General features: G+C 61.2%; 47 protein-coding genes and 2 pseudogenes (1 of these 49 running past the window's edge). 29 read left to right on the forward strand and 20 right to left on the reverse strand.

The genetic code is table 11. The annotated features are described in order from the left end of the window. The first annotated feature begins 574 nt into the window (after positions 1–574). Genes LRS53_RS22845 through LRS53_RS22860 form a run of 4 tightly spaced genes read left to right on the forward strand, consistent with a single transcriptional unit; the run spans position 575 to position 2,537 of the window. Complete coding sequence (locus tag LRS53_RS22845) at positions 575–967, forward strand: hypothetical protein (protein ID WP_231357421.1); 393 nt, start codon at positions 575–577, stop codon at positions 965–967. Continuing rightward, a complete protein-coding gene (locus LRS53_RS22850; protein ID WP_231357422.1) occupies positions 964–1,524 on the forward strand; it encodes a hypothetical protein in 561 nt (186 codons plus the stop codon). Before LRS53_RS22845 ends, LRS53_RS22850 begins: the two co-directional genes overlap by 4 nt. A 35-nt stretch (positions 1,525–1,559) precedes the next feature. Next, entirely contained in the window at positions 1,560–2,282 is a 723-nt protein-coding gene (locus LRS53_RS22855) for a hypothetical protein (RefSeq protein ID WP_231357423.1), read from the forward strand. A gap of 39 nt (positions 2,283–2,321) precedes the next feature. After that, on the forward strand, positions 2,322–2,537 hold the full coding sequence (locus LRS53_RS22860; RefSeq protein WP_177344860.1) for a DEAD/DEAH box helicase family protein: 216 nt from the start codon (positions 2,322–2,324) through the stop codon (positions 2,535–2,537). Here the strand turns inward: LRS53_RS22860 and LRS53_RS22865 are convergent. The 3 genes from LRS53_RS22865 to LRS53_RS22875 all read right to left on the reverse strand — a co-directional run bounded on the left by LRS53_RS22865 (position 2,534) and on the right by LRS53_RS22875 (position 4,008). Further along, positions 2,534–2,908 (reverse strand): GMC family oxidoreductase N-terminal domain-containing protein, encoded by a 375-nt coding sequence (locus tag LRS53_RS22865; RefSeq protein ID WP_093257316.1) that lies wholly within the window; start codon positions 2,906–2,908, stop codon positions 2,534–2,536. The genes LRS53_RS22860 and LRS53_RS22865 overlap by 4 nt on opposite strands. A gap of 119 nt (positions 2,909–3,027) precedes the next feature. Next, on the reverse strand, positions 3,028–3,651 hold the full coding sequence (locus LRS53_RS22870; RefSeq protein ID WP_093257318.1) for an NIPSNAP family protein: 624 nt from the start codon (positions 3,649–3,651) through the stop codon (positions 3,028–3,030). 69 nt (positions 3,652–3,720) lie between these two features. Next, positions 3,721–4,008 (reverse strand): alpha-hydroxy-acid oxidizing protein, encoded by a 288-nt coding sequence (locus tag LRS53_RS22875; protein WP_231357424.1) that lies wholly within the window; start codon positions 4,006–4,008, stop codon positions 3,721–3,723. A 334-nt stretch (positions 4,009–4,342) separates the two neighbouring features. Here LRS53_RS22875 and LRS53_RS22880 point away from each other — a divergent pair, with 334 nt between their 5' ends. Beyond that, a complete protein-coding gene (locus LRS53_RS22880; protein WP_143075327.1) occupies positions 4,343–4,600 on the forward strand; it encodes a hypothetical protein in 258 nt (85 codons plus the stop codon). On the opposite strand, the gene LRS53_RS24090 is transcribed toward LRS53_RS22880, so the two are convergent. The 12 genes from LRS53_RS24090 to LRS53_RS22935 form a co-directional block, all read right to left on the reverse strand. Continuing rightward, the gene (locus tag LRS53_RS24090) at positions 4,487–4,723 is read right to left on the reverse strand and encodes an alpha-hydroxy-acid oxidizing protein (protein ID WP_371913903.1); all 237 of its coding nucleotides are present in this window, start codon (positions 4,721–4,723) and stop codon (positions 4,487–4,489) included. The two genes, LRS53_RS22880 and LRS53_RS24090, sit on opposite strands and share 114 nt — an antisense overlap. Before the next feature lie 179 nt (positions 4,724–4,902). Beyond that, the gene (locus tag LRS53_RS22885; protein WP_093257320.1) at positions 4,903–6,183 is read right to left on the reverse strand and encodes an MFS transporter; all 1,281 of its coding nucleotides are present in this window, start codon (positions 6,181–6,183) and stop codon (positions 4,903–4,905) included. Positions 6,184–6,194: 11 nt separating this feature from the next. After that, on the reverse strand, positions 6,195–7,436 hold the full coding sequence (locus tag LRS53_RS22890; RefSeq protein ID WP_093257322.1) for an OprD family outer membrane porin: 1,242 nt from the start codon (positions 7,434–7,436) through the stop codon (positions 6,195–6,197). Between the two features lie 203 nt (positions 7,437–7,639). Further along, positions 7,640–8,137: a flavin reductase gene (locus LRS53_RS22895; RefSeq protein WP_093257324.1), complete on the reverse strand. Its 498-nt coding sequence runs from the start codon at positions 8,135–8,137 to the stop codon at positions 7,640–7,642. A gap of 10 nt (positions 8,138–8,147) precedes the next feature. After that, on the reverse strand, positions 8,148–9,101 hold the full coding sequence (locus tag LRS53_RS22900; protein ID WP_093257326.1) for a PDR/VanB family oxidoreductase: 954 nt from the start codon (positions 9,099–9,101) through the stop codon (positions 8,148–8,150). A gap of 22 nt (positions 9,102–9,123) precedes the next feature. Beyond that, positions 9,124–9,864, reverse strand: a complete 741-nt coding sequence (locus LRS53_RS22905) for an SDR family NAD(P)-dependent oxidoreductase (protein ID WP_093257328.1) — start codon at positions 9,862–9,864, stop codon at positions 9,124–9,126. A 10-nt stretch (positions 9,865–9,874) separates the two neighbouring features. After that, entirely contained in the window at positions 9,875–10,351 is a 477-nt protein-coding gene (locus LRS53_RS22910; RefSeq protein WP_093257330.1) for an aromatic-ring-hydroxylating dioxygenase subunit beta, read from the reverse strand. Beyond that, positions 10,352–11,635 (reverse strand): aromatic ring-hydroxylating oxygenase subunit alpha, encoded by a 1,284-nt coding sequence (locus tag LRS53_RS22915; RefSeq protein ID WP_093257332.1) that lies wholly within the window; start codon positions 11,633–11,635, stop codon positions 10,352–10,354. A gap of 42 nt (positions 11,636–11,677) precedes the next feature. Further along, entirely contained in the window at positions 11,678–12,187 is a 510-nt protein-coding gene (locus LRS53_RS22920) for a nuclear transport factor 2 family protein (protein WP_093257334.1), read from the reverse strand. A 10-nt stretch (positions 12,188–12,197) separates the two neighbouring features. Beyond that, on the reverse strand, positions 12,198–12,560 hold the full coding sequence (locus LRS53_RS22925; RefSeq protein WP_093257337.1) for an IacB protein: 363 nt from the start codon (positions 12,558–12,560) through the stop codon (positions 12,198–12,200). A 19-nt stretch (positions 12,561–12,579) separates the two neighbouring features. Beyond that, the gene (gene iacA, locus LRS53_RS22930; RefSeq protein WP_093257342.1) at positions 12,580–13,749 is read right to left on the reverse strand and encodes an indole-3-acetate monooxygenase; all 1,170 of its coding nucleotides are present in this window, start codon (positions 13,747–13,749) and stop codon (positions 12,580–12,582) included. A gap of 27 nt (positions 13,750–13,776) precedes the next feature. Then, positions 13,777–14,886 carry an amidase gene (locus LRS53_RS22935; protein ID WP_093257345.1) on the reverse strand — a complete coding sequence of 370 codons (1,110 nt, stop codon included), beginning with the start codon at positions 14,884–14,886 and terminating at the stop codon, positions 13,777–13,779. Between the two features lie 540 nt (positions 14,887–15,426). On the opposite strand from LRS53_RS22935, the gene LRS53_RS22940 reads away from it, so the two are divergent. The 24 genes and pseudogenes from LRS53_RS22940 (at position 15,427) to LRS53_RS23055 (ending at position 46,542) form a co-directional block, all read left to right on the forward strand. Further along, complete coding sequence (locus LRS53_RS22940; protein WP_231357425.1) at positions 15,427–16,584, forward strand: ABC transporter substrate-binding protein; 1,158 nt, start codon at positions 15,427–15,429, stop codon at positions 16,582–16,584. A 30-nt stretch (positions 16,585–16,614) separates the two neighbouring features. After that, on the forward strand, positions 16,615–17,652 hold the full coding sequence (locus LRS53_RS22945) for a branched-chain amino acid ABC transporter permease (RefSeq protein ID WP_093257349.1): 1,038 nt from the start codon (positions 16,615–16,617) through the stop codon (positions 17,650–17,652). Beyond that, positions 17,649–19,433: a branched-chain amino acid ABC transporter ATP-binding protein/permease gene (locus tag LRS53_RS22950; RefSeq protein ID WP_093257352.1), complete on the forward strand. Its 1,785-nt coding sequence runs from the start codon at positions 17,649–17,651 to the stop codon at positions 19,431–19,433. Before LRS53_RS22945 ends, LRS53_RS22950 begins: the two co-directional genes overlap by 4 nt. 4 nt (positions 19,434–19,437) lie before the next feature. Then, complete coding sequence (locus LRS53_RS22955) at positions 19,438–20,196, forward strand: ABC transporter ATP-binding protein (protein ID WP_093257353.1); 759 nt, start codon at positions 19,438–19,440, stop codon at positions 20,194–20,196. Positions 20,197–20,205: 9 nt separating this feature from the next. Then, positions 20,206–21,192 carry a ketopantoate reductase family protein gene (locus tag LRS53_RS22960; RefSeq protein WP_093257356.1) on the forward strand — a complete coding sequence of 329 codons (987 nt, stop codon included), beginning with the start codon at positions 20,206–20,208 and terminating at the stop codon, positions 21,190–21,192. 15 nt (positions 21,193–21,207) lie between these two features. After that, positions 21,208–22,038, forward strand: coding sequence for a class II aldolase/adducin family protein (locus LRS53_RS22965; RefSeq protein ID WP_093257360.1), 831 nt, complete (start codon positions 21,208–21,210; stop codon positions 22,036–22,038). A gap of 202 nt (positions 22,039–22,240) precedes the next feature. Further along, complete coding sequence (locus LRS53_RS22970; protein ID WP_093257363.1) at positions 22,241–22,717, forward strand: MarR family winged helix-turn-helix transcriptional regulator; 477 nt, start codon at positions 22,241–22,243, stop codon at positions 22,715–22,717. Between the two features lie 390 nt (positions 22,718–23,107). Next, positions 23,108–23,365: a hypothetical protein gene (locus tag LRS53_RS22975; RefSeq protein ID WP_177344861.1), complete on the forward strand. Its 258-nt coding sequence runs from the start codon at positions 23,108–23,110 to the stop codon at positions 23,363–23,365. A gap of 66 nt (positions 23,366–23,431) precedes the next feature. Further along, positions 23,432–24,172, forward strand: a pseudogene (locus tag LRS53_RS22980) (leucine zipper domain-containing protein); the annotation flags it as partial. Between the two features lie 64 nt (positions 24,173–24,236). Further along, a pseudogene (locus LRS53_RS22985) lies at positions 24,237–24,938 on the forward strand (IS256-like element ISPa46 family transposase); the annotation flags it as partial. Between the two features lie 410 nt (positions 24,939–25,348). After that, complete coding sequence (locus LRS53_RS22990) at positions 25,349–26,074, forward strand: vWA domain-containing protein (protein WP_231357426.1); 726 nt, start codon at positions 25,349–25,351, stop codon at positions 26,072–26,074. Next, complete coding sequence (locus tag LRS53_RS22995; protein WP_093257366.1) at positions 26,074–26,343, forward strand: WXG100 family type VII secretion target; 270 nt, start codon at positions 26,074–26,076, stop codon at positions 26,341–26,343. The genes LRS53_RS22990 and LRS53_RS22995 overlap by 1 nt, the downstream gene beginning before the upstream one ends. 16 nt (positions 26,344–26,359) lie before the next feature. Beyond that, positions 26,360–27,670: a hypothetical protein gene (locus LRS53_RS23000; RefSeq protein ID WP_093257369.1), complete on the forward strand. Its 1,311-nt coding sequence runs from the start codon at positions 26,360–26,362 to the stop codon at positions 27,668–27,670. Then, positions 27,667–28,002 carry a hypothetical protein gene (locus tag LRS53_RS23005; RefSeq protein ID WP_093257371.1) on the forward strand — a complete coding sequence of 112 codons (336 nt, stop codon included), beginning with the start codon at positions 27,667–27,669 and terminating at the stop codon, positions 28,000–28,002. The genes LRS53_RS23000 and LRS53_RS23005 overlap by 4 nt, the downstream gene beginning before the upstream one ends. Beyond that, complete coding sequence (locus LRS53_RS23010; RefSeq protein ID WP_093257373.1) at positions 27,995–28,225, forward strand: hypothetical protein; 231 nt, start codon at positions 27,995–27,997, stop codon at positions 28,223–28,225. The genes LRS53_RS23005 and LRS53_RS23010 overlap by 8 nt, the downstream gene beginning before the upstream one ends. After that, positions 28,222–30,987 carry an FtsK/SpoIIIE domain-containing protein gene (locus LRS53_RS23015; RefSeq protein ID WP_093257375.1) on the forward strand — a complete coding sequence of 922 codons (2,766 nt, stop codon included), beginning with the start codon at positions 28,222–28,224 and terminating at the stop codon, positions 30,985–30,987. The genes LRS53_RS23010 and LRS53_RS23015 overlap by 4 nt, the downstream gene beginning before the upstream one ends. Further along, positions 30,984–32,774 carry a Card1-like endonuclease domain-containing protein gene (locus LRS53_RS23020; RefSeq protein ID WP_093257379.1) on the forward strand — a complete coding sequence of 597 codons (1,791 nt, stop codon included), beginning with the start codon at positions 30,984–30,986 and terminating at the stop codon, positions 32,772–32,774. The genes LRS53_RS23015 and LRS53_RS23020 overlap by 4 nt, the downstream gene beginning before the upstream one ends. Then, positions 32,771–33,238, forward strand: coding sequence for a VWA domain-containing protein (locus tag LRS53_RS23025; RefSeq protein ID WP_093257381.1), 468 nt, complete (start codon positions 32,771–32,773; stop codon positions 33,236–33,238). The genes LRS53_RS23020 and LRS53_RS23025 overlap by 4 nt, the downstream gene beginning before the upstream one ends. Next, entirely contained in the window at positions 33,235–33,951 is a 717-nt protein-coding gene (locus LRS53_RS23030; protein WP_093257384.1) for a PP2C family serine/threonine-protein phosphatase, read from the forward strand. Before LRS53_RS23025 ends, LRS53_RS23030 begins: the two co-directional genes overlap by 4 nt. A gap of 79 nt (positions 33,952–34,030) precedes the next feature. After that, entirely contained in the window at positions 34,031–35,272 is a 1,242-nt protein-coding gene (locus LRS53_RS23035) for a protein kinase domain-containing protein (protein ID WP_231357427.1), read from the forward strand. Then, positions 35,269–38,718 (forward strand): DEAD/DEAH box helicase, encoded by a 3,450-nt coding sequence (locus LRS53_RS23040; RefSeq protein WP_093257390.1) that lies wholly within the window; start codon positions 35,269–35,271, stop codon positions 38,716–38,718. Before LRS53_RS23035 ends, LRS53_RS23040 begins: the two co-directional genes overlap by 4 nt. After that, positions 38,712–40,652, forward strand: coding sequence for a hypothetical protein (locus tag LRS53_RS23045; protein ID WP_093257393.1), 1,941 nt, complete (start codon positions 38,712–38,714; stop codon positions 40,650–40,652). The genes LRS53_RS23040 and LRS53_RS23045 overlap by 7 nt, the downstream gene beginning before the upstream one ends. 3 nt (positions 40,653–40,655) lie before the next feature. Beyond that, positions 40,656–43,208, forward strand: a complete 2,553-nt coding sequence (locus tag LRS53_RS23050; protein ID WP_093257396.1) for a chromosome partitioning protein ParA — start codon at positions 40,656–40,658, stop codon at positions 43,206–43,208. After that, positions 43,198–46,542, forward strand: coding sequence for a cold shock domain-containing protein (locus tag LRS53_RS23055; RefSeq protein ID WP_143075328.1), 3,345 nt, complete (start codon positions 43,198–43,200; stop codon positions 46,540–46,542). Before LRS53_RS23050 ends, LRS53_RS23055 begins: the two co-directional genes overlap by 11 nt. A 451-nt stretch (positions 46,543–46,993) precedes the next feature. On the opposite strand, the gene LRS53_RS23060 is transcribed toward LRS53_RS23055, so the two are convergent. From LRS53_RS23060 to zorA, 5 genes are all read right to left on the reverse strand, one after another. Then, the gene (locus tag LRS53_RS23060; RefSeq protein WP_231357428.1) at positions 46,994–50,233 is read right to left on the reverse strand and encodes an SNF2-related protein; all 3,240 of its coding nucleotides are present in this window, start codon (positions 50,231–50,233) and stop codon (positions 46,994–46,996) included. Positions 50,234–50,370: 137 nt separating this feature from the next. Then, positions 50,371–53,409 carry a DEAD/DEAH box helicase gene (locus LRS53_RS23065; RefSeq protein ID WP_093257588.1) on the reverse strand — a complete coding sequence of 1,013 codons (3,039 nt, stop codon included), beginning with the start codon at positions 53,407–53,409 and terminating at the stop codon, positions 50,371–50,373. A 9-nt stretch (positions 53,410–53,418) separates the two neighbouring features. After that, positions 53,419–55,302, reverse strand: a complete 1,884-nt coding sequence (locus tag LRS53_RS23070) for an EH signature domain-containing protein (RefSeq protein ID WP_231357429.1) — start codon at positions 55,300–55,302, stop codon at positions 53,419–53,421. Between the two features lie 68 nt (positions 55,303–55,370). Beyond that, the gene (locus LRS53_RS23075) at positions 55,371–56,135 is read right to left on the reverse strand and encodes an OmpA/MotB family protein (RefSeq protein ID WP_093257593.1); all 765 of its coding nucleotides are present in this window, start codon (positions 56,133–56,135) and stop codon (positions 55,371–55,373) included. Next, positions 56,135–57,671 carry the 3' portion of an anti-phage ZorAB system protein ZorA gene (gene zorA / locus LRS53_RS23080; protein WP_093257595.1) on the reverse strand. 812 nt of this gene lie beyond the right edge of the window, so the window shows 1,537 of its 2,349 coding nt (coding positions 813–2,349); its start codon lies off the right edge, out of view — the gene reads right to left on this strand; it ends in the stop codon at positions 56,135–56,137. Before zorA ends, LRS53_RS23075 begins: the two co-directional genes overlap by 1 nt.

The following is a 57,671-nucleotide window of genomic DNA, read 5'->3' on the forward strand; positions in this document are numbered from 1 at the left end:
CTGAACGACGAACCAACTCGATGGCTTCCCGCTTGAATTCAGGACTGTATTTCTTGCGCTTCATGAACACTCCTTCAGCTCGGTATGAGCTTACTCGAAAGTGTCCGTGCTAACGGGGTAGAACCCCGCGCTTCGGTGTGGTCTCTTTCAAAAAGGGTGGCCACTCTTCCTGGGATCGCATGTTGCGGATTGGCAACCAGCTGCACCGCGCCGGTGTGCGCGACGTGCTCAACGATCCAGAAGCGCTGGCTGCGCGGCTGCGTGCGTATGCGGCGTCCGCCGAACGCCCGGCTGCAGCTACCCGACCGCAGGCGGCGGAACGGCCGGCGCCCGCGGTGACTAACTCCGGCCAGTACCTGATGGCTTTCTGAGCCAGGGGGTCTACCGGCATGCAAGATACCGCCGGCGCTGGCATCCCGGGTGCCCCCGGCGCATCGACGTATAATGGAGTGCCTGGATTGCACCAAGACGCACCAGGTAGCAGGGCGTTTCACCGGGTCGTGGCCACTGAATCGAGCGCCCCAACCGAGCAGTTGACCGAGGTTGCGCTGCTTTATCGGACCGAGGATTTGATATGCGTTTTCTCCTGAGCATTGTCTGGACGGCCATGTGCCTCGCCTTCTTCATGAGGCTCGGCTTCGCCCTGCAGATCATGGATCCGGTGGATGTGTTTCTGGACAAGGATCGCTGCGCGGTCGTGAAGTCGTACGGTGCGTCGAGCTGCAAGGTCAGAGGCAGAGCCGAGGGCAACCTCGACGGTACCTGGACCATCACGCTGCCCGAGCCGCCACTGACGATCCAGATGCCGGACGGCCCTATGGCCTATCAGCAGCCGCATTGGCGTCTGCAGGGGGGCAACCAGACCGGTGTCGGACTGTTCGCTGGTCTGGTGATCTCTTCCCTGGCTGGGAGCTACCTGATCACCCGGCGCCGCCCTGAGCGCCAGGCCGATGGATCGCCCGCATGACCTCCCTTTCGGTTGGGTGCCCCTACGTTCTGAAGGCCGCTGAATTCCTGGCAGGTATCGGCCTCACCGTTCTGTGGCGCCCGGGCGCATCGGGCTTCATCAACCATATCGAGGTCGTTGCCGGGGCGCTGCACCTGGATCCGCGGTGCTCGATCTCGGCACTGCTGCACGAGGCTGGTCACCTGGCGCTGGTGCCGACACCCTACCGCGCGATGCTGTCCGGGGACGTCCACCGCGCGATCGGCAAGGTGTTCGACGACCCGTCGGTATCGGAGCTGCCTCCGGATCACCCGACTCTTCAAGCGCTTCTGCAGGCGAGCGACCCAGAAGCCACCGCCTGGGCCTGGGCTGCCGGCCGCCATCTGGGCGTACCGGATGAGCTGATCATCCTGGACAGGGAATACAGCGGCGGCGGCCGCGACATTCGTCTTGCTTTGGCGGCACGTCGCTACATCGGCATCCATGGCTTGATGCACGCCGGTTTCTGCGTCGTCCGCGCTACCCCTTACCGTCCATTGCCTACCTACCCCGACCTCGCGTTCTGGCTCCAGCCGTGAAGAGCCGTCCTGCGCGCCCGGCGTCGAACGCCCCGATGTTGACCTGGCGTGAGAAGCGCGATGGCCCGTCCGCCGAGGTGGCCGAGCTTCTCGGAACGCTACCGGATGCCGAGTTGGCCAAGAGACTAGGGGTCAACCGACGCTTGATCTGGAAATGGCGTACGGAGCGTGAAATTCCTTCCCCTCCGCGCGCTGCCCCAGCGCCGGCGGTCTTGAGCCCCGACCAGGTGGCGCAACTCGGCAAGCGCTCGGATGGCGAGCAGGCGCGCGAGTTCGGGTTCAGCGACTTCCAGATCCAACAGGTGCGCACGCGGCTTGGTATCCCTCGGCACGTACCGGATCGATCAGAGATGGACGCCATGCTGGGTACCGTCACGGACCTGGCGATCGGTTCGACGCTCGGCATCGCCCAACCCGTGGTCAGCAAGTTGCGTCGGGACCGTGGCATTCCGGCGACCCGCGACGCCCTGAACTGGACGGCCGAGTTGCAGGCGCTGCTACCCCTTCTATCTGACGAGGCCTTAGCCGCCCGGGCTGGCTGCGGCGTGGTGCAGATCCAGGCGATCCGCCGCGGCGAGCAGGTGCTTTCGAACAAGACGCCGCTCAGGGAAATCACCGGCCTGCTGGGTACCTGGTCAGATGAGGACCTGGCGGCGCAGCATGGAGGGACCCCTGCCCGCTATGCCAGCGCCCGTCAGCGCCGGGGTATCCCTGTGCGCCGGCGCGCACCTGAAGCACCAGCCGAATCGGTGCGATAATCCCCCCCTCCCCTACTACGTCACCGCCGCCCACTACCGATGCAGTTTTCCTCCAGCCTCCTTGCCCCTCACCAGCTCGAAGCTCGCGCCTGCATCCTGGACGGATTCAAGCGGCGAGCCCGGCTGCAGGTGCATATGGCGTGTGGGACCGGCAAGACTCAGCTTGCGCAGGGTGTCGCAGCGGCGCTCGATGCTCAAAGCATCGTCATTTTTCTACCCTCGCTCGCGCTGGTCAGCCAGACGCTGCAGGCCTAGATAAGCAACGCCGAGTTGGATCGGATCTGGAGCGCGTGCTGTGCGTCTGCAGCGACGAGAGCGTCGCCACCCTTGACGACGGATATGAGGAGCTTGCCGTTGACCGAGCTACCGGCACCGAGCACCTTGCCTTGGGCGATGATCGTTTCGCGATGATTACAATGCGGCTGGAGCACCGTCGTGTAGGGCCATGACTTTTGCTGGAACACCCTCACCACCGTGGCCGGCATCGTTTGGAACGGGCTGCTATCTCGCCCGCCGGCCTTGAGCGCCAGCACACTGGCGTTGGCTTCCTGGATCAACTGGGCTGTTACTACGCAGCTGGCCGATACGGCCCCAATGACGATGTGGTCGTAACTTGGGGTGGACATGCAGGCCTCGCTCTCGGAACAGTCGTTTGAATCACTCGCATTGGACCCCAGGCGGATCGGGCGAACATTGTTCAAGCTAAGCGAGTTGTTGTCTGCACGTGATGGCACGCCGGCGGCGCTTAATTCAAAGGTGAAAACTCAGCAGGCAGGTACACCACAGAATGCATTTCACGCAACTGCGACGCCGAGTTCTCGGGGGGCCAAACACCGTCGGCAACAGCCTGAGTGCGCACATGCAAGCGCTGCTCCAAGCTTTCGTAAGGCCAGATGTGCAGGTACCTTGGCAGAAAGCCGCTGGTGGCATAAAACGCGGCATAGACCGGTGAATACTGCACTCGAGTGCGCGGCCCTACCGCATTGCGCCATCCGGCGAGAGTCGGGGCCAGGCCGGAGGTGGTCAAGTTGTACTCGCGCAGCTCATAGAACGGGCCATGGGCGCCAGGTGCCAGCGGTTCTAGGAAGGGAAACAAGCTGTAATCATCGATGTGCTGGTGCAATACGAATTCGCCGATGCCAAAGGCATCCGCCGCCAGCAGTACCCGTTCACGCTCGGCTTGGCGCGCCTGGTTATCGATAAAGCCGCGCAACACCGCTACGGTATTTTGTGGGCCAATTTCCGACACCCAGCAGCCCATCAACTGCACCCCCGTGCCGGCCTCCGTCAAGGCGGCGCGCAAGCGTGGTAAGGCCTGGACCGGGGTACGGACGCGCAGAGTAAAACGGATCAATTCATACAAATGCATACGAGGTCTCGGACAAGCTAAAGATGGTTCCAGCGTTTCCAGCCACCTACGAGGGCGCCAGTTCGGTCGTTAACGGCAAACTATCAGGTTCATGCAGCGCTCCACTTCCTCTTTCAATAAGCTCAGCGCTCGTGCAGCACTGGCCTGACCGGCCACAGCGACACCGTACAATGTGGCGCAGCCAAGCAGGACTGCACCGGCCCGTAGACATGGTGCTTTTGCGACGTTCGCGCCGCGGCGAATACCGCAGTCCAGTAGGAGCGGGAGTTTGCCGTGCGCCACCGGTGCAATCGCGGTCAGCGCTTCCAGGCTGCTCAACGCGCCATCCAGTTGGCGTCCACCGTAATTGCTGACCACAATGCATCTAGGCCGAACGTACCGCAGCGCTCAGCATAGGCTGGACGCAGCACCTCTTTTAGCAGTAACTATTGGGCCATTGCGCGCGGGCGGGCGAAAAAATCCCGCTTCAGTGCACTGTCCATTTGCGCACAGATAAGATCATCCAACCCAACGCACGCTGCTCATCAATCGGCAAAAACAGGCGCTAATTGCGCCGACCATGGGTAAGCCCTGCGGCTACAACGCCTGCTTCAATTAGCGCGGGTTACCCGGCATGTTAAAGCGTTGTCGGAACGACAACACGCATGACTTGGCAAAGCGGCGCCGCTCCCATCCCCGTTTGCCGAGCACCATGGCATCGCTGATCACCAGCAGGGTTGCTGACCCCGGCGGCACCGGCACGGTCGAAAAAACTCTGTTTCATCTGGGCATCGCGCATCTATACCTGATACCAAGCGTTCAACCCCGCCACCTGTTCGGCGAGGGTCTCGATGGCTTAGCAGGCCACTGTGCTCAGGCAAAACGGCACCCCAACCGCAGCCGCCGCACGCGCAAGGTGCGGGTCGGCGTGCTTATGCAGCTTACCCTTGTAGCCGGTAAGGCCAATTAGAAACGGCCACAGCGGGGTGATGGTCCAAAGGGTCGTAGCCGTCCCCAGCGATTGGCTTAAAACCACCGCATGGGCGTGCAGGCGCGTAGTTTTGAGCACCTCGCGGTTGGCGCTCAGGCCCAGCTCGTCTTCGGCACCTCCCTGAAGGTATTCCCAGGCGAAATGAGGTAAGCGCTACCAGGTGAGGCCAGCCAATTCATCGACGCTGTGGACTCGGGAAAGGTTGTTGCCACGATAGAAACAGCCCACAGGCAGGCCTCAAGAAAAAAGCCCGTCGAGCATCCGGGCGACGAAAACAAAGGTCAAGCAGACTGCATAAGCGTCGCTTCACGCTGACGGGGCAAGGTGAGCAGCGTGATACTGGTCACCAGGCCAAACACCAGCAACATCACCGACACCGGCCACACCGCATGCACACTGGCAAACAACCCGGCGGCGATCAACGGCGCAAATCCGCCGGCAAAAATCGAGGCGATCTCATGCCCCAGGGCCAGCCCGGTGTAGCGCACGTGGGTGGGGAACAATTCGGCCATCAGCGCCGGCTGGGTGCCGATCATCGCCCCGTGGCTCACTGGCAAACCCAGCACCAAGGCCAGGTACACCAGCGCCGGGTCATGGGTGTCGAACAGCCAGAAGAACGGAAAGGCCAACGCCATCAGGGCCAGCGAGCCGAACAGGTACACCGCCCGGCGGCCGATGACATCCGACAGCCAGCCCCAGAACAGAATGGCGAAGGCCTCGACCACCATGGCCAGCATCACCCCCATCAGCACGGTCTGCGTGGCCAGGCCGCTGAATTTCGCGTAGGCCATGGAAAACGACAGGAAGATATACGCCCCGCCGTTTTCCGCCAGGCGCAATCCCATGGCTTGCAGCACCGCTTTGGGGTGCTCGCGCAGCACCTGCATCACCGGTAAATGCTCGCTGGCCGCCGGTTTTGCATTGCTGAAGTCACGGCTTTCCGGGAGCGAACGACGGATGTAAATCCCTACCCCGAAGATCACCACGCTGGCCAGAAACGGCACGCGCCAGCCCCAGCTCATGAATTGCTCCGCCGGCAACTGTTGCACCAGGTAGAAGGCGGCCGCCGAGAGCACAAACCCGCCGCTCACGCCCAGTTGGCTCCAGGCCGCGTAAAAGCCGGCCTTGCCCGGCGGGGCACTCTCGCTGAGCATCAAGACCCCGCCGCCCCACTCGCCGCCCGAGGCCACCCCTTGCACCAGCCGCAGCAGTACCAGCGCCAGGGGCGCCAGGTAACCGGCCTGTTCGAAGGTGGGCAGCAAGCCCATCAAGAAGGTGGCCAGGCCCATCATTGCCAGGGTAATCACCAGGGCCAGCTTGCGCCCGTGGCGATCCCCCAGATGGCCGAACAGCACCCCGCCCACCGGCCGCGCGACGAAGCCCACGGCAAAGCCGGCAAATGCGCCCAGGGTGCCGAGCACCGGGTCGGTCCCCGCCGGAAAGAACAACGGGCCAAACACCAGCGCCGCCGCCGTGCCATACAGAAAGAAGTCGTACCATTCCAGCGCATTGCCAATCACCGACGCGGTGACAATGCGGCGCAGCGGGGTTGCAGTGCTCATGGCCGGCTCCCTTACCAGACGTTCCAAGTGTAGGTGGTGTAGAAGCGGTTCTCCTTGAAGTCGCTGCCGAAGTTCTGCTGCACCAGGTAGTTCTTCCATTCAAAGCCCAGGCCCTTGAGCGGCCCGCTTTGCACCACGTAACGCACCCCCAGGTCGCGCTCGTTCTCGGTGCCGTCGGAGAGCCCGGCACGCAGGATGTCGGTGCCTTTTATGTAGCGCGCATTGACGCTCAGGCCCGGCACACCCAACGCAGCAAAGTCGTAGGCATAACCCAGCCCCACCGAGCGCTCCTGCGGGCGCATGAACGGCTGGTTGGCCCAGTTCAACAGGAAGAACTGCGGAATGTACCCATTGGGCGTTGGGAAGATGGTGCTGCCGTACATGCGCTGGTAGGCCAGGATGAACTTGTGCCCGCCCTGCGTAAGGGTGAACCCGGACGACAACGCGCGGTTGTCGACATCGCCGGCCACCGCCTTGCCGTCTTCGCTGTTGTCGAACCAGCGCACATCGGTGCGCAGTTTGAAGCCGCCGCCTAAGTCGGCTAAGTGCGTCAGGCCGTAGTACTGCTGCTTGTAGATGTCGTGCATCACCGCGTAGAAATAGCTGGCCTGCAGGTTCGGGCGCAGGTTGTAGGTGGCGCCACCGAAATCCAGGCCGTCGCTGTCGAGGTTATCGGTGGAGCCGTATTTGTAGAATTTCTCGTGGTCGGACGAATCCCGCGTCACGGCCGACCAGAAGCGCCCGCCGGTCAAGGTCAGGTTGGGAATCTCTTTGGATTCGATCACCGCGCCCTGGAACACCGTGTCCAGTTGGCGGCTGGGGTCGTGCCAGGCGATCGGCAGTTCCGGACGCATGTCGCCGATTTTCAGCTCGGTTTTCGAGTACTTCATCTTGAAGGTGGCGCCGGCGCGGCTGTACTCGTCCGGGCTGCCGTTCTTGGCGTCGTACGGCAGCGAGCCGTCGTTGCCGGTGGAATCGAAGACGTAGGCGTACTGGGCATCGAGGTCGAGGCCAAAGGCCAACGAGGTGGTGGTGTAGCCCGAGGTGAACTGCAGGTCGAAGCCTTGCGACCAGTTGCCCACCTTGTTGGTGGTGGCGCCGCTTTCGGTGAAGTTGCGGTCGAGCCAAAGGTTTTTCATGTCCACCTTCAGGTGGCTGTCTTCCAACAGGTCCGCATGGGCCGCCAAGGGTACCAAGGTCATCCCCATGACACTGGCAAAACGGATGCTGCGTGCAATGCACGAGTACAACATGTGATGCTCCTTCTCTGGCCCAGCGCGGGCCTTATAGGTGGTGAGAGCAGGTCAACAAGGTGAAACTCGGCAGGAAAGGCCACGGCGCGCTCTGGTGGCGCGGCTCATGGTCAGGCGTGGGGGTGCGGTGACCCTCGCCAGCAGCCTCGAAGGCTGCCGGCTTACTGTTCTTGATGTTGTTTTAAGCAGCGCTGCGGGTTGACTCAGAGGGCCTTTGAGGCGTCACACAAGCGATGGTAGGCACGGTTGAAATACACCAGGCCTTCGTCGGTGCCGCCGTGGCGGATGCCCTGTATTTCGCAGTAGAAAATGCTATGCGAGCCCACTTCATGCACCTGGGCCACGCGGCAGTCGAAGTTCACCAACGCCTCGACCATCGCCGGGGCGCCGGTCTCGACCGTGGTCCAGGCGGTGCTGGCGAAGCGTTCATCCATGCTCAGCGCCTTGTTGGCAAAGGCCCCGGACAAGCCCTGGTGCGAACCGGCCAGCACGTTTACACACACCACGCCGTTGGCCTTGAACTGCGCGTTGGAGTGCGAACCGCGGTTCATGCACACCAGCAAGGTGGGCGGTGAATCGGTGACGCTGCACACCGCCGAGGCGGTGAAGCCGAAGCGCCCCGCCTCGCCGTCGGTGGTGATCACCGACACCGCGCCGCCGAGCAGGGCCATGGCATTACGAAACTCTGCTACCTCAACCATGGGGGTCTCCTCAAATATCCAGCACGAGTTTTTTCGACTTGGCCCGCGAGCAACACACCAGAATCTGGTCGTTGCCGGCTTTTTCCTCGTCGGTCAGGTACACGTCACGGTGGTCCGGTTCGCCTTCGAGCACATCGCACAGGCACGTGCCGCACACGCCTTGTTCGCAAGAGATATCGATCTTGATGCCGACGGTTTTCAGCGCCTCCAGAATGCTCTGGCCTTCAGCCACCTGAACGCTTTTGCCGCTGCGCGCCGCGACCACTTCAAAGCTGGCGCCGCTGTTGTCCACCTCGACCTGGAAGTACTCCTTGTGGATGTGGCTTTCGGCATAGCCCTGGGCCTGGGCCCCGGCGATGACCCAGTCCATGAAGCCGGCCGGGCCGCATGTGTACATGTGCACGCCGGCCTGGCCCTGGCCGAGCACCGCGGGCAGGTCCAGTGCACTGCCTTCGTCGTCGAAGTGGGTGACCACATTCGCTGCAAACGGCGCGTTGGCCAGCTCCTGAAGGAACGCACTGCGGTTGCGCGAACGCCCGCAGTAGTGCAGCTCGAAGGCTTCACCGCGCTGATGCAGCGCATAGGCCATAGCGATCATCGGGGTGATGCCGATGCCACCGCCGAGCAGCAGCGAACGACGGGCGTCGCTGGCCAGCGGGAACAGGTTGCGCGGCGCGCTGATGCGCACTTCACGGCCTTCCAGCAGGGTGTCGTGCACGCCCAGCGAACCGCCGCGCGAGGCCGGGTCTTTGAGCACGCCCAGGCGGTATACGCGGGCATCGCTGGGGTCGCTGCACAGCGAGTACTGGCGCACCAGCCCTTCGCTCAGGTGAATATCCACATGCGCGCCGGCATCGAAGGCGGGCAACAGGCCGCCGTCGGCGCGGGTCAGGTCTAGCACGACGACGCCGTCGCCCTGCAGTTCGCGCTTGCGCACGATTACGTCTAACAGTTGTTCAGTCATGGCAGGTTACCTGTGAAAAACATCAGCGCATGAACAGCCCGCCGTTCACGTCCCAGGTGGCCCCGGTAGTGAAGTAGGCGTTGGGTTGTGCCAGTTGCACGATCACGTCACCGAGAAAATCCGCATCGCCCAGGCGCTGCACCGGAATGTTCGCCAGCAGCCCGGGCAGGCGCTCGGCCGGCACGGCGCTGTGCACCGCCGGCGAGTCGATCGGCCCCGGGGCGATGGCGTTGACGGTGACGCCACGGCTGGCGAATTCCTTGGCGAAGATCTTGGTCAGGGTGACGATCGCGCCCTTGCTTGCGGCGTAGTGCGCGCCGGTGGCGGTGCCGCCGTTCTGCCCGGCCAGCGAGGCCATGTTGATGATGCGCCCGTAACCCTGCTCGGCCAGGTAGGCACCGAGCACCTGGCAGCCGAGAAACACACTGCGCAGGTTCAGCCCGACCACCGCGTCGAACTCCTCGGGGGTGATCTGCATCAGCGGCGTGGTTTTGGTCACGGCGGCGTTGTTCACCACCACGTGCAAGGCACCGAAACGTGCCAGGGTAGCGGCCAGGGCCGCCTCGAACTGGGCCTTGTCGCCCACGTCCAGCTGCACCGCCAGCACCCGTTCAGCACTGGCGTCCAAGGCCTGCGCCGAGGCCTGGGCGGCGCCCAGGTCACGGTCGCTGACCACCACCTTGAAGCCGGCGGCGAGCAGGCGCGCGGCAAACCGCTGACCCAGCCCCTGCCCCGCGCCGGTCACTAACGCAACGTGATTCATGGCGCGGCCCTCAGAGGATGTAGCCGATACCGGCGAGGGTATCGTCACTGTTGATCAGGCGAATCAGCTTGCGCTGGATCGTGAAACCGCCTTCTGCGCGTACCAATTCATAGACCAGGTCGGCGCTGTAGTGCTTGAGGGTTTCCTTGCGGAACTCGCGCAGGTTCTGCGCGCAGCGCACGGTCACCGTGGCGCCGTCGTCGGCCAGCACGCGAACGCGCGAAATCGTGCGCACGGTGCGCGGCGCCGGGCTGGTGGAAATCGACTCACCGCCGGTCAACCGCTGCACACGCAGTTCGCGCATGTGGTGGTCGTCGTAGGCGTAATTGAGGGTGTTTTCGAAGTCCTCGGCCTTGGGGTCGATCGGGATGATGTACGTGCCTTTGTCGGCCCACAGGTTCAGCCAGGTGGCGTACTCGCCATGGTCGAGCATGTCGCCTTCGGTCCAGATGAACGCGGTCACTTCGTTAAGCAGTTGCAGGTTCATTTACTGGGCCTCCACCGACATCATTTTTTTCCACTGCTGGTAGGCGGCGCGCATACCGGTTTCGGCACTCACGTCGGAGACTAGGCCATCTTCACTCGCCTTCTCGCCCGGCAACCCACGGTTGAGCATGATCCACAAGTCTTCGCCGGCCTTGGCGCCCTTCTGCACGCGCTCCCAGGCTTCGGAATCGTCCGGGGTCCCAAAGCCCATCGGGCCCTGGAAGTGCTCGTGCAGGCGCAGGCGGTAACGGTTGGCCACCGCCGGGCCGCCGTCCATGGTGATCACCGAGTGGTGAATCTCGGTTTCATGCACCGAGATCGGCTGCAGCACACGGAAGAACGCCATCGAGCAGGCCACATTGGGGAACAGGTTCAGGTTGAAGCCGGTGCCACCCACCGCGCGGACAATGCGCCGTACTTGCTGCTCGTCAATGCCTTCACTGCGCAGCTCGGCGGCAAGGGTTTCGAAGCGCTCAGGGATCGGTCGGTCGAGGTCCGCTTCGAGGTCGATCAGGTCGGGGATCATCACCATCACGCTGTGGCCGTTGCCCAGGTCTTCGACATAACCCGTGCCTTCGACGAAGTCGAACAGCGCCAGGGTTTCTTCGTCCACCGAGCTCAAAAAGCTCTTGTGCACCAGCGGGAAGTGGTAAGCATCGGTGGTGTTTTCCAACTGGATTTTCCAGTTGCCAGGGAAGCGGAAGCGGTGCTCGCCCGGCACCTTGATGCCGTAGCCGGCGCCCTGCTTCATGAACAGGTCCATCCACTTTTTCGCTGGGCCCAGGAAGTCCACCAGCGGCTCGATGTCGTCTTTGAAGGTGGCGAAAATCATCCCGGCGTAACTTTCGGTGCGCAGGCTGACCAGCGGCAGTTCGCTTTTGTCGATGCAGTCGCCGTAGCTCTCCGGGTGCGGAATGCCCCGCAGCGAACCGTCCAAGGCGTAGCCCCAGCCGTGGTAAGGGCACACGAAGCTGTTGGTTTTGCCCTTCTTGTGCTCACACACGGTGGCGCCGCGGTGGCGGCAGCGGTTGAGCAGCACGTGCACGTCTTTTTTGCGGTCGCGCACCACGATCACCGGCTGCTTGCCGATGTAGGTGGTTTTATAGCTGCCGTTGTCCGGGATTTCGCTGTCGTGGGCGACCCACACCCAGGTGCTGTAGAAAATCTTCGCCAGCTCCGCGTCGAACAGCGCGGGGTCGTTGTACAGCGAGGTGTGGACGCGGTCGGGCTTTACTAGCTCAGCGGGGTCCACGGCCAGATTAGTGGCGGGAATCAGGTTACTCACGGTGTCTCCTCGCCGGCCTCGATTGGCCGGCTGCTGGTCAATTCAGTGCGTCTCGGGTACGGGTAACGGTGCCTGGCTGTTCCAGGCGCTGATGGGCCGGCCGAACAGGTTCTCGGTTTGAAAATGCGCCATACGCCACTGGCCGTGCTCGACTGCGAAGCGCACGCTCAAGCGCGCCGCGTTCAGGTGCGAGGCGCCGCTGGCAAAGGTGCTGGCTTGCAGCATCACCCAACTGCCGTGGGCGCCTTCGGCGTTCACGGTGATCAGTTCGCTGGTGAGAAAGTGCACGTTCAAGGCAAAGTGCGCCGGCGGCGTCATGTAGGTGGCGAACATGGCGCGAATCGCTGCACGACCCTGGTAGCCACCAAAGCTGCTGGCGTACTTGGCGCCCTTGCCTTCCCACACGGCGCCCTCGGTGAACAGCCCGGCCAGTTCGTCCAGCGGTGTGTGTTCATCCAGTGCGTCGCACAGCGCCATGTAGCGGTTCATGCAGGCGCGGATGGCGTGCTCGCTTTCCAGGCGGTGCAGGCGCTCGAGGTCCTGTTCATTCATGGCGATGGCCTCAGGCGCGCTGGATGATCAGCTCGCGGCCCACCCGGGCCTCGACCTTGGCGTAGCGCCACAGTTTGTACGGCCCCTCTCCCACGGCGGTGCTGCGGAACAGGTTGCAGGCGGCATGCACCGTCTCGATGTCCGGCACATCGGCCAGCAGGTAGGTGGTCCAGGGGAAGCCATCGGACGGCCCGACCATGCTCTGGTCGTCATCCATGTTGCCCAGCACGTTTACTCCGGCCAGGTCGTGGATACCGTTCCACATGGCGCTGAACGCGCCCCACACCTGCAGTTGCTCGTCACGCGGGGCGTCGAAGAAGTTCTGGTTGATGCCCATGCAGAACAGCACGCGCAACGGTTTTTTCTCGCTCATGGGAGAGTCCTCAAAAAAGTTACAGGTAGCCCGGCAGGGGCGGTTTGCCGAAGAACATCGCGCCGGCGTTTTGATAGGTCACATCGCCCATGAAGGCGTGCTGGGTCACCACCTGGGCATCGTTGACACAGCGCGCCAGGGGGCTGCTGTGGTACACGCCGCTCATGCCCGAAAGCATCTGTGCGCTGCGTGCAACCTGCGCCGCGACACGGGTGGCGTGGGTTGAGGACAAGCGCAGCAGGTTGGTGACCGCCACCGGTACCGGGTCGCCGGCCAGCACGTGAGCCCAGGCCTGCTCGATGGCCTCGTAGAAAAACGCCCGGGCGGCGCGCAGGTCGGCCTCGGCCTTGGCCACCTCCACTTGCGCCAGCGGACGGTCGGCCAGCGCCGGGGCGCCGGTCACGGAAATGCGCCCGCTGGCCATGCCGGCCAGTTCGTCCAGCGCCGCGCGGGCCACGCCCAGGCCCACCACTGAAAGCACTTGCGTGGCGAACGACAACGACGGGTAACGGAAGAACGGCTCGTCCAGGTTAGGCTTGCCGCCGCGTACAAACGTCCAGTCCTCAGGGACAAACACGTCCTCGACCACCAGGTCGTGGCTGCCGGTGCCGAGCAGGCCCACGGTGTCCCAGGTGGCATCGATGCGCGCGCTGGCTTGCGGCATGACCGCCAGGCGCGGCAGGTCGAGGGTGTCGCCGTTTTTCGGGGCGATGCCGACGCCGACCAGATCGGCGCCCATCGAGCCGCTGGAGTACTTCCAACGGCCGTTGACCGTGAAACCACCGGGCACGGCCTCGGCCGGCTGCGGCGGGAAGATCCCGCCGGCAAACACTGTGTCCGGGCTGTTGCCATAGAGGTGCGCAATGGTGTCCAGCGGCAATGCGGCCAGGTACACCGGGCTCATGCCAAAGCTGGCTACCCAACCGGCCGAGCCGTCGGCGTGGGCGATGCGTTCGATCATTTCGCAGAACTGCGCGGGTGAACACTCCAACCCGCCAAAGCGCGCCGGCACCAGGGCGCGGTAGACGCCGTGGGCCTTGAAGGCCTCGATCACATCCGCGGAAATATGCCGCTGGCGGTCGAACTCGCCACGGCGGGCGCGTTCACGCACATTATTCAGCAGTGCTTCAAAGGCCGGGCCGCTGGCCAATAAGGCGACGGCGGGGGCCGGCGCACTGAGCGAATTCATGTTGAGCTCCATCGTTACGCTACAGGTTCAGTACAGGCGCGCGAGCAACAGGCTCGCCGCCGCCAGCAGGGCTTCATCAGCGCCCTGGCGGCCAATCAGTTGCAGGCCCACCGGCAGGCCTTCAGGGCTGCCCAGCGGGATGCTCAGTGCCGGGTGGCCGCTGAGGTTGAACGGCCGCACGAAGGCGGTCATGCTTAGGACGGCGCGGGTGTCGGCGGCGTCTTCCAGGCGCAGGGGGAAGTCCGGCATGGTCGGCAGCGCCAGCACGTCGTACTGCGCCAGCGCCGCGTCTACCTCGGCAGTGAAACGCGCGCGGACGGCTTCGGCCTCGGCCAGCGCGGCGTCAGTGGTGGAGCCTGCCGCTTCAAGACGGCCGGCGACATCGGCCGCCACCTTGCCGGTGGTCAGCAACGGGGCGCAGGCCTCGAAGGTTTCGCGGTTGATGACCACCATGCCGGCGGCATAGGCGGCGTCAAAACTGGGCAGGGTGACCATGTGCAATGCCTGGCCGGAGCGCTCCAGCGCTTGGCTGACCACCGCCTGTACCGGCGCACTGGCGGTGACCTGCAGCACACCGATCCGCAGCGCCGTGGGCGCGGCCTGGGCCTGCCAGCGCGGGTCGATGGCGGCCATGGCGGTCTCCAGCATCGCCAGGCTGTTGGCAAACGGCCCGACGCAATCCAGGCTGCTGTGAGTCGGCATGACGCCCTGGCGGCTGACCCGACCGAAGCTCGGCTTGAAGCCGAACACACCGCAGCAGCACGCCGGAATACGCACCGAGCCACCGGTGTCGGTGCCCAGGGTGAAATCGGCCAGTCCGGCGGCCACGGCGGCGGCCGAACCACTTGAGGAACCGCCTGGAATGCGCCCGGGGAAACGTGGGTTGGCGGCGGTGCCGGTGTACCGATTGATGCCGGTGGTGCCAAAGGCCAGCTCGTGCAAGCTGGTTTTACCGACCAACTGGCAGCCCGCCGCCAACAGGTGTTCAACCACCTCGGCATGGGCGCTGGCAGGTGCAGCGTTTTCCAGCGCACGGCTGCTGGCTCGGGTGGGGCTGCCGGCGACATCCAGGGTGTCCTTGACCATCACCCGAGGGCCGCTGCCGCCCAGGGAAAGTTGCGCTACCACGATTGCCATGCGGGCCTCTCATCACTGATCCATTGCCAGGGCGTGCTCCCCGGCCTTTTTCCAACATCAGGCAAAATTACGTGAATCGTCAACTGATTTTTCAATGGAATATTCAACTCCAAAATGGTGCAGAAAAACCGCCAAGGCACCGTAACCGCGCATTTTCGGAAATAATTAAAAACGACAGTTGAATAGCTTTAAGTCATTGATAAATAAGTAATTTATTTAAAAGCAACATCGTTTTGAATGGATTTTGCGTTGACGAACGGCGTACCACAGACGCAGATTCCAGCCCCACAACGCCCCTCTAAAAATAATTTTCAGGCGTGAAAAAATCACTTTAAAAATAATCAAAAAACAGACAAAAAAGCGCCTACAAAGCGTGTAATTCCCGGCCTTTCGGCCTCCCTGCCCTTACGCGTTCAGCCCCTGTGTTTCAGCGCCGGCCCAGCACCCTGCTCGCCAAACGCTGGCATGCAACCTGCTATCGCCCCTTCACCACACCGGGCTATTCGTCGCCCACGCCGCCTTGCCCTGATGGAGAGCCTTATGAAGAAACTGATGACCGCCGCCCTGTTGTCTGGCGCCGCCGGCCTGGCGCTTGGCTGGGCCGCGCCCAGTGTTGCCGAGGTAAAAATCGGCGTGATCACCTCCGCCAGTGGCCCGATTGCCCTGGTGGGCATTCCGCAGAAAAACAGCGTGGCGCTGATGCCCACGCAGATCGGCGACCAAACCGTGCGCTACATCACCCTGGATGACGGCAGCGACCCCACCGCCTCGGTAAAAGCCTTCAAGAAGCTGATCGACGAAGAGCACGTTGACGCCATCATCGGCCCCAGCGGCTCGCCCAATGCCATGGGGGTGATTCAGTTCGCCGCCGAAAGCGGCACGCCGATGCTCGCCCCGGTCGGCACCGCCGCCGTGGTGCTGCCGATGACCGAGCAGAAGAAGTGGGTGTTCAAAACCACCCAGAACGACGACCTGATCGCCCAGGCACTGGTGCAGAACATGGTCCAGCGCGGGGTGAAAACCCTGGGGTTCATCGGCACCGCCGACCCGTACGGAGAAAACTGGGCCAAGGTGATGGGCGCCCTTGCCGAGAAAAACGGCATCAAACTGGTCGCCAGTGAGCGCTTCCAGCGCCAGGACACCTCGGTGACCGGGCAGAGCTTGAAAATCCTCATGGCCCGCCCGGATGCCGTGCTGGTCGCTGCGCCGGGCAGCTCCTCGGTGATGCCGCAAACCACACTGTTCGACCAAGGCTACAAAGGCCAGATGTACCAGACCCACGGCGCCGCGCTGGACGCGTTTCTGCAACTGGGCGGCAAGAAGGTCGAGGGCACCATTCTGGCCGCCAGCCTGATGCTGGTGCTGGACGAAATGCCCGACAGCCACCCGTCCAAGGCCATCGCTCAGGGCTACGTGGACGCTTACAAGAAGGCCTATGGGCAAGCCCCGGCCACGTTCGGTGCGAATGTCTATGACGCCGGCCTGTTGCTGGAAAAGGCCATCCCCTCTGCCGAAAAAACCGCCCAGCCGGGCACTCCGCAGTTCCGCGCGGCGCTGCGTGATGCCCTGGAAAACACCCACGAGCTAGCCGCCACCCAAGGCGTCTATAACATGAGCCCTGCCGACCACAGCGGCTTCGATGAACGCGGCCGCGAGCTGATCACCGTGAAGAACGGCCAGTGGGTGTTGCTCAAGTAATTGCCGCAAGCGGTTGGAGACTGTGTTGTCATGAATGCTCAAATAGCCCTGCTGCTCGGCCAGGACGGCATCACCAACGGCGCCATTTACGCGCTGCTGGCGTTGTCGATTCTGCTGGTGTTCAGCGTCACCCGCATCTTGCTGATCCCGCAGGGTGAATTCGTCACCTACGGCGCGCTGACCATGGCCGCCGTGCAAGCCGGTAAACCCACCCCGCTGGCCTGGTTGCTGCTGGTACTCACCGCGGTGCAGTGCCTGCTGGAGCTTACCGCCAGCTACCGGGCCGGCCGCGGACTGCGGGTCACCCCCGGCATGCTCGGCTCACTGGCGTTTGCCGCACTGGTGACGCTGGCGGTGTACCAGTTGCCATTGGCCGAGTTGCCACTGGCCGCACAAGCGTTGCTGACCTTGTGCCTGGTGGTGCCGCTGGGCCCGCGCCTGTACCGGCTGTTCTTTCAACCGATTGCCGGCGCAACGCCCCTGGTGCTGTTGATCGTGTCGATTGCCGTGCACGTGGCGATGGTCGGTATCGGCCTGCTGCTGTTCGGCCCGGAGGGGGCGCGTACCACGCCGTTCTCCCAGGCCAGCTTCAGCCTGGCCGACATCCCGCTGAACAGCCAGGCCCTGTGGGTGCTGGCGTTGTCGCTGATGCTGATCATCGCGCTGTTCCTGTTCTTCGGCCGCAGCCTCTACGGCAAGGCCCTGCAGGCCACTGCGGTGAACCGTAACGGCGCACGGCTGATGGGTATCTCGCCAGAGCTCGCCGGCAAGGCTAGCTTCGGCCTGGCCAGTTTCATCGGCGGTTTGTCTGGCATTTTGATTGCGCCGATCACAACGCTGTATTTCGATTCGGGCTTCATCATCAGCCTCAAGGGCTTCGTGGGCGCCATCATCGGTGGCCTGGTGAGCTACCCGCTGGCGGCATTGGGCGCGGTCGCGGTCGGGCTGGTGGAAGCCTTCTCCATGTTCTGGGCTAGCAACTTCAAAGAGGTCATTGTGTTTACCCTAATCATCCCCTTCCTGCTGTGGCGTTCGTTGCGCAGCCATCACGTGGAGGAAGAGGCATGAACCCGCGCCTGCTAATTCCGCTGTCTATCGCCCTGTTGCTGGTGGCGCCCTGGGTGCTGCCCAGTTACCCGATCACCCTGCTCAACTACATTGGCCTGTACGCGCTGGTGGTGCTTGGCCTGGTGCTGCTCACCGGCGTAGGCGGCATGACCAGCTTTGGCCAGGCCGCGTTCGTCGGCCTGGGCGCGTACACCAGCGCGGTGCTGACCACCAGCACTCAACTGCCGGCGTGGCTGGCCTGGGCCGGCGGCTCGCCGTGGCTGGCGCTGGTGCTGGCGCTGTTGCTCACCGGTGTGGTCGCTCTGCTGCTGGGCGCCTTGACGCTGAAACTGTCTGGCCACTACCTGCCGCTGGGCACCATCGCCTGGGGGCTGTCGCTGTACTACCTGTTCGGCACCCTCGATGGCCTGGGTGGGCAAACCGGGATAACCGACTTGCCCGCGATCAGCCTGTTCGGCGTGCTGCTGGATAAAGGCGAAAAGCGTTTTTATCTGGTCTGGGCGGTGCTGCTGGCGGCCGTGCTGATAACCCGCAACCTGCTCGACTCGCGCCAGGGCCGGGCGATTCGCGCGCTCAAGGGCGGCCAGGTGATGGCCGAGTCCATGGGGGTGAACACCTTTCGCGCCAAGCTGGTGATTTTCGTCACCGCCGCGCTGTTCGCCGCCACCTCGGGCTGGCTGTACGCGCACACCCAGCGCTTTGTGAATCCGACGCCGTTCGGCCTGAGCATGGGCATCGACTACCTGTTCATGGCGCTGATCGGCGGCGTGGGTAGCGTCTGGGGCGCCCTGCTCGGTGCCGGCGTGCTGACCCTGCTCAAGCAGTGGCTGCAAGACCTGCTGCCGCTGCTGCTGGGCAGCCAGGGCAACTATGAAAGCATCGTGTTTGGCCTGGCCATTGTGCTGATGATGCAGCGCTTGCCTGGCGGGCTGTGGTCGCTGCTGGTGCGCCTGGCCAAAGGCCGGCCACGCCAGGCCCCGGCGCTTGACCCGCAAGCCCTCGCACCGCGCCAGCAACCGGCGCGCGGCGAGTTGATTCTGCACGCCCGCCAGGTGACCCGCCAGTTCGGCGGCCTGGTGGCCAACAAGGACATGAACCTGAGCCTGCACGCCGGGGAGATTCTGGCGTTGATCGGCCCCAACGGCGCCGGCAAAAGCACCTTGTTCAATCAGTTGTCTGGCGTCGATGTGCCCACCTCGGGCGATGTGCTGTTCATGGGCCAGCGCATCAACGGCCTGCCCTCACGGCACATCGCCCGCTTGGGCATGAGCCGCACCTTCCAGCATGTGAAGCTGCTGCCGAGCATGAGCGTGCTGGAGAACGTCGCCATCGGCGCCCACTTGCGCGCCAGTGGCGGCGTACTGGCGAGCTTCGCGCACCTGGAGCGCAACGAGGAAGCGCGGCTGCTCAGCGAAGCGCGCCGGCAACTGGAGCGCGTGGGGCTGGGCGAGTACCTGTTCGAAGAGGCCGGCAGCCTGGCGCTGGGCCAACAACGCATTCTGGAGATCGCCCGCGCGCTGTGTGCCGACCCCTGCCTGCTGCTGCTCGATGAGCCCGCCGCCGGCCTGCGCCATAAAGAGAAAGAAGCCCTGGCCGCGCTGCTCAGCCGCCTGCGCGATGAAGGCATTGCAATTCTGCTAGTTGAGCACGACATGGACTTCGTCATGGGCCTAGTCGACCGCATCACCGTGATGGAATTCGGCCAGAAGATTGCCGAAGGCCTGCCAGAGACCATTCAAACCGACCCGGCGGTTTTGCAAGCCTACCTCGGCGTGGAGTGACGCGATGAACAACGTAGCCAACCCCCTGTTGGATGTCAGCGACCTGAGCGTGGCGTATGGCAAGGTCGAAGCCTTGAGCAACGCCAGCCTGCGCGTGGGCCAGGGGCAGATCGTTACGGTGATCGGCCCCAATGGCGCCGGCAAGACCACCCTGCTCTCGGCGATCATGGGCGTGCTCGGCTCACGCGGCCAGGTTCACTTCGATGGCCGGCTGGAGGCGGTACCGGAGGTAGAAGTGCTGGTCGGCCGCGGCCTGGGCCTGGTGCCGGAGAAACGCGAGCTGTTTTCCAGCATGAGCGTGGAAGACAACCTCAAGCTCGGCGGCTTCCTGCGTTACCGGCGTGGCGAGCGTTACCTGGACGCCAGCCTGATGGAAATCTACAGCCTGTTCCCGCGCCTGCTGGAACGGCGCAAACAAGCCGCCGCGACGTTATCGGGCGGCGAGCGGCAAATGCTCGCGGTCGGCCGCGCACTGATGGCCAAGCCCAAGCTGCTGATGCTCGATGAGCCCAGCCTGGGCCTGGCGCCGCTGATCACCCGGGAGATTTTCCGCATCATCGCGCAACTGCGCGCCAGCGGCGTGTCAATTCTGCTGGTCGAGCAAAACGCCCGCGCCGCCTTGAAGGTGGCGGACTACGCCTATGTGCTGGAAACCGGCCAGGTGGCCATGCACGGCCCCGCCGCGCAACTGGCCGACGACCCACGGGTGATCGACGCCTACCTGGGCGCGGCGAGCAAACACCAAACCATGCTGGCCAGCTAAGGATTGCCTATGAACAGCCCCGCTACACCCCGCGTGTGCATCGTCGGTGCCGGCGCCATTGGCTGCACCCTCGCCGCCCGGCTGGCGGCCAGCGGCCAGCCGGTGAACCTGCTAACACGCGGCGACACCCTGGAGGCCATCCGCGCCCACGGCATTCACCTCAGCGACCGCGGCGGCGAGCACCAGGTGCAGGTCAATGCCGCCAGCGCCCCCACAGTGTTCGGTGAGCAAGACCTGGTCTTTCTCTGCACCAAGGCGCCAGCGCTGGCCAGCTTGCTACCCACCCTGACGCCGTTGATGGGGCCCGACACCGTGGTGGTGCCGCTGGTCAATGGCGTGCCCTGGTGGTACTTCCATGGCGATAGCGGGCGCTTTACCGGCAGCCACGTTGAAGCGGTCGACCCCGGTGGCGCGCTCAGCGCCGCGCTCGACCTCAAGCATGTGCTCGGCGCGGTGGTGTTCATCACCGCCGAAGTGCTCGCCCCCGGGCGGGTGCAGGCGCCCAACCCGCACCTGATGATGCTCGGCGAGCCGGACAACCAGCAGAGCCCCCGCCTGGCCCAGGTGTGTGCGCTACTGGAACGCGCGGGCATCGAAGCCCGCGCCAGCGAACGCATCCGCGATGCCCTGTGGACCAAGATCATTGCCAACCTCACCTCCAACCCGCTGTCGGTGGTCACCGGCGCCACCCTGGCGCAGCTGTATGGTGAGCCAGAACTGAAAAGCGTGGTGAGCAAGGTGCTCAACGAAGCTCTACTCACGGCAGCGGCGTACGGCGCGCGGGTGAGCATCGACCCGCCCAGCTTCATGGAGCTGGGCGCCGGCATGGGCGCGGTGCGTACCTCGATGCTGCAAGACTACGAACAGGGCCGCGCCTTGGAACTGGCGGCGATTGGCGATGCAGTGGTGGAGCTGGCCGAGCGCCAGGGCCTGGGCATGCCGGTCACACGCGACATCTTAAACCTGGCGCGTTTTCGCAGCCAGCCTGCCCACTGATCAAAAGGCCTCCGTATGAAACACGATGGATTCACCCAACCGGCACACATCGACGACGACGAATGGGCCCTGCGGGTCAAGCTTGCCCAGTGCTACCACCTAGTGGACTGGTTCGGCTGGACCGAAGCGATCTTCAACCACATTTCCGCGCGCTTGCCCGGCCCGGCGCATCATTATCTAGTCAACCCGTTTGGATTGAACTACAGCGAAGTCACCCCGCGGAACCTGCTGAAGGTCGACCTGCACGGCAACAAACTGGAGGCCTCCGACTACGACGCCAACCCCGCCGGCTTTGCCCTGCACAGCGCCGTACACGCTGCGCGTGAGGATATTCACTGCCTGATTCACACCCATACCACGCCCATTTCCGCCGTCGTGCAGAAAGTCCGTGGCTTCACCCACGAGGACTTCTACGGCGCGCAGCTATATGGCCGGGTGGGCTATCATACCTTCGAAGGCATCACCCTGTTCGACGATGAAAAAGCGCGCATGGTCCAAAGCCTGGGCAATAAGCATGTGCTGGTGCTGCGCAACCACGGCATTGCAGTAGGCGAAAGCAGTATCGAGAAGACTCTTTTCCTGCTATGGACCGTGCAGCGCGCAGCGGAAAACCAGTGCGCTGCCGGCGCGCTGGGTGGCGAAGACCACTTACTGGAACCGGGCATTGCGGCCAAGTGCTCAGATCTGACCGCGATGCTGATTCGCGAAAGTGGCTTTGCTAACAAGTTTTTTGAGGCGATGTTGCGCAAGATGAAGGCTGAGCGCTCAGGACTTTGGCAAGCGCGCCCTGAGTACATCAGCCAAACGGATGAACCTCTCGCCTCAAACCGATCGGAGTCTTTCTAGCGCGTCGGGGCGTGCCGCACTAAGACCGGCCGGGGCTCTGCCTTGGCCCGCTTGGATCAGCTGCCCACCGGGCTATGGCAGCGACGTGTGAATCATGATAACAACCATTTCTAGCAAACTCCCCTGTCCAGAGGGTGATGTTCAATTTGCTGAAAATGTCTATTATTGTGAGACCTGTTATTGCCCGTAGCTTGAGTAATTGATGAGCATTCCGAAAAAAAGCCGCAGCCGCTACGACCCCACCAGTGAAGAATTTTGCAAAGAGGAGTTTCCCTTCTATTGGCTAGCTCGCGTACACGGGCGCTACACGCAATCCATGGAGCGGGTGCTGAAGAAGATCGACCTCGACGTCCCGCGCTGGCGGGTACTTTGGATCCTTAAGGAAAATGGTGAATCGAGCATATCGGAGATTTCAACCCATGCCATCGCTAAACTTCCGACAATTACCAAGATCGTGTATCGCATGAAAGAAGATGGCCTAGTCGACACCGCCACGTGTTCGGAAGACGGCCGCGTAACTCAGGTGAGTATTACCACATTGGGTCTTGCGAATATCGAACGCATGCAGGGCGCTACCAGCGAGCTATTCAAACGCAGCTTTACAGGCCTAACCGATGCGCAGATCCAACGGTTGAGCAGATTGCTAGAAACAGTGTTCCACAACCTCGATGACTTTTGATCCTACAGCCGAAGCCTTATGACATGAAAGGCTTCTCGTGCAGCGCCAAGCGCGCCGCGTGATCCATCGCCGCCTCGTAGTTGGCCAAGGCGTATTGCAGCACGTCTCACGCCTGGATGATCTTTGGCAGCCGTAGCCCGCCGCGCTGGCACGCGGCGCGGTAGCCCTCGACCGAGAGCTGTGTGACCAACCGGGCGCCATGGCCTTTCCGGCAAGTCGTCCGATGCTGCGGCTTATCGGGAGGATCGGCGCTGGGCCGACGATTTAGCGGCCGTCATTGCTGCTACCGGTGCGCGCGAACCCGTGCTCGTAGGGTGGTTCCTGGGCACTACGGTCATATCCAACTACCTGGCCGCCTATGGGGACAGCGCTATTTTCGGTGCGGTCTACGTGGACGGAGTCATCGAGCTCGCGTCGGCGCAAATCGTGCCGCACCTGGAGATCTACAGGGACTTGGTATCATCTGATCTGTGCACGCATCTGGATGCCATCGGCGCTTTCCTCGCCCTGTGCTTTGCCACGCCGTCGGCGCCGGCGTTGTTCCAGCGCCTATACGCCAACGCTGCAATGGCATCCTGGGACATGCAGAGCGCCGTGCAGGGTCAGGATGTGGCGGCGGCCACTGGGCTAGGTGTGATCTCTCAGTAGGTTGTTCATCCGGGGCATTCCCGGAATTCTGGAAGCGCGACCAACACAGCCTTCCAGGAGCCCCGGATGAACCTGCATAAACATGCCCGTCTTACCCCTCGAGGTCGAGCCCTTCTCGTCCAGCGCATGCTCACAGGGCTGCGTGCCGAGGATGCGGCACAAGCGGCGGGAGTTAGTGTTCGCACGGCTTACAAATGGCTCAGGCGTTTTCGTGAGGAGGGCGAGTCCGGTTTGATGGATCGCTCATCACGTCCGCATTCATGCCCGCATGAGACACCGGATGATCGGGTCGCACAGTTGATCCAGCTACGCCGATCTCGCCATACCTATCAACAGATCGCCCAACTACTCGGCGTGGCCGTCAGTACCGTTGCGCGTCGTCTCAAACAGGCAGGCTTTCATCGTTTGGCCGAGTTGGAACCCGCTCCTGTGGTGGTGCGCTACGAATACCCCAATGCCGGCGACCTGCTACATCTGGATATCAAGAAGCTTGGCCGATTCTGGAGGCCTGGCCACCGAGTGACAGGGAATCGTCAGCAGGGCTGCGATGGCGCCGGCTGGGAGTTCGTCCATGTGGCCATCGACGATGCGTCCCGGCTGGCCTTCACCAGCCTGCACCAGGACGAGCGCGGCAGCAGCGCCTGTCGAGCCTTGGTACAGGCGGTGCGTTACTACCGCGGGCTGAGTATCCGCTTTGAACGCGTCATGACAGACAACGGTGCCTGCTACCGCTCTCGTTCGTTTCGGCGCTTGTGCGCTCGGCTTGGACTGAAACATATCCGCACCAAACCCTATACGCCCCGTACGAGGGTGTCCGAATTTTTGTGTAACCGGCTCATGAGCGACACTGTCGCTCCGAACCGGAGACACCATGAGCAAGACGCAACATCCCATCACCGACGAGCTGCTGGATCAGCTCCTGGCCAACTACCAGAATCCTGAAGACCTGATCGGTGCTGACGGCATCCTCAAGCAACTGACCAAGAAGCTGGTTGAGCGTGCGCTGGATGCTGAGCTGACCCACCACCTGGGCCACGATAAGCATCAGCCGGTAAGCAATCCAACTGGCAACACCCGCAACGGTTTCAGCAAGAAGAAACTCAAGGGTGAGTTCGGCGAGTTGCCCATCGAAGTGCCGCGCGACCGGCATGGCACCTTTGATCCGCAGATTGTCGAGAAGCACCAGACCCGCTGGGCGGGTTTCGACGACAAGATCCTCTCGCTGTATGCCCGCGGCATGACTGTGCGCGAGATCCAGGCGCACTTGCAGGAAATGTACGGTGCCGAGGTGTCGCCCAGCCTGATCTCCTCGGTGACCGATGCCGTAGCCGATGAAGTGAAGGCCTGGCAGTCGCGCCCGCTCGATGCGGTCTACCCCATCGTCTACCTCGACTGCATCCACACCAAGGTGCGCGAAGGCGCCGTGCGAGTGAAGGCGGTGTATCTGGCGTTGGGCATCAATCTGGCTGGCGAGAAGGAAATCCTCGGCCTATGGATCGCCCAGAACGAGGGCGCCAAGTTCTGGTTGCAGGTGGTAACCGAGTTGCGTAACCGTGGCGTGCAGGACATCTTCGACAGACCTGTAACCCATCACAGTACTGACAGTTAGAGCGCCATCAGGACCCAGCGTCAGACCTTCATCGACACATGAATCAGGTAAGGCCAGCACCAACAAACGGATAGCACGTCGCCACCCAACTGAGTAACATCGGTCTCCTCGGCTTCGGACAGCTGTTTATCTGTTGACGACTCAGAACAAGGAAGTCTCATGCAACAGGTGACAATATCCTGCCAGATCAGGATACGCGCACTCAGCCAGCCCACTGTTTCCCACACATCAGTGGTAGCGCCATACGCAAGCAGACTGAGGCACCTCCATAGAGGATCCTCTGCAACGCATACATCTATATTTCAACCCTCCGACGCAATCATCGCGGTATGCAACGCGGCCTATCCATTCTTATCGATTAAGGAGTCTTGCCTTTGAACACTCCCTTTGACCCCTCAAAATTTACAGCTCCCAACGCCAAGCCACTACCGGTCCTTCTGTTGCTCGATGTGAGCGGTAGCATGAGCGGCGAAAAGATTCAAAACCTCAATGCCGCTGTGCGCGACATGCTCGATGTGTTCCGCGGCAACGAGACCAGCGAGACCGAAATCTGGGTCTCAATCATCACGTTCGGCTCAGAAGTCACGCTGCATCAACCCCTAGCAAGTGCCAACGACATTCAGTGGCAAACACTTTCAGCCAGCGGCATGACTCCACTGGGTGTCGCGCTTGAAATGGCCAAAGCAATAATTGAAGACAAGAACGTCGTTCCATCGCGCGCTTATCGTCCGACCGTAGTGCTGGTCTCGGACGGACAACCGAGCGATAGCTGGAAAGGCGCGTTGCGTGATTTCGTAAACGAAGGACGATCCGCGAAATGCGATCGCATGGCCATGGCCATCGGTGCCGACGCCGACGAGGCAGTTCTCGGAGCATTCATCGAGGGCACGGAGAACCCGCTTTTCTACGCAGAGAATGCCCGGCAAATGAAGGACTTCTTTAAGTTCGTGACCATGTCGGTGACCATCCGCACCAAATCGCAGGCACCTAACGCCATCCCGCCAGCGAGTTCGATTGATGTTCAGCCAGCGACCATCGGCGCCCGACAGGGCTCAGTGGTGCCGACGGCACCCGATGCAGATGATGGAGGCTATTGGTAATGGCACAGGCAATCGGAGATCCGGAAGAGCTGGAGCGTTTTGCGCATGCACTACAGCAATTCACCGACTCGCTCAACGACAGTGTTGGCGCCCTAGATGGCGCATTCCTGTCGCTCGGTGACACCTGGCAGGACGAGAAACGTTCCCAGTTCGAGGAGGAGTTCAACATGCTCGTCCAGCAACTCCATCAGTTCAATGCGAACGCGACAGAACAGGTGCCCTATTTGATCGCCCTGGCGTCGCGCCTGCGCGAGTACCTTCAAAGCTGAGGACGTAGCTAGGGCAATGGCACTCGTATCCATAGGACAAGTGGAAAACCTCGAGGACCTCGTGCGCGACCTGCAGGCCGTTCATGAGGCCCTGGAGGCATCCTGCCGTGCACAGGTTGCCCTGGCAGAGCACAAGTACGAAGACGCTCAAAACGCCTCCTGGCACAGCGAGAGCTTGCTGGACGACGCCATGCAGCAGGAACTAGACGCCGGCCAGGCGTCCGAGGACGCCCAGCAGGCCGTGGACACCGCATACGCCAGTCTCGACGCCGCCGAGAGTTCGCTGTCCAGTTGTATCGCCCAACCGCTCGACAAAGACGGGTCGAGTCCTGATTGCTCCTGGGAGCACGACTGCGCTGACCAGGCCAGGGCCGAGGTGGACCAGGCCTGCAACGCGCTGGAGCAGGCACGGGCCGACCTCGAACGGGCCATGGAGAACCGAATGGCCATGGAACGTCGCCTGGAAATGACCAGGCAGGCAGCCTCGATGGCTGCGCAGGCACTGGCGCATGCGCAGCAGGAGTGCAATGCACGGCTTCTCGGCGTCGGCCAGGCCATCGATCTCGGTGTTGCTCGCCTTTCTGCGGCCCAGCAAGCGCTGGAGGCCTACCTCGCGACCCATCCCGTCGCTGCGGACTTCCGTTCCTGGTTGAAGTGGGACCCGGTGAAACAGGGTGGCGTCGTCACACCGGATGTACTGCGGGATCGAATGAACCTGTCGGCGGAGCATCGGCAAATGCTCCAGGAATACCTGTACGAACGAAATCCCGAGTATCGGGCGAAGGTCGACAGATTCCGCGAGCAATGGGTTGCCGCGAAAGGCGATGTCGAGCGCAACGGGGTCGTGCGCAAGGTCCGCATCGAGCTGTGCGGCGAATTCGGTGAGCAACTGGCTCGCCACGCCCTGGCGCCACTGGGTGGTCGCATCGAGACACAAGGGCGGACGTTCGTTGGCGACGACGGCCGGTACACCAAGACCGACCTGCTGATAACCGACCTGCGCGTCCCGGTCGTACTGGGGCGTGGTCCGGGCATGGGGGCACCGGTGGGCGGTTCGCTGGCCTTGGAGGTGAAGTGCGGCAAGGCCCAGTACCTCTACGCGCAGAAGGACCACATGGTGTTCCAGGCCGAAGGACACAAGCAAGCGGATGCGCAATGCACGCTCTGCTCGCGGGACATCAAGGACCTTTCGCCCGAGAAAGAGAAAGAACTGCGCGATGCCTTGCGCGAGGCGGGCTCGCCTCTGATAGGCATGCTGCCGAGCAAGAACGAGATAGACCTGTCCTGTCTTGATTTCATCCGCCAGAGCCAGGAAGAACAGCCATGAAAGTGCGATTTGCCGTAGTGGAGCCTGCCATCCTTGAACAGGTCCGGGCAGGAGTGGAGCAGTTGCAGCGCTCGGTCGATACCGGCGACATGGATGACGTGGACGAGGCCACGGCGCAATTGCTGGAGTTGACCGCAGGCTGCCGCTCGATCGACCTGTCCGAGGAGCGGTGGCAGAGGTTCCTGAGCGAAATCAGGCGCGAGGATCCGGACTTCGAATCCGGTTACCTGCTGCCGGGCGAGCGTTGTGCTTCGTTGCTTCCAGGCATCGCCACCGATGCGCATGTCCTGGAACTCCCCATGGACGATGAGTCGGGAGATGCCGATGTTTGACGATGTCATGGGACTGATGGCGGCCTGCGCAAACAGGTTCAACGCTGGGGTGCGGGATGGATTCGGCACCTCCATCGCCAACGAAGTGCTCTTCCCGATCCAGGAGAACATCGCCTGCCTGCGCAGTTTCAGCGAAGACTACCAGCGTCAGGTCACGGCCATCGACGGTCTCCTCGAGGAAGCGCAAGGCGTCGGCGCACTTCAAGGGGAGCGTGACGCATGAAGGGATCGCCGGAGCATCCGGACCCGATTGTCTCCCGGGCCATGCAAGCCATCGCCGACTATCAGGAAGGCCTCGCCCGCATCGACCGCGAATTCGATGCGGCCGCGACCAGGAAAGAGCAAACCCTTCAGGGGCTGCGCAAAGACGTGCAAACCGCCCTGGCCGCCTCAACGGAAGAGGCCCTACGGCGGCTCGCTGATGAAGAAAGACAGACAACCACCAGCCGCACCCAGCGGACAACGGCTTGGCGATTAGCCTTCGTTCGGCAATGGGAGGGAATCGCCACCGATGCGCTGCGTGCGAGCGGGCGGCTTCGCCGCGAACAGCCAGCGTTGACGGATCTGGTCCCTACGACGCCATGGGCGGTCACGGAAATGCCTGCGCGCCTGTATCTCGGCTCCCGGCAACTGAGCTTCGAGGATCTCTGCTGTTCGACGCCAAATGCCATCCCCTTCCCGTTCTCCAGCGCCCTGGCGTTTTCCCAAGGCCACACGGGCCACACGCAGTGGGTATCCGGCCTGCTGCTGCGCTTGCTCTCTGCCCTGCCCCCGGCGCAGCTGGAGTTGACATTCATCGATCCGCTGCGACTGGGACAATCGGTCGAGCCGTTCCTGCCCCTGCTCAAGGTCGAGCAACTGGTTCCGGAACAACGGGTGCTGACGCGCGCGGACGAGATCGAGTCTGCGCTCGGCCGGCTGACGGATGACATCGAGGAACTGCTCCAGCATCGCTTCAATGACGAGTCCGCAAACTGGTCGGCGTACAACGCGAAGAACCCCGACTGCCGTCTTGCGTACAAGGTGCTGGTGCTGTTCGATGCGCCGGAGCAACTGTCCGAAAAAAGCCTGTGGTTCCTCCAGCGATTGTGCGAGAACGGCCCGCGCTGCGGCGTCCTGCCGATCATCGCGATCGACGAGCACCGCTTGCAGGACCAGCGCTACGAGAAATTCCGCGCAACCGCAGCACAGGCGGTCGCAGCGTTTGACGCCCTGTTCGCGACCTCGTCCGTCGCGCGCAACGGCCTTTCATCGAGCTGCAAGTCCGAGCAATGGCCCAGGCAAGAACAGCTTGGCCCCTACCTTTCGGCGCTCGCCGAAGAGTGCGCCCGGCAGGCGCGCTTCAGCCGGTCCATGGAGGATCTATGGTCTGGTTTCTCCAAGGGCGCCACGACCTGCGCAGGCTTCGACATCCCGATCGGCTGGACGGCCGCCGGCGCGCCCGCCTCCTTCGTCCTCGGTGCCACGACGTCCGAACACCATGCACTGCTCGCCGGCAAGACCGGGTCAGGTAAGTCGAACCTGCTGCACGTCCTGATCCACTCCCTGTGCCAGCGCTATTCGCCAGCGGAAGTCGACCTTTACCTGCTGGATTACAAGGAATCGACGGAATTCAACATCTATGCCGACCCGCCCCTTCCCCATGCCCGGCTGGTCGCCACGGAAAGCGATCCCGAATACGGCGTCACGGTCCTTCGCCACCTGGTGGGTGAACTGCAGAGGCGCGGACACGTATTCAAGGAAAACAAGGTCTCCGACTTCGCCAAATTCCGCGCCAGCACAGGTGAGCAGCTACCCAGGATCCTCCTGGTCATCGACGAGTTCCAGGTGCTCTTCGCCGGCACACGCCCGGTAGCGGAGGCGGCAGAACAATTCCTGTCGCAACTGTTGAAGCAGGGGCGCTCATTCGGCATTCATGTCCTGCTCGCGACACAGACCCTCAAGGGCATCAACGCCATGTCCCTGGGCAGCATCATCACCCAGCTGGGCTGCCGCATTGCCCTGGCCTGCGGCCAGGAAGACTCGGCGATGATCCTGGGCGCGAACAACTGGGCCGCGTCGGAGCTGCAGAGCCCGCCCGAAGGCATCATCAACAATTCCAACGGAGCCAGGTCCGGCAACGTCAAGTTCCTGATACCCCTGGCAGACAGCGACACTTGCCTCGAACACATCAGCACGCTGGCGCAGCAAGCCGCGCGCCAGGGCATGGTGGACAAGACCCGGATCTTCAATGGCGCCCGCCTGCCTGAGCCGCCTTGCGCCACTACCTACCAGAACGTCTGTTCAGGGGACGGCGCCCTGCTCCTCGGGCAACAGCTGACGTTCGACGCCGACATGCTCACGGTTCCGCTCATCCAGCGCCCGGCCTTCAATGTCCTGTTCAGCGGCTACAACGATGCCATCCACGACGGCTTGCTCAACGCAACGCTGTCCAGCCTGGTGGCATCCAGCCGTTTCGACGAGATCATCTTCTTCAACGCCCGCGGCGTCACCGCGAAAGGCGAATTCACCTCAGAGATGCGCGCCCCCGGCGGTCCCGTGCAAGTGTTCGACGACATCGCGGCACTCCCGTTGCAAGCGATAGCCGATGCCATCGGCAGTCGCCGCGTCGCCTTGATCATCGACGGTCTCGATTCGGAAAGACTGTTGCACCCACCGACCCCGTTCAGGCCCCCCAAGCCGGGTGAACCACCCTCCCCCGGCGATCTCCTCAAGCGCATTGCCGAGGATGGCCCGCGCCAGGGGGTGTTCGTATTCGCCTTCGTCGAGCGCTGGCAGCGCTGCGCATCGACCTGCAAGGACCTTCTTTCGTGCTTCGAACTGCGCCTGGGGTATTGCATGAGCGAAGACGACGCCGGCTCGCTGGTCTCCACCGGCATCGGCAAGTTCAAAGGTCTCGAAAAGCCCAACCGGGCCGTTCTGGTGAACCGAATGACCTGTGAAACGACCTGGTTCCGCCCCTACGTCGCCAAGAGTTCCCTATGAAGAAGTTTCTACTCACCTGGTATGGCATCACGGACTTTCGCGCGTCGCTGGGATTCGAAAGCACGGAAGGTCCGATCGCCGCAGCGCTGGCGGCAGAGGACTATAGCGAAATCGTCATTCTTGGCTACACGCGAAACGACCTCCAGGATCACGTGTCGACACCCACCTGCGCGGACCTGGCGACCCGGCTGGCGGCGATCCATGCTGCCAACCAGCAACAGGATCGCGGCGTTACCAACGATTTCGTCTCCACTTTCGCCAACACGCCTGCCGCCCACGCGCACTTCGCCCGCTGGCTGGAGGCGCAACTGCCAAGGTTCGGCAGGCAGGCGCGCATTTCGCTGAAGAGCGAAACACCCCGCGAGCTGAACGACTCAGAAGGCATCTACGCCTGTGCCATGCGCGCCCTGGATTTCGTCGCCAAAGCCGCCGGCGAGAAACTCGTGACGCTGTACCTGAGCCCTGGCACGCCGGTCATGGCGTTCATGTGGGCACTGGCGGCCCTGGCCCATCCTCACCTGAAGAAACGCCTCATAGTCTCGCCCGTTGTCGGCAAACCGCCGGAAGCCATTGCCCTGCCCGCCGCCTGGCTGGAGCGCCACGGCGCCAGCCAGGCGGCGATCGGCAATGCCCACGAAGGGTTCGCCGTGACCTATCACCTGTTCGGCGAGCAACGCATGCCATCGCTGCTGGGCATCCGCCAGTTCGCCTCGAACCGGCATGTGTTCGTGAACTCCCAGGACTTTCCAGCGACCTGCATGCGCGCGTTCATCCAGGATGCAGACTTCTACGAACTCCCCGTCGACCCGTGGGATGCCAAGGACGTACAGGAAAGGATCATTGCCCATGCCAGAACCTTGCCGCCAGGCGCGCGTATCGGCGTGAACCTTACGGGCGGCACCAAGCTGATGTTCGCAGGCGCGCTTTCCGCAGCCAGGGCACTGGGTGCCGTGCCCTTCTACTTCGACAGCCGCAACCAGCGCGTGACCTATGTCGACAGCCTGCGTCGGGAGACCATCCGGCCCATCGACTCGATTGAAACCTTCCTGCTGCTCAATGGCGATGGGCTGAAAGTGTCGACCGTCGATCCCCAGGACGAGCTATCGGCGGACCGGCGCCGCCTGACCAAGACACTGTGGAAATACCGGAGCAAGATCGCTGACGCCTACTCCGCCTTGTGCAGATACAACAACGAACACGAAAGAAGCCTGCAAAGAGGTGAGCCACTGACACCATTTCGCATCGAATGCCACGGGTTCGTATTCACCCTCACTCGGGAAGCCGAGGCATCGGTTGTCGGCAACGGCCTGAACCTGCACTTCAAGCACTGGACGGGTTTCGCCAAATACATGTCCGGTGGTTGGTTCGAAGAGTTCGTCTATCTACAGTGCAAACCCTACGAAGAGCGCGGCATCATCCGGGACCTTCGAATCAACCTCACCCTGCAACTCAACCAGGACATGACCGGTTCATTCCACCGCGACGTGCAACACAACGAGCTCGACGTCACCTTCACCGACGGACATTCGCTATACATCGTCGAATGCAAAGGGGGCAAGGTCACGCAGGAGCAAGTGATGAAGCTGCAGAACCTCGTCCGCTTCTATGGTGGCGTCGAAGGTCGTGGAATCGTCGCCTGCTGCTTCCCGCCAAGGTCGGACTCGGTGCGCAAAAAAATCAGCGACGCGAAGCTGGCACTTTGTTGCGGCGGTTCCTTCCTGGAGCAGCTCGATAGCTTGATGAGCGGGATCGCCGCACGCGCCAGGCTGGCCGGGGAGCCGGCATGACACTCTTTCTGGTGTGCGACACCTCCGGCAGCATGAGCGAGGGGGGCAAGCCATTCATCACGAGAACGGCGGTCACGACCATCGCCCAGTGGATACATCTGGCCGGCGGAGGGGTACAGGTCAGGCTGTGCGCCTGGGGAAGCGAAGCCGTCTTCAGCGACTGGACCATAACCGACGACTACCCGGAACACATGCTCGTTTGCGGCGGTACCTCCAACGCAACCGCCCTAACCCGCCTGCTGGGTGATTCACCCGACGGAAAAGTATTGCTCCTGACCGACGGTTTCTGGTCCAGCACCGAAACCCGGCACCTGAAACAGTGGCGGGCGGGGCTTCCCCACGACTCGGTACGCGTCATCAAGACCGGCGCCGATGCCAATCCGCAGCTCAAAGGTCCGGACGTTTTCCTGGCCGAGGCCCTGTTCGCGGCACTGGACGGATGGCTGGAAGCGCCCTCGGCATGACGTTGTGGAAGAGCTTCGGCGCCAGCGTTCCAGGCCCCGCGCACCTGGCTGCCGGCCTCCCCAACCAGGACGCATGGGCAGCCTTCCACCGTAGCTGGGGAGATGCCATCGTGGTTTCCGACGGCCTCGGCTCGAAGCCGTTTTCCAGTTTCGGCAGCAAGGCGGCCTGCCAGGCTGTAGCACAGGCTTGCCGCTCCCGCACCGAAGCCGACCCGGCGTCCCTGCTGCAACGCATCACGTCGAACTGGCTGTCTCTCGTCGCACCACTCGAACCCCGTGATTGCGCCGCTACGTGCCTGTTCGCCTTCCGGGCGCGAAACGGCGTGATCCACTTGGGAATGCTGGGCGATGGCCTGGTCGCCGCAATCAGATCGGATGGTTCGGTGATGTCCCTGGCGGACGACAAGTCGCAAGGCTTTTCCAACATCACGGCAGCACTTTCCCAGCGCGTGTCCGAGCGGGACTGGCAGGTCGCCTCGCTGCCGGAGCGGGATTGCTTGGCCATCCTGCTCTGCTCCGACGGCGTGGCAGACGACTTGGAGGACAATCCCGGCTTCGTGACCGGCGTGATCGATGCGCACCGTTCGCTGACAGCGGTCACCGCCAACCGGCGTCTTCAAACGATGCTCGAAAAATGGCCCACCCCAAAGCACAGCGACGACAAGACCATCGCCTGTCTCTGTCGCGAGGAGATTACCCCTGGACAAGACTGAAGGAACACCGCCGCTGTGCGACGAATACGGTAATCACCATACGCTAGCCGATGAGCTCGCCAGGGGTGGTCAAGGCGTCGTGTTCCGCACCAAGGACGCGGACCTGGCCATCAAGCAACCGCTCAACCCCCAGGGTGAGCCGGACACCAGCAGCGACCTGCGTCACCGCTTCCAGAACATCCGCCTGCTGCCCCTGCCGCCGCGCATTCCACTGTCGTTACCGCTGGCCATCCTGCGGGATCAGCCAGGGTACGTGATGCGCCTGCTCAACGACATGACGCCCTTCAGCGTCTTCGATCTCGACGGCAAGACGAAAAAGGTCCTCGAAGTGCAGCAGCTCATCCTTCCTGAATGGCTGGCGAAGGTCCCTGGCAGAGACCTAGCGTTGCGTCTCGTCCATTACGCTCGTACGGGCTCGACCCGCCGTCGCCTGTTCGCACTGTCGGAGTGCGCTGCCATCCTCGCCCGCCTGCACTGCTCGGGAATGGTCTACGGCGATATCTCCAGCAACAACGCCTTCATCGGTGCGCAATCGAACGATGTCTGGCTCATCGATGCCGACAACCTGCGGTTCGAAATGGCTCGCGGAGGTGTCTCGGTCTACACACCAGCCTACGGCGCGCCGGAAGTGGTGCGTGGCACCGATGCCTCGCGCCCACGCTCGGATTGCTGGGCATTCGCGGTCATGGCCTTCAAGACCCTTGCACTCTGCCATCCGTTCATCGGCAAGGCAGTGCTCGAACCCGAGGAAGATGACAGCGGCTGGGACTCCGAGCCAGACGAAGATAGCCAGACCGCCGACCTGGATGAACAGGCGTACGCGGGTTATCTGCCCTTCATCGATGACGCGCAGGACAAATCCAACGCCGGGGGTGGCGGGCTGCCGCGTGAGCTGGTCGCCACACCCGGGCTTCGGAGGCTCTTCCAAGAAACCTTCGGGGCCGGAAGACTACAGCCGCATCGCCGTCCAACCATGGCCTTCTGGGCACTGGAACTGAAAAAGGCGTTCGACCGCTCGTTGCACTGCGATGCCTGCAAAATGAGCTACCTGGCCGACGAACACACCCGCTGCCCTTACTGCGGCGCACCCCGTCCGCCGTTCGCCTGCGCCCGGACTTCGCGGGGTGAGATCGTGATTCCCGCCAGCACCCGGCACTTCCCCCTGCCGCACCGACTTTTCCATCCTTTCTCGTTCGATCATAACGAGACCCAGGTGTACGAAGTCGACCTCGACTTCAACACCAGGACGGCGCGTCCTGTACGAGGCACTCCTGCTTTCCCCGACAGCTTGACCTTCACCTTCGAGGCGGGCGTGCAATGAAATTCCAAGACATACCGGCCGATATCCTTACCATCCGCGTCCGACCGGCTGACCACTGTTCGGCAGACTGGCGCGACCAGGCCGTCTACTCGATCGAGAACGATCCCTCGCGTCCCGATGAGTTCGAGCTGCGTCTCAAGGACGCAATGATCGCAGTGCAGACCATCACACCGATCGATACCCGGCGGCTGAGCGCCGAACTCGCCATTGGCCGCGCTCTGCTCGCGCAACTGACCAATCGTGCTGCCGACGGAAGCATGGAACTGCAGATCGCCTTTTTCTCCGGCCCGTGCCTGGAGATGGGTGAACTGGAAATCGGCGTGGACGACTATGTCGAACAGGCAATGGCAAGCCTCGAGCGCCGCAGGAGCGGCCCCAAGGGTGACCAGCTCTATAAGCTGCTGGAGCGCCATTTCTGCTTTCGACAAGGCGACAGCGACTTCTTTTTCCTGACCGCAGGTCCGGCCATCGACGAAATGCTCAAGCCCGACCCCGTCCAGGAAGAGAAAGCAGCAGGCGGTGACGACACCGACCTGGCGTCGGACCCGGAATCGCAGGCCGCCCAGGACGCAACGCCCGGCGACGTACTGCCCGCTCGAAGCGCGCAACCAACCCGCAACAACTCGTTCTGCATCAGCGGGGATGGATTGCGCTTCGTTGCGACAGAGAAGCTGTTATCCCAAGGCAAATCGATTTTCCTCACCTCGCGCTTGACCAAGGCCCGCAAGCACCCGGACCGCGCGCTACGCCTAGTCAAAGGCAAGCTTCACTTCGCCGACTGGAGCCGAACCGGACATATCCGGCTCCTTGCCAAAGCCCAGATGACAGCCTTGACGCAGGAACAAGTCAGTTACTTGAGGAAATGGGACGAGTTCGGCGACCTCGAAGGCGAACTGCTGCTGGAGAAGGCACGCCAAGTGGGAGTCTTGCACGTTGCTGGCGCCGTCGAGAACAGAGACGGAACCGTGGCCGTACGCGTGACCCAGGCCTCCGAGGCCGCACTCAAAGTCCTAGATAAAGGCCAGGCCGGCGAACTCCGGTCGGTCGAGGAGCTCCCGGACTATCTGCTCGACCCCACCCTGCTCTTCAAGGACTTCGCCAGCGGCATCGAGCGCTCTGCGGAAAATCCCCCCTCTTCACCTCAGGATGAACTACAAGCCAACCCCAAGCATTACAAGGTAGTCGAGTTCGACAAGGCATCGAACACGCTCAAGCTGAAGACTGAACGGCTTCCAGAAAAGTCGGGCATGCTCATCCTTTCACTCGCAGGCGAAGTTGCCCAGATCAAGCGCCGCCTGGTGGCGCGCCGGTTGATTCTCGAAGGCCGGGCAGCCAACCCCCAGCTCGGACCGCTGATCGAGGAAAAAGGCGTCATTACCCAGACTCGCAGGCCGTCACCTGTCAAGCCGCTGACGGCGTTCGTCCTGAACAAGGTCTTCAAGAACACTCCCACGCCAAAACAGCTGGATGCCATCAGCTGTGCCTTGGAAACGCCGGACATTGCCCTTATCCAGGGCCCCCCCGGAACCGGAAAGACCACGGTCATCGCTGCCATTCTCGAGCGCTTGAACGAAATGGCAGACAAGCGTGGTACTACCATCAAGGGCCAGGTGCTGCTGACAGGGTTCCAGCACGACGCGGTCGAGAACATGATCGAGCGCCTCTCGCTCAACAGCCTCCCCGTTCCGAAATTTGGCAAGCGCGCCAATGCAGCCACGGATGACGCCAGCCTCTTCGAGGAACGACTCGATGGGTGGTGTGGAAAACTAGCCACCCAATTGCGTGAACGAAACCCGCAGATCGCCGAAATCGAGCAGGAAACGGAGATCCGGCACCTGTACCTGCAATACCTTCAGACGCCGACACGGGTGCTCGGCGCCCGCCTTGCCTCCCGGATCGCAGCGCTCGGCATTGCGGTCCTGGGCGAAGAGCGGGTGCGTCAGGCCGAGAATTTGCAGAAGAAAATGGGCCTGGAAGAAAAGCTCAACGGCGCCAGCCACCAATGGCTCGACGTCGTGCGTCGCCTCCGCTGCCGGCCTGAAAGCTTCGCCGACGACGGTCCCGAACGCGCAGCCGACGCGCTGGCCGATCTCGGCGAGGTGCTGGACCGCGAGGACCTTGCGTTGCTCGACGATGCCAGCCTGTGGCGCAATGAAAATGGCCTCCCGCCGTTCCTGCAACGGTTGGCAAGACTGAAGAGAACGCTGCTCGCCCGCTTCAGCGCCCCCCCGGTTTTCCGCATCGAAAAAGCCAACGACGAGATCGTCGCCTTGGCAGGCCTCGCAATCGAGCAGATCAAGCGCAAGGGACACTCGGGGCGGGACAGGAAATCCGCCGCACTGGCCGAGTTTCTCGCCCAGCTCGACAACAACCCTCGCGCCATGCTGGAGGCTGTATCCGACTATAGCTTCGCGTTCGCCGCGACTTGCCAGCAAAGCGTCAACCGGAGCATGCAATTCCAGAAGGGCATTCGGGAGGGCGACACCAACCTGAACCAGCAGCAACTGGAATACGAGTATGTGATCGTCGACGAAGCCGCACGTGTCTCGCCACGCGACCTGATGGTGCCGATGGCACAGGGCAGGCGCATCATCCTAGTCGGTGACCACCGCCAGCTGCCGCACATCATCGATGACGAGGTCGCACGCCGGATGGAAGACGGCGAAAGCGGCCCTTCGGAAACCGATTGGCTGAAAAAGTCGATGTTCCACTACCTGTTTTCGGAGCGCCTGAAGACCCTAGAGGACGGCGACAAGATCACTCGTCGGGTCACGCTGGACAGGCAGTACCGCATGCATGAGCTGCTGGGCGATTTCATCAGCCGCAACTTCTACGAGCGCTTCGACCCCTCCGAGAAGTTCGGCTCCGGAAGGCCTACAGTCGATTTCGCCCACGCCCTCCCCGATACCGGCGGCAAACCCGCCGCGTGGCTGGCGGTACCCGTGGAGAAAGGCAAGCACCGACGCAGCGGAACCAGCTGGATTCGCCCGATCGAGGCCACTTTGATCGTCCGCCAGTTACTCGCATGGATGAATTGCGAGGCTGGCAAGGACCTGACCTTCGGGGTGATTTCCTTCTACAAGGCGCAGGCCGAATACATCAGGCAGCAACTCGGCACACTCGGTAACAATGACAAGCGACTGCGTATCGGCACGGTGGACTCGTTCCAGGGCATGGAGTTCGACGTGGTCTTCCTGTCGACGGTGAGGACCGTGCCACAGCCGTGGAAATCCACCACCGATGACCGCGAGAAACAGGCGCAATCACTATTCGGTCACCTCTGCCTCTACAACCGCCTGAATGTATCGATGAGCCGTCAGAAAAAACTGTTGGTAGTGGTCGGCGACCCGTGCCTGCTGGAAGGCGACCTGGCAGCCGAGTTCATTCCTGGGCTCGTTGATTTCCATAAGCTCTGCCGTGAACAAGGAGTCGTGCTGGAATGTTGAAACTTCTGGATTACGGCACCCCTGCCCCCTTCGGGGCAACCGTCGGCCGACGCCGCAATCTGTCCTGGCCCGTCGACGCCTACCGGATCACCCTGCCCAAGCCTGACGAAGACGGCCTGAGCCTCAACCCGTTCGAGCAGGTCATCCTCAGCCTGCTCGCCCTTGGAAACATGACCTCACAGGCACTGGCCGAGGAAACCTGCATTCCGCGCGACCTGGTAGAAAGCATCCTGTTGCGTCTTCGGGACAGAGGGTTGATCGACGATTTCAACGACGTCCTTGAAGCATCCGGCAGCAACGCTGCAAGCGAAGCCGGCGCTACGGCATTCGTGACCGCGCTGCTGTTTCGCGAGCTCGTCAGCGGGCAGGTCCTGCCCTTCATGCAACTGCTGGAACACCAACCGCTGCGCAAGAAGGAACAGAAGCAGGCCGCCTACAAGATTCGCGCTCTCGCTGCCGAGCAAATGCCGCCCACCCAGCGGGATGTGATCAAGGTGACGCGAGCGATGCAAAGAAGGGCCGCGGAGTTCGGGAAAGCGGAGCGAACGCCTGCACTGCACAAAATCATGATCGTGGAGCAGCCGGAACGGTATTACCTGGACTGCCCTATCGCCATTCAGAAAAGCGACGGCGAATTCCGTATCGCAGATCCCTTCGGCAACGGGTTTTCACTGGTGCTCGAACGGGCATTCGAACAATTGCTCGAACAGGATGAATACGCAACGGAGTGGCTGGGCAAGTGGAAAGCCTCACTGAGCCAGCCGCGCTCGCCATCCCAGGATCCCCGTAATAAAGAACCGTTCGACACGCCTGCCAACCAGCAGCGATACCCCAAGCTCATCAGTAACTTGCGGCTGCTGCCGAACGCCGCGTTCCGCTCGATCGCCCAGCTCTATGCCTCCGTGGAGTGGTCATTGTTCTACGCCTGTGCCAAGCGCCCCTTCGAAGGTGATATCGAGCGCTTGAGATTCACCCCGCAGGCGGAGCATGCGCAGTTGCTCGGTCGGGCGGCCAGCGAGGTCGGGCTGTTACCACCGGGATCCGGTTTCAGGCCTGTTCGGGAGGGCAAGCTGCGGGACTTCCAGGAGGGAAAGGCAGAGCTGGAAACGGTGCTTGCCTTGAGCATCCTTCGCGCGCAGCTCGATGGTTCTCACCCCTTGCGACGTCTGGCTGCGCGCGATCCTGCACTGATCAGCCGCCTACTCGAAATCAAGAAGGCGCGTGACGAAAAGGGACATGGCAAAGGCAGTGCCGACGCCCCGGAATCGGAGTTGCTGGCAGAACCACTGGTGCGCGAAATCATCGAGATCATGCTGCAGGAAGTGACCTTCACCCGCGAGCCGACCGCCAGCAGCAACCCTGACGCTTACGCGGACGTGTTACTGGATGCCCGCGCGAGCATCCAGGACGAGTTCGGCTTCGGCGCATTCAACCGCCTCGGGACGAACGTGAAGGAGCGGCTCGTCCATGCCGAACGGGTCTTCCTGTCCTGCCAGGAGGGAGAAGATGTCCTGGCGTTCGTCCGCGACCTCTATGCAGCAATGCAGTCCGTCCTCGAGCTGTCGCTGAACCGTTGGCTGCCACCGGACATGGCAGATGCACTGCTGATCGAGGCAGCGCAAGACAGGGCCATCGGGTCCGGCTTGTGCCATCGGCTGCCGCCAAGCCTGCGCACCGTCAGGGCTTCGGCTGTACGCCAGACGCTGCAAGGCAGCGGCCAGTCGCTCGGGGCCTGCATGATCGCCTTCCTGCTGATGGCTGACGAGCTGCTCCTCAAGTCGATCGCAGCGACCCAACCGTCCTTCGTCGACGATGCAGCCGCGCTCATAGCCAGACGCGGACACGGTAATGAGCCACTGCCATTAGCAAGCACAGATGTCGCGAAGCTGCGCAAGGCATCGTACAAAATCATCAAAGCACTGATCGAGTTTTAGGAAATGGAGCAATCCGACAATAGGGAAGACGTCACAAAGCAGGATGCCGCCGCGCAACTGCTGCGCGACACCGAGATCGCGCTCCCCGAGGCTATCGCCAAGGGCCAGCACGCCGTGGAGGAAGAAAAACAGCTGATAGCTGCCGAGCGAGAGGCCCTCGCCAGAAAAGCCGCCGAACTCAGCCGGCGCGAAGATCAGCTCAAGTTCGCCGAACAGCAACACGCAGCGGACCATGACGAGAAGCGCGCCGCCTTGAATGCGGAGTTGCGCCAGAAACGCGCCGAGGGCGAGCGCCGGATTTCAGAAATCCGGGAGCAGCAGCTATCGGCTCTGGAAGAAGAACTTGCCAATCTCCGGTCCAGGCGCCTGTCAGAAGTATCCGCAGCCGGCGACGCCGAGCGCGAGCGCATCCGCGACGAATTGAGCAGGCTGCGTGAGGCCTGGACGAAACAACAGAACGACGCTCGCGCACGACTGGATGCAGAACTGTCCGAGCTGGCTAAACAGAAGGGGGCATTGTGCGCCTTGCAGAGCGAAGTACACGGGCGTGCGATGGAACTGGAAGCCGCCGAGCGCAATCTGGAACGCAAGGAACAGCGGCTCGAACAGCAATCCAAGCGGCGTAGTGAACAATTCGCCGATGAGCTCGAGAGCAACCTAGAGGAAGCGCGCAGATCACTGGAAATGCAGAAGCAGTCCTGTATCGAGGACAACAGGCGCCTGCGTGAAACCCTTGCCATACAGGCCGACCTGCTGGGCGTCTTCGAGCAGTTGAAGCGCCAGCTCGGAGGGAAAGACCCGTCCGAGATCCTGCGGGACCTGAACAGTCAGACCGATGAACTGAAGCGCCTGCGTGAGGAGCTCGCCAACCGGCCCACCGAGGAGATGCGCAAGCGAACCCTCGAACTCGAAACCGAAATAAGGTCCCACAAGGCCCGGGCGGATGAACTTGCCCGACAGATCGCGAGCAATGACACCGCCGTTGCGGAGGTTGGCCAGCTACGCCGGAAGAACTCCGAGCTCTCCGCGGAAAACCAGTCCTTGATGCAGAAGGCTTCGATCTTCGAGGGCGCAGCAAACGAAGCACAAGCCGAACTCAACCGTCTCCGTGCCGCCTATGAACGCCCTGCCGAGGTCGAGGCACGGCACAAGGAAATCGAACGGCCGCATTTCGCCGTGGATCGTGCCACGCTGCCGGTGAAGGCGGAGATCGACGAGTTGATCTGGCTCAAGGGTATCAGCAATGCGTGCAGAAACTATGGCCTAAGTTTCAACCCACGGATCCTCAACGCCTTCCACACGGCGCTCAAGACCGCCGAGTGGTCGCCCCTGACCGTGCTCTCGGGCGTCTCCGGCACCGGCAAGTCCGAACTGCCCCGCCTGTACGCCCACTTCGGCGGCATTTTCTTCGAGCCGCTGTCGGTCCAGCCGAACTGGGACTCGCAGGAGTCCATGCTCGGCTTCTTCAACTCGATCGACAACAAGTTCGACGCCCAACCGGTACTGAACTTCCTCGCGCAGAGCCAGAAGCCCTGGAGCGAGGACTACCCCGGCTTATCCGAGGCTATGTGCCTGGTCCTGCTCGACGAGATGAACCTTGCCCATCCGGAGCTGTACTTTGCCGAGTTCCTGAGCAAGCTCGAGCTGCGCCGTGGCAGGAAGGGCAACGACGTGCCCTGGCTGCCGGTGAAGGTCGGGGCAGGCATGCCAGCCTACAAACTGCCGCTGGGCCGGAATGTGCTGTGGACAGGAACGATGAACCAGGATGAAACCACCAAGTCTCTTTCCGACAAGGTTCTGGACCGTTCCATCATCGTCAATTTCCCGCGGCCGACCGAATTGAAACGCCGCCTGAAATTGCTGCCGCTTGATGACCGGAATCGCGGCCCGGCGCTGCACAAAACCGCCTGGCAAAGCTGGCTGGCAGAAGGCAGCAGCTTCTCGGAGGACGAAGTCAAGCCGTACATGGCCTTCATCGAGGCGTTGAATGGAGCACTATCCGTGTCTGGTCGGGCACTTGGCCATCGGGTATGGCAATCCATCGAGTACTACATGGCCAACTACCCGGAGGTCCGGGCGGCCAAGAATGACACGTCCCCATCCCGACTTGCCGACGCAATGCATACTGCGTTCGAAGACCAGTTGGTACAGAAGGTCATGCCCAAGCTGCGTGGCATCGACACTCGCGGCAAGAGCAAGACGGAGTGCCTCGACAAGATCCGCAACCAACTGGTCAATGGCATCGGTGGCCGTCCCTTCAACCTCACCGAGGACTTCGATATAGCCTGCGAGCTGGGCTACGGCCAGTTCATCTGGCAATCGGCGAACTATCTCAACGCATCTGATTCGCCAGCGGTGCTGGAACACGACGCCCACCCCGCCATTCCGACCTCAAACACCCTGGAAGAACCGCCTTCCCTGTTCAACACAGGCCTGACGGATCCGGACGAGCGCCGCAGGGTCTGGAACCTGAAGTCCCCGGAGAAACGAAACGAATTGCGCAGGACGTTGGAGGAAAACGCCAGGAAAGGGAGAATCGCCGGCCATGACCAGTGAACGCCTGTTGAGCTTTGACTCCGTACGCCGCAACGTGGCGCAAGACAGCGCCGCCATCAGCGAGGTTCTCGAGCAGTCGGACTGGTTCTGCCATGTCGTCGACTTCGACCCCAGGAGCGGGCAGGCGCTGCCTCAATCACTGTCGGTATTTCTGGCCAGGATCGCCAGATACTCACCGCCCGAGGCAGGATCCCCGTGCCGCGACCGCCTCTGGCGCATCACCGAACATTGCCGCGCGGCGGTAGATCGGCTTGTCCGCGGCCTCAACGAAGCACCTCGCCGGGATCAAGCGTTACTGCCCGCCCATGCGGTGCGCGAACTCGATGCCACCAGTTTCATCAAGCTGAGCAATCGCCCCGGACGCAACCTGCGAGAAAAGCTCGCAGGCAACCCCTATCTGCAAGGTGTTCGGCGGTTCCAGTCCGTCGACCTGCCGGAGAACCGCCTGTTCAAGGCATGCATGGTGCGTCTCGCGCAACACTTGGAGCTGTGCGGCGAGCGCCATGATCGACAGGACGACCTGCTGTTGACGATCCTGTCCTGGCTGCGCTCCGGAGAAACGCGGGACATCGGGAGCTGGGAGAACCTGCCGCCCAACAACACGCTTTTGTCACATCGCGATTACCGACGGGTATGGGACGCCTGGCGTTGGCTGCAGACCCTGGAGGATGACACCGCTCGCGACCTGTCCGAGGTCCACGCGCGTCGCCAGACCCGGCATCGCTGGATCACCTACAGCCGGATATGGAGCGAGGGTCGTCACTACCTGGCAGACATGCCGATTTTCTTCGACTTCGATACCTTCGAGATCCGCCCCTGGTTCAACAGCGTCGCGATGCAATCGGTACCGGAAAAGATCAAGCGCGACACAAGGATCGAAATCCGGACACCGGTGTGCGTTGATCTGGCGACTTCACTCCCACGCTATGCCGCGGGTAAAGCGGCCAGGTACCTGCCTGGGTCTTTCCTATGGCAACAATGGCAAGGCGAGAACACCGAAGTAGCACTTGACCTGTTCATCTCAGACGCGATTTATCGGCATCCACAGGTGACGACCCTGTTCCCGACGGATCTGTTCTTCTCCAAAGCCGCTCCCGAGCATCTGGACCGCGCTGCACGCGCCTTCACCTCCAGACTGCACGAGGTGTTCAGGAGCGACACGCTGATCTGGCTCGTGCCCGATGCCCTCAGTGATTTCGAACTCGACGTCACCCGGCGCAATCTCAACGCTCGCTTCCAGGGCGCGGTGCCGCTCCCCCGCAGTATTGCCGCCGCTGTTCAACGCGTGGACTACTCGAAAGTGAACGCTGGCTTTCCGATAGTCGTGATCGACAACGTCGGCGGCACGACCTGCGTCACGAGACTGGTCGCCAGGTTCGATCCGGCGCTCAAGGACAAGCTCCCGGAAACGAGAGGTTTCTACTGGGAGCGGCATCCTCCGGTGATCCTCTCGGACACTCCTGCGCAGGAGTCAGAACCCGGCTGCGCCATCGCCTCCATCGACGACCAGGACCAATGGCATCCGCCGGCTGTCCCGGCCAGGCCGGCCTCCCTCGATACCTCGATGCTGAAACAGGATCCACGCATCGGCGGCTTCGCCTTCTCCATCACCGTGACGGACAGCCCGGTATCCGGAGGCCTTCATTTTCATGCGCTGCAACAGCGTGCCGGAGAGATCCCCCTGTGGCGCGACCAGATACCTGAACTGACGATCAAGGCACTCAAGGACGGACGTCAGCAGCGCTTCCAGCTTGTATCCCGCGGCACGACGGTCACTCCGATCCGTGGCAGACCGGTCAGCATCGAGGTAAAGGAAGATTTCACCCTCCCGGCGAAGAGACCGTTCTACCAGTTCCCGCTCTTCCTTGGCGACAGCAGCGAAGACCTCGGCTACTCGGCCCGCCTGGATTCTTCCGCGTTTCCATTGGAGGAAAGTGTCGACTGTGCGCTCCACCTGACCTTCGAATACGGGGCCGACGATCCCTATCAACTGACGTTCATCCCGCGCAATGGCGCCTTCGCACACGTGCGAGCCACCTGGCGGCGTACCAGGGATCTGGTGGTCACCGACGCCCCCGCTCCGGAGTATCCCGCTCCTATGGCCTGGGCCGATCTGCGCCATGTACCAAAACCCGGCAGCAGTGAAACCACTGACCTGCTCGACTGGATAACCCGCGCGATCGCGCGACTGGACCAGGATATCTACATCCGCCCCAGAGCCAGGACGAAGGCCGTGATCTGCAGGGAGTGGCGCCCTGACAAGAACGGAGGCTATTTCACTTTCGCCACCACCAGCACCACACAGGAACGCGTGTTCGTTCATCAGAAAAATATCCTGGACGGACATGCGTACACGGACTTCAGCGTCGGCGACAGCATTTCATTCGAACGCCACGAACAGGACGGCAAGTGTTCTGGCCGCCGCGTCGCAGGCGAGCATCACGAGGAAATGCAACGACTGAAGCGGTTCGACGAAACCACCAGCAAGAACCTCGTCACCCAGATCCGCAAATCCCTGTATTACCCCGTCATCCAGACATGGCGCGATGGTCACTCCATCGACGACGCCGACTGCCCCGGCGTCTTTGCCGAAGCAGCCCGCATCCATATTGACTATCTCGTTTCGCTGCTGGAGGAGGACGATCTTCCAGCATCGGTGAAAAACGCGATTTTCGTGTTGATGTGTTGCATGCACAAAGACGCCCCAAGCACCTTCATCCAGCACCTAGCCGGGGAGCTCGAGAAGGGCAGCATTCGCAACCCGCAAGCCATTGGCTTCGCGCTGGGACGCCTGGATGAACCCTGGCAGCGAGCCCTTTTCTCGGGCCTCATGCGAAACATCACGGAAAGCGTCCTGCGCACCTTTGCTTGCGCGATATGGCGAGACCGGCACTTCGTTGAGCAGTTCGATTCTGCGCAAATGACAATGGTGTTGACGTCTCTCAACCTGGCGTTGGGTCAAATCAATCCATGTCCTGAGAAGAAAAGTGCCAATGGCGACAGAGCTGCTGTCAACTGGATGCGCGCCAACACCGAGTTGCTTGAACTCCTGCTGGGTGTGCTTCGCACGCGTGATGCCGCGGATACCCAACTGAGGATGCTGCTCCAACCTCATCAACAGATAACCAAGGCCTTGGCCCGCAGCGTCGAACGGGTGAGCGAACTCGTTGCGCAATCGACTGTCGTTATGTCCTGCAGGGTACAGATCAATATCGAAAAACCCGAGGGTGACCTTACGCCAGACCTACTTTTTGCCCTGCGCCTGTATCTGACCGGTGACGATGGCGCGAACGCAATCCACATCACTCGAGTTTCTGACAGTCCGGACGAGTGATCTGCGGAAGCCTTAGATCAGTGCATGCTGATTTCCAAGTGATCTACGATGGGTTGGATCCGAATACAGCCTCATGCAACGGTAGCGAACATGAACAACTGAGGGATGGGTTCCTATTGCGTGCGCCCAAATTGTCGGCGCAGTTGGCTAGCAGGCAGGCAGAATATAACCATCACTGTGAGCCGCCCCCGACTTGGTAGACACTCGATACTCGCTTCTGGATTACCCCCCGTTTTGGCCGCTGGTAACAGGCAGCTTTTCGCCGGAAGTGGTCAAACCAAGGCTGGACCTGGGTTCATCTGATTGAGATGAACCCCATGCCCTTCGGCAGACCTACACGATTCACCGATTTAGGCCAGTCTTTACACTACTAATCATGTTCCGGCATGACTTCTGATGTCCGTCAGGAACAGCTATCAGCACTGCCACCTTTCTATCGAAGCAATAGCCTTCAAGACGTTCCATACCCGAAAATGCAGGCAACTATCCGCTCCTCCCAGCGCTGTCGAAGGTCAATTCCCGATACCCGGCCAAACAACTGGCTAGCTGAAATCGGTTTGGCCTTCAAACTGGCCTGGAGGTCGCGTAAACGCATTACCCCTGCCTTCCGCCCTCTCTGGTGCAAGTACTCCGCCCAGCGTGGGCGAACCAGATCGAGCCAGCAGTCTGCCAGTTGCCCCCAATCTGGACTCTCATGCAGGCGAGTCCCCTGCAATAAATCGAGTAACTCTTTGCATTGGTCAGCCTCATCAACGCTCGTGATCCATTGACGATCACCCACCCATAAAGCAATTGCCCAGCTCATCTGCTCCAGCGCGCGCTGTTTACGCTTCGGTAGCAGTAATTTTTCCATCTCGGTTAAACGGCTTAAGAACTTTTCCAGAGCCGACATTGCCCCCCTGGTAGGTTTAAGGCTTTCGACATCCTCGGAGAGCCGGCAACGAAGCTGTTGTGCGATTTCGTGCAAATTGGTCAGTGGCTTTGCGTCTTGCTCGGTCATCATGACCCAGCGAGGCGTTCTGGACTCCTCACCTGCCAAACACAGAAACAGCCACGGCTCGTTTGAACGGACCAGGCTAACCCGCGAAAGCACCTTGGCCTGCTCCGTTCGGTAGGCTCGATACAGATCCGCATCCACCAGTGATGCCTGCCCCTCAATTAACTCTCTGACGGGCGTAAAAGCATCTTCGATTCCATCCCACGAGCGGCGCTCTCGTTCACGCAGCTCCCTGTCTATATCCTCTGGTGTGACCACAGCAGGCTCACTCGTGGCACGCATCTCATCAGGCAGCTGCAAGTTGCCACCGATGAGCGTATCGACTTCTTCGACTCGGGCGACAAAACGCTCGTCTGATTTCAACGCGAAGGCCACAGCATCCTTTGGCCACCAGCACTCGATTTGATCGTGCGGGCTATCCATACGGTCGATACGTCCCACTCGCTGTTCTGCAAACCGCACCACGCTAGGCATATCCAAATGCACTAGAGTTGATGCTCGCTGGAGATTCACCCCTTCAGATAGGGCATCGCTGCAAAGAGCAATTAAGCGCCCTCCTCCTAATTCGGGATCCAGCCGCTTTTGTAGTCGCTCGTTATTCTTTTTGTCACCGCCAACGCCTAGCAACACCTCGATACCTGTCGGGCGGGCAGAGTTCTGCAGTAGGTACTTGATGTAACGCAAAGTCAGTGGGTAGTGATCAAACGCTATCACCTGATCGTGGCGCGCCACTAGGTCGAGCAGATGCTGTGCTTTTCGCTCCTCCCGACCACCACTGAGCTTTGTCAGACGCTTCAAGATGAGCTTATAGATGTGAATTTCAGCGTCGCATGCCTGGCGGTGAGCCGTCTCATCACTGAGCCATGCAGGCAGCGCTATTCCCAGCCGGTTCTCGGGAATCCGTCCCATCAATTGAGCGATGCGTTGCAGCATGTCACCAGTGGCGTCGTCTGCAGAGCTCTCGATCTTGCCCTGCAGGCCCATCTGCTCAAGTGCGGCTTTCTCCCCCAGTATGTGTCGGTAGAGAGCAAGTCGTGATGAACGCAAACTGGCCATCACATGGTGGGAGGCCAGGGAGCTAGCTGCGTTCAATCGCATCTGCAAATAGCTATCAGCAGTCATCCCGTGACGGGCCAAGCTCTCAGGCAAGACCAGCGGCTTTTCAAAATGGCCGATGCCTTTTAGGTTGCGAGCCAATACTCGAATCTGCTCCGCCAGCGTCTGATCCTGCTCCGACTCGCCCAACCCATACGTCAGAGATACATGCTTCGGATAGCGGCATACACGCCCACTCGGCAAGCGATATGACTCTTCATCCCTCTCGACCATTGCATTCAACTGAGCTTTGGTGCGCCTCAGGGTGAAACTGGCAATAGCCGCCTGCAGCGCAGCCAAGTCCTGAGGGTGAACGTCCGAGAGGGCTGTACTGCCGCGGCTTAAGCGCTCAAAAATTCCCAGGACGTCATCCTCGAAATTGTCGGCGCCTAAAATATCAATCAGCCTGAGCAAGTCCGCGCATGAGCGATTGATTGGCGTGGCTGTGAACAGCACCACCTGATCCGCCAGGTTGTGCAGCAAATGACGTGTGCGCTTGGAGGTTTGGCTAAGAAAATTATGTGCCTCATCGACCGCCAAGGTCTGAGCGGAGGCGAGCTGCGTTGCCAACGCAGACCCCTCCCGATCATCCAAACGGCTCAGTAACCCTTGGGATGCTATCGCGAGGTTAAAACCACACTTAGCCACCTCCCGCTCCCAATTGTTACTTACCAGCGGTGGGCAAACCATGAGCATGGAGCTCTTGTGCGTGCGTACAGATGACCAATTACGATCATGCACGGCACGTAACAAGTGAGCTCCCATGCGGGTTTTACCAGAGCCCGTAGCGTCTGCCACAAGCGCCCCGCCCACCGTATCGAGCAAGTAAAGCGCCTGGCCAATTCCATGCTGCTGCGAAGGCCAGAGGCTGACCTGTTGAAATCCAGCCAACGAGCGCAGGTAGTGAGCAGCCCAGTCGCTCTCTAAAAGCTCCGCACACGCTCGCGCCAGAGCCTCCTGCCAAGTCACAAATTTGAGAAGCTGATCCAGCAAAGCTAATAAATCACCATTGGCATCCTCACCCAGATTCCAGAAGTACTCCGCTAGCCTCCAGCCCTCATCGAAGCGAGCCTTCTCCTTACGAGTAAAGCGGACATTAGCCTCGTGCTGGAAGAACAAACCAGGCTCCGTGAAGTTGCTAGAGCCCAGGGTGACAGCCTCTTCGCTGCAATAAAGTTTTGCATGCAACCGGTAGGTGCCCGTGGGGTAACGGACTTGAACATGTCCACCTCGAATCAACTCGATGCAGTGGATGATCGAACCGCTGAGCGATAACGAAATGCCTCGCTTGAGCCAGTACTCCCTCACCTCTGCGGGGAAGTCGTAACGTTTGAGGCTAAGCCCTGCGCGCTTAGCTGACACTGGTTCAGAACCCAAGATCAAACGCAGAGGCTTTTCGCTGGCACCACGCTGATTAATGAGCTGAATCAGCTGATCTAGCCCGCTGTAGCCGGTAATGACCAGCGCATCGCCTGGTCTACACAGGTCTGGCATCAACACTGAATAGGCTTTACGGGCCGAAAGGTTGATTGGCATCCGTGCCTGTGACGGCAGGTCGGTACTGCTCAGCGCTATCTCATCAAACAGCGATCCTTGCATGCTCATCACCACACCTGTTGGATGTGCTCCTTCCTAGCGGCCTCTGCTTAAAAAACGAGCAGATTTCCCGCAACTCGAGATCTAAAAGCACAAGGCTAGCTGCAGTGAGAGAGCAGCCAGGAACTACTTTGTCCAAGTCAGAGCCCCATGGACTGAATCATCTCCCCTTCACTCACAGCCTCAGGCGTCACCACTGCATCCTTGAGCATCAATTTTCCACGCAGCAGACGATCCAGATGCACATCGAACGAGTCGAACTGCGGATGGGTAACCGCAGGAAGATGGATGAACACATCCTTCTGTTGGCCAATTCGATAAACCCGGTCTGAGGCCTGTGCTTCTTTAGCCGGATTCCAGTGCCGCTCCAAATGCACCACGTGGTTTGCCCCTACAACGGTCAAGCCAACGCCTGCTGCGACCGGAGACATGATGAGTAGGTTGAAGCCATCTTTTTGCTCAAATGCAGCGATGAGTCTTTTGCGGGTCATATCCTCTTCCCGCGTGGCCACCGCCTTGGTATCACCGTTGATGATGGCGACATCCAAGCCATAGATCTGATCAAGCCAGAGCTTCAAAAGACGCTGAAGACGCTTGGTCATCATAAATAGGATGACCTTCTCACCCTTGCTAAGGATCTCATCCAGCAGCTTTAGCATGACAGCCAGCTTGCCGGACTCCATCATTAGCTGCCGCGCATGCTGGGCATCGCGACTATAAAGGGAAGTCTCATCGTCTAGACGTGGGTGAAGTGAAATTGAGCGCAGCTGAGTCAATGCAGCCAGCGCAGTACCACGCATGTCTTCCGCGCTAGCCCGGCGTGAACGGTAGCCGTCCAACACTTCGTCGTAGGTTTGCAGCTGCACACCCTTCATCACAGCACCAAGCTCGGGAGCGTAGTGCTGGATACCACGCGAAACCTGCGCAACACCGCTCAGGATCGACTTCGACGGCAAGCCCTTGAGCTGGTCCTCTTTTACTCGCCGCAACATGAAGACTCCAACGGCCTTACGCAGCTTCTCACCTAGCTGAGCACGGACAGAATCTCGCTCTTCGTCACTAGCTGCCAGAATGGGCTTGATCCAGGTATCCCGATAGGTTTCCCAGCTTCCGAGCAATCCCGGTTGCGCGGAGTCCATCAGGCACCAGAAATCTCCCAAGCTGTTTTCTACAGGCGTACCGGTTGCCAGTAGCTTGAAGTCCGCCTTGAGCCCTTTAGCCGCACGAGTCTGCAGCGCATTGGGGTTCTTGATGTTTTGGGCTTCATCGAAAATGACCATGCCCCAGTCGATTCGGCATAACGAGAACTGGTAATCACGCAGGGTTTGGTAGGTCGTCAGGACCAAGCGGCGGTCCATATCCAGCCGGTGAACACCCGCCTCAGGCCCTACTGCCAGCGCGTAACGAATGCTCTGCTCATCCATCATGCCGCTGTCATCGATCATGGATGCCAACTGAACAGACTCGCGCTCTGCACCCTTGATACGAAACTCGTTCAGACTCCGCCCGGACTGCAACACCACCACGTCGCGGAAAGGAATGCTGGTGAACGTTTTGCCCACCTCATCTTCCCAGTTTTCCAGCAGACTCAAGGGGGCAACCACCAGCACCGGCTTCTGCGGTTTGTCTGCTGCCCGCTGGCTTGCCAGGTATTCACCCACAGCAACCAGCGACATATAGGTCTTGCCCAAGCCCATATCGTCAGCGAGCAGACTACCCTGCAGGCGATAAAGGTCGTCATGATCATCCTGAAGGGCGCTCCCCAACAGTTTGAGCATCCACTCGATGCCGTCACGCTGGTGAGGGAATGGCTGCCTGGCATAGGCAGCCCAATCAGGCTCCTTGGACAGACTGGCCCGATTGGCCCGCTGCAACAACTCGGAATTTATTTCATCTGCGTCCTTGAGGATTACGCCGACCTTCTCCTTTGGTCCCTCAGTGCTTGCACCGCTCCGCTCCTCCACCTCAGCGGCGGATCTTTTCTGCAGGGTCTGCCGCACCCTTTCAAGCTGCTGCTCAACCACTGGCGCATCGGAAATATCGATAGCCTCACCGGCGAACGAAAGCGTCGAGGCCCCCTGCTCTCTTGCCGCCTGCAAAACCTCTTCGAAACGCTGCAACTCCTCGGGAGACTGAATAAGCTTTGCTAAAGCCTCTGGAGGAGAGGGTCTCTTGTCCAGCGCGAACCAGTCATTCTTAGTCGCATCAAGCGCGCCAAAGTCCATGTGCTGCAGTTTGCCAACCCCAGCAACACGCGCAGAAAAGCCCACTTCAAGGTTGACCAGTGCGGCATCCAGAAAGGCCGTGGGCATAGCAATGAACTCAGCTACCTGATCAGCCGGAATACGCTTATTCGCCAACACGTTGCGGATGCCATCCATCCTGGCCTGATCCAGCAGCACCACGCGATTGTCGATACGTAAAACGCCGCCATCGGCAGACATATCCAGCTGAGCCCAGCGCTTTTCCAGCTGATCTGGAGTTGCCCCATCGCCCAGGCTGGGGCAAAGCTGCAGGCTGCCATCCGGCAAGCGGGTCGCAAAAACACCCACGTTGTCAGGCACCACAACATCGAGCCGTTCAAAGTGGCTCAGATCAATACGCATACCGCTGCGCGCTGCCGTCTGTAACTCAGCCATCAGACGCAAGTTGGCCGCCTCGCCGCGTTGTTCGCCAGCCAAAGACTCATGCCTTTCCCAAGCCATCAACCCCATCAGCTCTGCAGGAGTCAGCCAATAGGACTCCGTACTCGTCAGACAGAGGTACGGGCCTTTACGACTGAAAGCTGCAGCACCATCCGGCATTTCGACGTTAATGCCGACACGAAAGCCGCTGTTGCCTGTGCGGCCACTGATCGAAGTCACAAAGCGCCCTGGAAAGCGCCTGGGCAAGCGCAAGATATCCGCCTGCTCCAGGTCCATGCCTGCTACGTCTTCTGCACCGATGTGAAAACCATTGGCGGTAGGTTCAGCGATCCCCTGCTCCGCCAGCATATTCAGAACGATTAGCTGGATCTTCTCCAGAGCATTGCCCTGGCCTGTCTGCAGCGCCTTGAACGACGGCAATGGCAGATAGAAATTCACACCATTAGAATCGGCAGACGAACGGAAGCCATCCAACGGACTTAGCGGCTCATCTCGCTCACCGATTAATGAGCGCAGGACATCCATCAGGCGCATTTACGAGTCTCACGTTTGTTGTTGGGAAGACTGGAGCGCTTCGCGGATCTCATCCGCCACGGTCCAACCATGCAACTGATCCTGGATACACATGCCCTTCAAGGGGCCATACAGAAGCTGATTGATCTCACGCGCCTCTACCCCCAGGACATTTGCCGCATAGCGAACCTTATCGCCCGGGTTATCGACGAAATACCACAGCACCCTCAAGGCGAATGTACTCAGCCCTGGAATCCGAGTTGTATCAGTCGCATGCGAAACGCTTTTCGAATGCGCTGTTGGTTTGACAGCACCGAATGGAGTAACTGGAGACTCAGCCTTTGGCGTAACTACACGCGCTTCTCCCGCGCCCTCGGCGCCGAGGTGAGCCGCACGCGGTTCAGGAGTTTTAGAGCCCTGCACTTCATGTGCATTCGACAAAGCCGCTTTGGGCATGGTGGAAACAGGGGGAGCCGGACGCTTGCGCTTAACTTCAGGAATCCCAAACTTACGCAGCGACAGTTGGTAATCACCTCGGCTCAGCAACTGTTCGATATCCAGCTCAATACCGTTGTTGGCTAGGAAGGTGAATACTTTGTTCTGCCAAGCAAGCGGCGGGTGGTGGGTGAATGCATCCTGGGGTAGCCCTGGATAAAGCCTTCGGTAGGTGTCTGGAATTGTCGTAGTCAAATCATAGTGGCTGAAGCTATTACGCTCATAGGAGCGCAACGTCTCGCCAGGCGCCGCCAGATAAACCCAGATCTTGAAGCTATGCGAGCCCTCGACCAGATGAAAATCGCCGCAGTCGAGATAGATCACCGCCTTGTCGTTCATCTGCCCGTCCATGCGGGCAAAGCTGGTTTTGACATCTGCGCCCAGTATTCGCTTGACCGACTGCTGTGCCTTGCCGCCTAGCAACAAGCGGGTGTTACGAATTAGTTTTAGCTTGAAAAGCCCTTCGAGGAACAACCTGCGCGCCGGGAACATGCGCTGCAAATCACTGTTCTGCGTCTCGATGCCAAACTGCTCAACCGCCTGCAGGAACAGCCGCAGATCTTCCTTGGACAGCCAGCCGCGCACTTTCTGAATGCGCGCCTCGCCAAGTGGATGCCACCACTCCCGGTAGTTGCTGGCATTACTGGAAATACGCGGGTCGCCTGCGAGGTTGAGAATGAAGTTCTGCCAAACCTCCCCCGGTTCCTGCCCGGCCCGGTCGATCAGGATCTCCAGCGCTACATGGCCAATTCGTCTTGAGCCCTCGAATGGAGCCTTGGCCACGGAGGGCTTGAGCAACTCATCCAGCACTGGATCCGATGCGCCCAATGGCAGATTGCGTAGAGTTTCGAGATAGAAATGTGCACGGCAGATATCGCCGAAGCGACCATCATCAAATCCCTGCAGCCCAAGCTCGTTGAAAGTCTCGCCAAGCTCATGCCCTTTCTGCCGCACCCGCTCGGCGAGCCGGCTCGGGCCATCGAGTCCCAATAGCCAATGACCTTCTCGCTTGAGCGTCACCAACGGGTCCGCTAATGAACTCTGAATCTTCGGCGGCGGCATTTTCTCCAGCTGCTGCAGCAAGCTCTGCTCCAACAACTCACGTAACCCCTCACGCTCATCCAGCTGGTCAAAACGACGGAAATACAGCTGCGCCAGCTGCTGTAAGGTCATGCGCGTCAGCCTGGGCTGTTGCGCCTCCAACAAGGCGCCTAGCAGCCTTGGGTTAAGCAGGCGACTGGCAATCACTTCATCGTTAAGCCAAAGCCAGCTGAGCGCGCGCGCCGTAAGTCGCCGCCGCAGAAGTTCTGGCAGCCCATCAAAACGCCCGGTACTGGCCATATTGCGCAGCATCGCCAACACGCGCTCAAAGGCATCGTTGTTGCCTGTGCTCTTTTCCAGTCTGGCGGCCTTGGCCACCAAGCCGGTCCAACGCTCAAATTGGTGCGAGCTCCAGCCCGTACTGGGCCACTCCACCGGAGGCAGCCTCATGGCCGCACCTCATCCAGACGCCCCTTGATCTGCTCATACTCAGCACTGTCTGGGCGGCGGATTGTGAAGCGGATGTCGATACGCCGATTGCGTTTGAAGTCCTCTTCCGTCAGCTGCTTGGCCACAGCAGGCCGCGTTTCACCATAGCCACTGACCGAGAACAAGGGCTTGCCGTCCTTGTTGTTCAGTCGCGACAGCTGCTCCGAGCTGGGCAATGCACCGCCCCAGAACTGCCAGAGCGAAATGGCGCGGAAGGTTGAAAGCCCCCAGTTCCCCTTACCCATAAAGCCTTGCAGTGGCCGGTTGTCGGTGTGCCCCTCGATGAAGATCGTGTCGAGGAACTCCACCCGATCCTCTCGCGAGATCACCTCATTGATGACCTTACCGATCTCCAAGGCCTGAGCCTGATACGCCGCATGGATCTCATAAGCGCCAGTATCAAAGCCCAACAGCTCGTTGGGGATACTCAGCACGGTATGGTTCTCGCTCACCTCAACTTTGATGCCGCGCTTGCGCAAAGCCTCCACAGCCTCATCGAGAATGGTTCGGCGCACCTGTTCGGCCTTCTTCAGTTCGACAATCTCCTCCTCGAACTGAACCTGGCGCTCCTTGAGCTCCTGCTGAATCTCCATCAACTGCAGGATCAAAATCACCGACGCCAGGATAAAGATCACCAGCAGCGCCGACATGATGTCCGAGAAGGACATCCAGTACGGGTTCTCCTCGTCGACAGCCGCCTCATGTGATTTACGAAAGCGCATCAGGGTCGCGCCTCCAGCTCATCCAGAATACCGCCCATGGCCTGTGCCGTGCGGTGCATCTGGTCAGCGTAGGACAACGACACCTCATTCCACTTGTTCATGCGGTCGTCGATTTGCGTACGCACTTCGCCGGCGTAGCTGCGCAGCCATTCTTCAGCCTGTTTCTCGATGGCCTCGACCTGGGAGCGCAGCGTTTCGCCCAATGCGGTGAACTCGTGTTTCACCCCAGAAAGGAACTCCAGCTGAGTCTGCTTCATCTCGCCAAAGCCATTGCGCGCCTCGCTGGCCGCCTGTTCGAAACGCTGAGCCCCCTCCAGCAAGGTGCCTTGCAATTGAGCCAAGGTAGTGGCCTGCTGCTGCAACTGGCCGGCCAACTCGGCATTCTGTCCACCGGCCTGCTCGATACGTTGAGTCACCTGTTCCAGGCGCTGGCCCAGCAGCTCCGCCGCCGATCGCACATTGGCCGATAGCAGCCCCAACTGATTGGCACTGCTATCCATATGCTTGCTGCTTTGCGCTGCGGCAGCAGAGGCCTGCTGCAACTGCCCCAGCAACTGCTGATGCTGCTCAGCCATCAGGCGGCTCTGCTGCTGAGTGGCCTGAACGGCACTGGCCAGCCCGGCCAGCAATTCCTGCTGCTGCACCGCCACCTGCTCAAGTTGTTCCTGGAAGCGTTGCTGGCGGGCCTGCTCGCGGGCCTCAGCCTGCTCACCCTGCGCACTGATCTGTTGGCTGAATCCGCCCAACAGCTGATTCACCGTGTCCTGCAGCTCGCGCTGCTGCTGCTGTGCGGCCTCAGTCATCGCCGTGATCTGCTGCTGGCTGGTCTGCCCCAAACTGCCCAGCAGCTGCTGTTGGCGCTCCAGCAACTCGCCCTGCTGCTGATCATGACGCTGCGCGCGCGCCTGCTCTCGCTGCTCGGCGGCGCTCATCTGGCTGTCGAGCTGGGTATTCAGGTTCATCATCAAGCGCGAGAACACTTTTTCCAGGTTGTTGTGCCGCTCGTTACCCGCCTCGGCCATTGCTTGAAGCTGGCTCTGGGTCGACTCGGCAAAACGCCCAAGCAGCTGGTTCTGGCTTTCGCGCGACTCCGCCAACTGCCGCTCGAACAGTGCCTGCCGCTCTGCATCACGCTGGGACGCCGCACCTAGCTGGCTGTCCAGCTGGGAAGTGAGATTGCCCACCAGCTCGCCAAAACGCCCCTCCAGCTTGGCCTGCCGCTCCTCGGCACCAATGCTGATACGTTGCAGCTGCTCTTCAAAACGACGGTTTTGCTCGCTGGAATTTTGCAGCTGCTGGGATTGCTGCTCGCTAAGCGTTCCGAACAGGTGATTGAGTCGCTCACTCATGCCACCTACCGCAGCATTCACATCGGCGGCTGCCTGCTGCATAAGCTGACCTTGTTCGCGGCCAACTGAACTCATACCGTCCATGAAGCTACCGACAAGCTTCTCCATCACCTGGCTGGACTGCTGGCTGGTCGAGTTAACCAAGGTCTGGATAGCCGGCCCCATGATGTTATTAAGCGAGTCGGTC

Origin of the sequence: Pseudomonas sp. PLB05, assembly GCF_021106615.1 — a bacterium.
Classification (GTDB): domain Bacteria; phylum Pseudomonadota; class Gammaproteobacteria; order Pseudomonadales; family Pseudomonadaceae; genus Chryseomonas; species Chryseomonas benzopyrenica.

Coding starts and splice junctions, on each gene's coding strand:
- LRS53_RS22845 (WP_231357421.1), top strand. CDS start 575: ATGCGTTTTCTCCTGAGCATTGTCTGGACGGCCATGTGCCTCGCCTTC.
- LRS53_RS22850 (WP_231357422.1), top strand. CDS start 964: ATGACCTCCCTTTCGGTTGGGTGCCCCTACGTTCTGAAGGCCGCTGAA.
- LRS53_RS22855 (WP_231357423.1), top strand. CDS start 1,560: ATGTTGACCTGGCGTGAGAAGCGCGATGGCCCGTCCGCCGAGGTGGCC.
- LRS53_RS22860 (WP_177344860.1), top strand. CDS start 2,322: ATGCAGTTTTCCTCCAGCCTCCTTGCCCCTCACCAGCTCGAAGCTCGC.
- LRS53_RS22865 (WP_093257316.1), bottom strand. CDS start 2,908: ATGTCCACCCCAAGTTACGACCACATCGTCATTGGGGCCGTATCGGCC.
- LRS53_RS22870 (WP_093257318.1), bottom strand. CDS start 3,651: ATGCATTTGTATGAATTGATCCGTTTTACTCTGCGCGTCCGTACCCCG.
- LRS53_RS22880 (WP_143075327.1), top strand. CDS start 4,343: ATGGCATCGCTGATCACCAGCAGGGTTGCTGACCCCGGCGGCACCGGC.
- LRS53_RS22885 (WP_093257320.1), bottom strand. CDS start 6,183: ATGAGCACTGCAACCCCGCTGCGCCGCATTGTCACCGCGTCGGTGATT.
- LRS53_RS22890 (WP_093257322.1), bottom strand. CDS start 7,436: ATGTTGTACTCGTGCATTGCACGCAGCATCCGTTTTGCCAGTGTCATG.
- LRS53_RS22895 (WP_093257324.1), bottom strand. CDS start 8,137: ATGGTTGAGGTAGCAGAGTTTCGTAATGCCATGGCCCTGCTCGGCGGC.
- LRS53_RS22900 (WP_093257326.1), bottom strand. CDS start 9,101: ATGACTGAACAACTGTTAGACGTAATCGTGCGCAAGCGCGAACTGCAG.
- LRS53_RS22905 (WP_093257328.1), bottom strand. CDS start 9,864: ATGAATCACGTTGCGTTAGTGACCGGCGCGGGGCAGGGGCTGGGTCAG.
- LRS53_RS22910 (WP_093257330.1), bottom strand. CDS start 10,351: ATGAACCTGCAACTGCTTAACGAAGTGACCGCGTTCATCTGGACCGAA.
- LRS53_RS22920 (WP_093257334.1), bottom strand. CDS start 12,187: ATGAATGAACAGGACCTCGAGCGCCTGCACCGCCTGGAAAGCGAGCAC.
- LRS53_RS22925 (WP_093257337.1), bottom strand. CDS start 12,560: ATGAGCGAGAAAAAACCGTTGCGCGTGCTGTTCTGCATGGGCATCAAC.
- iacA (WP_093257342.1), bottom strand. CDS start 13,749: ATGAATTCGCTCAGTGCGCCGGCCCCCGCCGTCGCCTTATTGGCCAGC.
- LRS53_RS22935 (WP_093257345.1), bottom strand. CDS start 14,886: ATGGCAATCGTGGTAGCGCAACTTTCCCTGGGCGGCAGCGGCCCTCGG.
- LRS53_RS22940 (WP_231357425.1), top strand. CDS start 15,427: ATGAAGAAACTGATGACCGCCGCCCTGTTGTCTGGCGCCGCCGGCCTG.
- LRS53_RS22945 (WP_093257349.1), top strand. CDS start 16,615: ATGAATGCTCAAATAGCCCTGCTGCTCGGCCAGGACGGCATCACCAAC.
- LRS53_RS22950 (WP_093257352.1), top strand. CDS start 17,649: ATGAACCCGCGCCTGCTAATTCCGCTGTCTATCGCCCTGTTGCTGGTG.
- LRS53_RS22955 (WP_093257353.1), top strand. CDS start 19,438: ATGAACAACGTAGCCAACCCCCTGTTGGATGTCAGCGACCTGAGCGTG.
- LRS53_RS22960 (WP_093257356.1), top strand. CDS start 20,206: ATGAACAGCCCCGCTACACCCCGCGTGTGCATCGTCGGTGCCGGCGCC.
- LRS53_RS22965 (WP_093257360.1), top strand. CDS start 21,208: ATGAAACACGATGGATTCACCCAACCGGCACACATCGACGACGACGAA.
- LRS53_RS22970 (WP_093257363.1), top strand. CDS start 22,241: ATGAGCATTCCGAAAAAAAGCCGCAGCCGCTACGACCCCACCAGTGAA.
- LRS53_RS22995 (WP_093257366.1), top strand. CDS start 26,074: ATGGCACAGGCAATCGGAGATCCGGAAGAGCTGGAGCGTTTTGCGCAT.
- LRS53_RS23000 (WP_093257369.1), top strand. CDS start 26,360: ATGGCACTCGTATCCATAGGACAAGTGGAAAACCTCGAGGACCTCGTG.
- LRS53_RS23005 (WP_093257371.1), top strand. CDS start 27,667: ATGAAAGTGCGATTTGCCGTAGTGGAGCCTGCCATCCTTGAACAGGTC.
- LRS53_RS23010 (WP_093257373.1), top strand. CDS start 27,995: ATGTTTGACGATGTCATGGGACTGATGGCGGCCTGCGCAAACAGGTTC.
- LRS53_RS23015 (WP_093257375.1), top strand. CDS start 28,222: ATGAAGGGATCGCCGGAGCATCCGGACCCGATTGTCTCCCGGGCCATG.
- LRS53_RS23020 (WP_093257379.1), top strand. CDS start 30,984: ATGAAGAAGTTTCTACTCACCTGGTATGGCATCACGGACTTTCGCGCG.
- LRS53_RS23025 (WP_093257381.1), top strand. CDS start 32,771: ATGACACTCTTTCTGGTGTGCGACACCTCCGGCAGCATGAGCGAGGGG.
- LRS53_RS23030 (WP_093257384.1), top strand. CDS start 33,235: ATGACGTTGTGGAAGAGCTTCGGCGCCAGCGTTCCAGGCCCCGCGCAC.
- LRS53_RS23040 (WP_093257390.1), top strand. CDS start 35,269: ATGAAATTCCAAGACATACCGGCCGATATCCTTACCATCCGCGTCCGA.
- LRS53_RS23045 (WP_093257393.1), top strand. CDS start 38,712: ATGTTGAAACTTCTGGATTACGGCACCCCTGCCCCCTTCGGGGCAACC.
- LRS53_RS23050 (WP_093257396.1), top strand. CDS start 40,656: ATGGAGCAATCCGACAATAGGGAAGACGTCACAAAGCAGGATGCCGCC.
- LRS53_RS23055 (WP_143075328.1), top strand. CDS start 43,198: ATGACCAGTGAACGCCTGTTGAGCTTTGACTCCGTACGCCGCAACGTG.
- LRS53_RS23060 (WP_231357428.1), bottom strand. CDS start 50,233: ATGCAAGGATCGCTGTTTGATGAGATAGCGCTGAGCAGTACCGACCTG.
- LRS53_RS23065 (WP_093257588.1), bottom strand. CDS start 53,409: ATGCGCCTGATGGATGTCCTGCGCTCATTAATCGGTGAGCGAGATGAG.
- LRS53_RS23075 (WP_093257593.1), bottom strand. CDS start 56,135: ATGCGCTTTCGTAAATCACATGAGGCGGCTGTCGACGAGGAGAACCCG.